Raw genomic sequence first — 53811 nt, forward strand, 5'->3', positions numbered from 1 at the left:
AACCGGCGTTTCGCGTGCGTGGCGGCGCCGGTTTCGCGCGAAAACGCCACCTCCACCCGGACGTGTCAGGGGCGGGCGGCGAGGATGCGCCAGCAGTGCATGCAGGTGTTTTCGCGGATCCAGTCCACTTCGGAGCGATCGTGCAGCTCTGCTGCGTCCGCTTCTGCTCCGCAGAACGCCGCCACCGGTACATCTGCAGGGGTTTTCGTTGCTGTGATGGGGAAAGCGTGGCGGCCTCCCGTGACCGGGCGCCAGACGTAGGTCAAGTAGTCGGACATGGGATTTCCTTCCGGGTGCCTGGTGTCAATGAGACCGTCCCAAAAGAACCCAAGCAATCTTGTTCACCGAATTGTGTAATAGCCCAGTCTCAAGGTTTGCAATAGCGTGGGCATATGACAACTGCACGTTCTCGCGGACTCGGCGCCGAAGTACGGAACCTTCGCAAGAATGCTGGCCTGCGCCTTGAAGAATTGGCCGACCTCTGCGGCTGGTCGCGCGCAACGTTCGGGCGGATCGAATCGGGAGACAAGGTTCCAACCGACACTGAGATAGCTATCATCCTGGGAACCCTTGGCATCAAAGGCGATGAACGAAAGCGCTTGCTGGAACTCGCACATGATGCCCACCAGCCGAACTGGTGGGAGATCGGCTACAGCGGGCTGCCGTCTCAGCTGGCTTCGCTACTCGAATTCGAGCGCTCCGCCGTCAAGATCACGGATGTTTCGCTGGGGTTCGTCCCTGGGCTGCTGCAAACGGCCGACTACGCGCGAGCGGTCATCCGCAACGGCGGACTGTCCGAAAGCGAAGTGGAGTCACGTGTTTCGCTGCGGCTTGGCCGACAGAGTATCTTGTCGCGGTCAAAGCCAGTCGCGCTGCACGCTCTCATCGATGAGTCGATACTTCATCGCCCAGTGGGCGGAAGCCCCGTGATGGCAGAACAGCTCCGCCAGGTAGTGCGCATGAGCGAACGGCCACACATCACCGTCCAGGTCGTCCCCTTCGCCGCAGGTGAGCACCACGGGATGAACGGCAGCAATCTGATCCTGGAGTTCCAACGGCAGCGACCGATAGTTCATCTGGAGCATCGCCGCTCCGGAGTCTTCATCGACGACCCCGCGGACACCTTCCTCTACCTCGAAGCCGCATCTACTGTTGAGAAAGCAGCTTTGAGCCCCGCAGACTCTGCAGACCTCGTCTTGGCATGCGCGAACGCGTTGGAAGGGCACGATGGAGATGATCTTTGAGTGGCGAAAGTCCAGCTACAGCGGAGTAGAGAGCAACTGCGTTGAGGTCGGCGCAGGTCCTGATGTCGTCGGGGTTCGGGACACCAAGGATCGGGATGGTGGGACCTTGGCCCTTCGGCCGCAGGCTTGGGGTGTTTTCTTAGCCGCCGTCAAGGCTGAGCGCTTCGGGTGAAGCGTTCAGCGCAGGAGGGTTGCCGCTTCCGGGTCAGCCAGCAGGGCCGTTAGGGCGAACCTCTCGTGCCAGGACCCCGATGCCCAGGCCAGGGCTCGGGCCAGGCCGTCCGGGGTTCGCTCCGCGTGGACCTTCCCCGTCCTGTCGACCCACCAGTGCACCCGCTGCTCCCCCGCCGACGACCGGACTCGCAGCGTGTCGTGGAGCCTGACCTCGCCGGTCGGCACCGTGATGCCCAGCAGCTCGCACGCCGCCGGGACGCGCGCCACCTCCGGCCAGCTCTGGGCGCGGCCCTCGTCCGCCACCTGCATCGTGTTCTCTTCCGATGCCAGCGGCAGATCCAGGAGTTCCGCCAGGGATTCCGCGTCGAACTGGTCCGGGCTGCCGCCCGCGATCACCAGCGGCGCTTCCAGCACGCCCAGCATCCACGGCTCGTCGAGGACCACCGCTCGCCCGGTGCTGACGACCGCGCCCGACACCGAGCGCACCATCTCCGGGAGGTCGATCTCGGCCGGGTCCACGACACCCGACGCGACCGCGTCCGCCAGCGCTTGGTGCGCGCGCAGCGCAGTTCCGGCGCGCACGGGGCGATCCGGGTCGCCGAGGCGTTCCAGCAGGTCCGCAGCGTCGTCGGAATCGTCGATGACGAGCTCGCTGCGCACGCCCGTGATCCTCAGCTGCTCGTCGTCGAGGCCGACGTCGGGCACCGCGTCGAAGAGGCCCGCCAGCTCCGCAGCGCCCGTGAGGCGCCAGTGCCGTGGCGGCTGACCTCCCAGCAGTGCGTAGCGCGCGATCCACCAGGCCGAGTAGCTGTTGGGTTCGCGCAGGGCGCGCAGGGTTTCCGGGTTCCGCACCAGCAGGCGGATCGCCGCCGGCCAGGCGTCGTCCGCAACCAGGTCCAGGTCCCGGATTCCCGCGAACCTGGCCGGCGGCCAGTTCTCGGGCTGCGCGGATTCCTGCTCCGCCCACCAGTGGCGCGAGTCCGGGAAGTCGTCGTCCGCTTCGACCGGGTCTTCCTCGACGTGCACCGCGAAGTCGTCCAGCACGCCGATCGCCCGCAGCAGATTCGCGGGCCGGTCGGCGGCGAATGCCTCGTCCAGCACCGCGAGCGGCCCGTCCGCACCGATGTACTCGGCGTCGATGACCTCCAGCAGCGCCGCATCGGGCAGCAGGAGTTCGTCCGCGCGGCGGAAGTCGCCGTTCGCGTCCGGCAGCGCCAGCGCGCCCAGCCAGTCGCGCGGCTGCGCGCTCGCGACCAGCCGCAACACCGCCTCCGCCAACGGCCGCACGTCCGCTCCGGCTCGCGCGTCGGAGACGCTGCTGCGCACCGCCTCCTCCAGCGACGGAGCGTCGAGCAACTCCGCCGGGCCGGCCGGGTGCGCGCCGAGCTTCTCCAGCAGCGGATGCGTCGCTTCGGGGTGCGCGATGCGCAGGCCCGAGATGTCCAGAGTGGACAGCAGAGCCGCCGGGTCCGGGTCCGCGTCCCGGTGGCTGAGCAGGACATCCCGCACACCCGTCACCGTGCGGCCGTCCGCCAGCGGCACCGGCAGCGCGGAGAACTCCTCGCGCGCCACGGGATCGGCGCTCTCGATCGGGACCAGCGCGTCGTAGAAGCTGTACCACCACTGCGGCGGGCGCTGCAGGCCGGTGACCGCGTCGACGATCTCCGCCGCGGCGAGCCGCCGGACCTCCAGCACGTGCAGCGACCTGCGGTGCCGGGCATCCGCCAGCTCCGCCGTGAGCAGGCCCGGGATCACGTCCTTGAGCAGCTCGGCGAGCTCCGGCGAGATGTATTCGAGGACCCGGGATTCCAGCGGCGCCACCAGGTTCCCGTTCGCCGCGGGCAGCCACGCCGCGACCCGCAGCCGGTCGTTCACGCCCTGCCGCAGCTTGTCGTCCACATCGGACAGCGGGAAGCCCGGCAGCGGCACCAGCGCCGTCCGGTGATCCACGGCGATCTTGCCGACCAGCCCGGGATAGCACTCGGCGGCGAACGTCAGCACCGCGTCCGTGGCGGCCGACGCCGCCGCCCGCCGCCGGTCCGGCTCCACCGGCACGCTCGCCAGCAACCGGGCAGGCAGCGACAGCCGCTCCTCGGTCGGTGTCGGCGCGTGCAGCACGTCTTCGGCCAGCGGGATCGGCGTGCCGTCCTCGTCCAGCGGCACCGCCCAGGTCACGCGCCACTCCGTGGCGTGCCGGGCTTCGACGCCCAGGCCGGCCAGCGCCGTCTCGCTCAACGTGCCCGTCGCGCGGTGCACGAGCCACCGGTCGCTGCGGGTCGGGCCGTGCACGACCAGCCGGTCGGCGCCTTCGTCCACGCGCCGCCAAGTCTTCTCGCCGATCCGGATCTCGGTCAGCGCGGGCAGGGCGATCAGCAGATCAGCAGCCTGGTCGGTGAACGCCGCCATCAGCGCGTCCGTGACCACGTCGGGGCGCAGCGGAAGCCGCACCTCGGTGTCGAAGCCCGCGGGCGGCTCGTCGGCGACCGCCCACGGCAGCCGCAGCACCGGCACCGCGCCTTCCCGCGCCGCCAGCTCCTCCGCCGGGCCCGGCAGCTCCGCCGCCGCTTCCCTGGTCCGCTCGGCGGAGAACGCAACGCCGCCGGACGTCGACAGGATCTGCGGCTCGTCGGACACCGCCAGCACCGCGGCGAACCCGACGCCGAACCGGCCGACCGAGGCGCCCTCGCGCTTGGCCGACGCGCGCAGCGAAGCCAGGCCCGCCACGCCGGTCGCGGTCAGCGGCGACCCGGTGTTCGCGACCCGCAGCTCACGGCCGACGAGCTCAACGCGCAGCACGCCGTCGGCGCCCGCCGCGTCCGCGGCGTTCTGCGCCAGCTCGACCAGCAGCCGGTCGCGGTAGCCGCCGAGCCTGAGGTCTTCCTCGGCGTTGGCGTCCTCGCGGAACCGGGTCGGCGAAGACTCCCAGGACTGCAGCACGGCCCGCCGAAGCTCGGCCGTACCGAACGGGTCCGTTCCGCTCACCCGCGCGGCTCGAAGTCCAGGGTGGCGTCGTCGTAGACGACCTCGGCCACCGGCACCGTCGACGAGGTGTCCACCTCGACCTCCGAATGCGCGCCGCAACCGAACTCGACGCTGACCACGCGACCGTCGGCGGGCGCGAGCTCGTTGGCGCAGACGCCGAACGCGCCGCCCATCGAACCCGCCAGCTTCAGGAAGAAACCGCAGGTGCCGCAGGCCCCCGGGGCCAGCTTGGCGATGTCGGCGCGCGGCCCGAACTCGCCGTTGTGCCAGCGGTCGGCGGCCTCCAGCCGGCCCTCCAGGCTGAGCACCCGCTTGCGGCCCAGGCCGACCTCGTGGGCGACCTCCTCGACCGCGGGGTCGTCGCTGGTCAGGTAGCCGGGCGCCAGCCGCGGGTCGTCCGCGGTGGTCGGCAGCAGGTCACCCGCGCCGAGATCGCCGGGGCGCACCCGCTGGTTCCACGGCACCCATTCCGGCGCGGTCAACGCGCTCGGACCGGGCAGCAGCACGACCTCGCTGACCGTCACCGGCTCGCCCGGGCCGACGCTGGCGACCGTGACCGCCCAGCGCCACCCGACGTAACCCGGGTAGTTCGACTCGAAGTAGTGCGTGACCGCGTGCGGGCCCTCGGCTTCGATCCCGACGTGCGCCCCCACCGAGGCACCGGCCTCGGTGTCCAGGGTCAGCACCGGCGAGCCGATCGGGTCGTCCCCGGGCCGCGCCTCGTCCTCCGCCGCAGCTCGCGCGACGTCCTCGGCGGCGGCGAGCTCCGGGTTCGGCGGCACGGGCGCGAGCTGCCCCACGTCCTCGAACGGGGCATCCGCGCCTGGGCTGGTCATCGGAGCAGGCATAGGCGTCACATGCTCGATTGTGCCGTACGTGGTCGTCGCTGCCGCCGCCCGTGTCAAGCTTTCGGGGTGCGACTCCTCCCGACTCGACGTGTGTTGTGCGGCTGGGTGCTCGCCATCGGGCTGGGGTTGGTGGCGTGCACGCCGCAGGTACCAGCGCAACACGACGGCCAGGACGACCGCGAGCAAACCGATCAGGGCGTTGGGCACGCGGGAAGCCTGCCACACCTCCGAGCGGAGGTGATCTCCGTGCTCCCGCACGACCGCTCCTCATTCACTCAGGGCCTCGAACTCGCCGCCGGCACCCTCTACGAAGGCACCGGCATGCGCGGTTCGTCGCTGCTCCGCGCCACCGATCTCGCCACCGGCGAGGTGCGCCGCGAAGCCCGGCTCCCGGCCGAGCTCTTCGGTGAGGGCATCACCGTCACGGGTGACCGTATCTGGCAGCTCACCTGGCAGGAAGGGGTTGCGCTGGAGCGAGACCGGGAGACGCTGGACGAGCTGCGCCGTGTGGAGTACTCGGGCGAAGGATGGGGCCTGTGCTTCGACGGGGTGCGGCTGATCATGAGCGACGGCAGCGACCGGCTGACCTTCCGGGATCCGGCGACGTTCGCGCCGATCGGCGGCGTCGACGTGCGGCGCGGCGGATCCGCGGCGGAGGAGCTCAACGAGCTGGAGTGCGTCGGCGACCAGGTCTGGGCCAACGTCTGGGGCAGCGACGAGATCCTGCGCATCGACCCGGCGACCGGGCAGGTGACCGCGGTGGTGGACGCGTCCGGGCTGCTGAGCTCCTGGGAGCGGGCGGGCACCGACGTGCTCAACGGCATCGCCGCGATCCCGGGCACCGACGAGTTCCTGCTCACCGGCAAGTACTGGCCGACGATTTTCCGAGTTCGCTTCGTCCCGGCGTGATCGTTAGTACGGTCGCCGCATGGATGATCAAGATGACCTGGTGGAGCCGCTGCACGTGCTCTGCGTGCTCGGTACCGGCATGGATTTCGACGTGGTCGAGGCGGCCGTCCGCGCGTTCGGCGGGCCGTTCTTCTCGCTGGACCGGGAGTCGTCGGAGCACGAGCACGACCCGCGGATGCCCGACGCGTTCGAGGCCTGCCTCGCGCAGTTGACCTTCACCGACGAGGACTGGGCCGCGATCGACGAGCACGATTCGGTCGCGTACGTGCTCGCGAAGGGCGGGCAGGAGCACGCCTCCTTCATCTCCGAGCGGATGCTGGCGGTGGCGGCGGAGCTGTTCGAGCGCTGCGGCGCCACCGCGATCAAGAGCGAGAGCAGCGGCCTCGCCCACGGCAGGGAGACGTGGCTGGCGCTGGCGGAAGACGCCGCCGAGCCCGATGTCCTCCGCCAGGCCTGGGTGAAGCGGCCGATCTACAGCGGCGAGGTGCTCCACACCTGCGGCATGCACCTGCTCGGGGTGCCCGACGTGGAACTGGAGGCCGAGGGGCTGCTGGACGAGAACCGGCTCGGCGAGTGGGTGGAGCTGATCGACGGCCTGGCGGGCTACCTGCTGACCGAGCCGCGGGCGGCGGAGATCCGCGACGGCGAGGGCTTCCGGCTCACCGAGGACTCGCCGCGCTGGCTGCTGCGGCAGCAGTCGTGCGACCGCTACGACGACGAGGACATCTTCTTCAACCCCTACGGCTACTGGCGCCTCACGCCCGCCTGAGCAGGCGTCGTGCTGGGCCGCTGCAGCGGCTTGTTCGGGATGTGGTTGCGCGGGGTTGTGGTGGGGCTCCGCTCTGCGGAGCGGCTAAGCCGCCTGTCCACGCCTAGCTATCGAGGTGAACGGCCAGTTCACCTCGCCTATCGGCGCGAACGGTCCGTTCACATCGAACCGGCAACACCTGCCGGTGTTGGGTGGAGCGAACGGCCTGTTCACCTCGCCTATCGGCGCGAACGGTCCGTTCGCTTCACAGGCGAGACCCGCCACCCGGCCGGGTGGTTTTGGGCCGTCAATGTCGCTCGATCGTGTCTGGGTGTATCTGGCGGGCCCGTTCCGTCCTCTTTATCCGTGAGGCCGCCGAAATCCGGCGGACGCCCGAACGGCCGGAGGCGGGTGAGGCAGGATGAACGGTATGGGTTTGCGACGCCACGACCAGCGGTCGGACGCCTCGCGCGGCCGATCGGGCTGGGGCGCCGGGCAGCGCGGCAAGCGCGGTTGGTACGCCGAAGGCGGCCGGGAGACACCGCCCGAGCAGGGCTCGGAGCAGCGCGACGAGCCGCAGCGCGCCGAGCACCGGTTCGAGGCGTCGAGTAGGGGCGACCGGCGGTATCCGTGGGAGGACGATCCGGACTACGCCCCGCCGCGCAGCCACGGCCGGCGGTTGCCGCCGCTGCCCGAAGACCACCCCGGCCGGGCAGATGAGGCGCCCGGACCCGAGCAGCCCCGGGGCACGGCACCGCCCCGGAAGCTGACGGTCACCCGGGTCGCCGCGTGGCGCAGCCGGGACCTGACGCAACGCGCGATGCGGATGTTCTTCTCGCTCGCGCACGCCGACGGCGCCGACCGGTCCGGGCTCGCGAAGTTCACCTACGCCGTGATGGGCAACTACGCGGTGGACGCCGCGATGGCGGTCGCGCTGGCCAACACCCTGTTCTTCTCCGCCGCCACCGGCGAGAGCAAGGACAAGGTCGCGCTCTACCTGCTGATCACGGTCGCGCCGTTCGCGGTGATCGCCCCGGTGATCGGCCCGGCGCTGGACCGGCTGCAGCAGGGCCGCCGCTTCGCGCTCGCCGCGTCGTTCGCGATCCGCGTGCTGCTCGCGGCCGTGATGGCGCTGAACTTCAACAGCTGGCTGCTCTACCCCGCGGCGCTGGGCTGCATGGTGCTGTCGAAGTCCTTCGGCGTGCTCAAGGCGGCGATGACGCCGCGGGTGCTGCCGACGCAGATCACGCTGACCAAGGCCAACTCCCGGTTGACCGCGTTCGGCATGGCCGCGGGCGGGATCTTCGGCGCGATCGCGTCCGGCTTCGCCTGGCTGCTGGGTTCCGAGGGCGCGCTGTGGTTCATGGCCGCGATGGCGGCCGGCGGCGTGTGGCTGTGCCTGCGGATCCCGGGCTGGGTGGAGAGCACCGAGGGCGAGGTGCCGACGTCGATCGGCTCGAACCCGGCGCAGACCAAGAAGGTTCCGCTGAGCGGGCACGTCGTGGTGGCGCTGTGGGGCAACGGCGGCATCCGGCTGCTGACCGGCTTCCTGACGCTGTTCGCGGCGTTCGTGATCAAGCAGAGCACCCAGCACGAGCCGTTCATGCAGCTGGTGCTGCTCGGCCTGGTCGGCGGCGCGGCCGGGGTCGGCAGCTTCCTCGGCAACGGGCTGGGTTCGAAGATGCACTTCGGCAAGCCGGACCGGGTGATCATCGCCTGCCTGGGCAGCGCGCTGGCGGTCGCGGTCTGCGCGGCGGTGCTGGCCGGGTTCCCGCTCGCGGTGGTGGTCGGCCTGGTCGGCGCGACGGCCAGCGCGCTGGCCAAGGTCTGCCTGGACGCGGTGATCCAGCACGACATGCCCGAGCAGTCGCGGGCCTCGGCGTTCGGCCGGTCCGAGACGATCTTGCAGCTCAGCTGGGTCTTCGGCGGCGCGCTGGGCGTCCTGCTGCCACCGGTCTACTGGATCGGGTTCGCGGTGGTCTCCGTCGCGCTGGCGCTGATGCTGGCGCAGACGATCGTGGCCGGCCGCGGAGGCACGCTGCTGCCGCGCCTCCGGCGCCGGTCCGCACCGGCCACCGCGCGATTACGGACCAAGTCGTAGGCTCGAACCGTGCATCGTGGACTGAAGCCGCTGCTGGCGGTGGCGGGCATCGCGCTCGCCGCCGGTTGTGCCGCCCCCAGCGAACCGCAGGTCACCTTCTACTCCCACGGGAACTCGGTGACCGTCAACCCCGCCCAGTACTGCGACGCGACGGGGCAGAACTGCGTGACGCCGCCGGAGAACCCGGTCGGCGACCTGCGGGTGCCCGACCGCAGCCCGCTGCAGATCTCGGTCCCCGGCGAGGTCGCGGCGGCGCCGTGGCAGGTGGTGTTCATCTACCGCGGGCTCAACGGCGAGCAGCTCGACGGCCGCAGCCAGGTCTTCCCGCCCGACTCGCGCCACGCCTACACACTGCAGCTGCCGCCGGACGGCGGCCGGCTGGAGCACGTGGAGGTCCAGAAGTTCTCGGCGGTGCTGACGCCCGGCGCTGACGGCGGCGTCGACTTCGGCATCGGCGGCAGCTGGATCCTGAACGTCCAGCAGTGACATCCGGCGGGTCCCACCTGTCGCGCCGCCTCAGTCGTCGACCAGCCCGGCCTCGTACGCGGTGATCGCGGCCTGGACGCGGTTGTTCGCGGACAGGCGCTGCAGGATCGTGCTTACGTGCGCCTTGACGGTGCCTTCGGCCAGGAACAGCCGCCGCGCGATGTCCTGATTGGACAGTCCCGCGCCGACCAGCGCCAGCACCTCGCGTTCCCGCGGGGTCAGGGTCGCCGCCCGGTCGCGGGCGGCGGTTCGCCGGGCGGCCTGGCCGCCGCGCATCCCGGCGATCACCCGTTGCGCGATCCGGGGCGACAGGTACGCCGCGCCGTCGGCCACGGCGCGAACGCCGATGAGGAGTTCGCGCGGATCGGCGGCCTTGAGCAGGAATCCGCGGGCGCCGTCGCCGAGCGCCCGCGCCACGAACTCGTCCTCGTCGAAGGTCGTGAGCACGACGACCTTGACCTCCGGCTGCGCGCGGGCCAGTTCCGCGGTGGCGGCGAGCCCGTCGAGCCGGGGCATCCGGATGTCCAGCAGGACGACGTCCGGTCGGTGCTCGGCGGCCAGATCGATGGCCTGCCGCCCGTCCCCGGCCTCGGCGACCACGGCGATCTCCGGGTCGGTCGCCAGGATCGACCGGACCCCGGCGCGGATCATGGCCTCGTCGTCGGCCAACAGCACGCGGATCATTCGTCTTCCTTCGTCGCGGGCACAACCGGGCAGGGCAGCCGAGCGGTCACGGTGAAGCCGTCGCCGGGCTCGGCCCGGAAGGTGCCGCCGAGCAACCGGACCCGCTCTGCCAGCGCCAACAGCCCGCTGCCGTTTCCGCCGTCGAGCACCGGCGGCGCGTCGACGGCCGAGTTTCGCACGATGACGTTGAGCCCGTTGGGAATTCGCCCGACCCGCACGGTCACCTCCGCCCCAGGCGCGTAGCGGGCGGCGTTGGTGAGCGCCTCCTGCACCACCCGGTGCGCAGCGCGGTCCACCTCCGGCGGCACCGCGAGCGGCTCGCCGCTGCGCAGCAGCGACACCGCCATCCCGGCGCTGCGCGCGCGGTCCACTAGCGCCTCCACCGACTCGTCCGGCGGCTCGACGCTGGAGCCGCCGTTCTCCCGCAGCATCCCGATCGTCTGCCGGAGCCGGTCGGTGGCGGCGACCGCCGTGGCGCGCAGCCCGGCGGCGGCTTGCTGGTTGGCCTCGGTCATTTCCGGGGCCAGTTCGAGGGATCCGGCGCGCAGCGCGATCAGCGCCAGGTCGTGGCCGAGCGAGTCGTGCATGTCCGCGGCAATCCGGGCGCGTTCCCGCAGCCTCGCGCGCTCGGCGACGAACTCCTGCTCCCGCTCCATCTGCTCGACCCGTTGCCGACCGGCGACGATCAACTCGGCCTGCTGCCGCCGGAACTGACCGGCCAGCCACGGCAAGGCCACGAAAACCGTCAGGCACAGCAGGGAGCTGAAGCCGGCCCAGAAGTCCACGACCGCGCCGACGACCCCGCCCAGCGCGGCGACCGAAAGCCAGGCCCAGCCACGGCGAACCGGCAGGTGCCGGCCGTGGAAGTAACCCACCACGGCCAGCGCCACGAGCAGCAGCAGCCGCCACACCTCGGCGTCGAGCCCGTAACCGGCGAGCGCGCACACCCCGGCGATGACCAGCAGAGCCGCGCCATTCCTCACCCGGACGACCTTACGGCGCGCAGCCTCAGCAGCCGGAACACTGCGGTGCTGAGCCCGGCGAACGCCGCGACCAGGAGCACGACCGTCAAGGGCAGCGGGAAGTACGTCATCTGCGCCCACGTGATCGTGCGGCCGTTGCTGATGAACGAAATCAGGCTCGGGTAGGCCAGAAACACCGCGACCGGGATCAGCACCGGCACCAGCCGCAACGCGATCCGCCGAACCGGCCGCCCGGCGCGCTTGGCCGCCCAGCGACGAGAACGCACCGCGCCGAGCACGCCCAGCCCCACGGCCGCCAGCCCGATCAGGCCAAGCACCAGCTCGAACTGCTGCCGCGCGCCGCCGGGAGCGTCGGGCGTCTTCCCCTCGCTCAGGGCCACCAGCCCGGTGAGGATGTCGTAGTAGTCGCCGTTGAGGGAAGCGTTGTTGGTCATGACGGCGAAGCCGTAACCGGTCTCCGGGATGACCATCTCCGTCGCGGCGTAGGTGAACAGGTTCCCGTCGTGCACCAGCCTTTCCGGGCCGTCGGCGGGCTTGTCGACACCCCAGCCCATGCCGTATTCGTGCACGTCGGAAGGGCTGTGCATGGCGCGCAGGCTCTCCGGTGCGACGAGCTGGCGCCCGCGGCCGCCCTGCGTGATCAGCCACTTCCCCATGTCGGCGGCGGTGGTGATGACGCCGCCGCCACCGCTGCCGTCGAGGAATCCGGGCAGCTCCGGGCGGGAGAACCACGCACCGAACAGCGAGTTGTAGCCGTCGGCGGGCCGGACGACCTCATCGCGAAGCGCGCTGCGGCTCATCCCGAGAGGGCCGAACACGTGCTGCCGCATGTAGTCGTCGAAGGTCTGGCCGCCGGCGACCTCGACGAGACGGGCCGCCAGGTCGTAGTTGACGTTGCAGTACTCCCAGTGCGTGCCCGGTTCGGCGGCCAGCGAGCCGGTGCTCAGCCGCGAGGTGTACTCGGCGAGCGAGCCCGCTTCCTCCAGCGAGTTGATGTCGATGGTGCGGTCGGAGAAACCGGAAGTCTGGTTCAGCAGGTGCCGGACGGTGACCGCGCGGAAGCGCGGATCGGCCATGGCGAACCCGGGCAGCTGCTCGACGACCGGCCGGTCCAGCGCGATCTTGCCCGCATCGGCCAGCGTCATGACCGCCATGGCCGTGAACGACTTGCTGACCGAAGCGACCCGCATCGGGGTGTAGGCCGTGACCGGCCGCCCGTCGGAATCGTGGCCGTAGCCGGCGGCGTGCACGATCCTGTCGTCCTTGGTGACCACCACCGAGAACCCGGGCATGCCGGTGGATTCCAGCGCGCGGGTCAGGTAGTCGTCGATGGCCGGTGCGGTCGGTTCGGGCGCGGCCTGCGCGGTGGCGGGGCCGATCGCGACCCCGAGGGTCACCGCGAGCGCGATGATCTTGGCTTTCATGCAGGTGAACCTATGGATCAGGACACCCCGGCCGGATCTGCCGACCGACCACCACCACCCCTGACGAAAGACATAAAAGAGCCGGGCGCACCGCGATGCGCCCGGCCCTCTTGATGTTCGTCAGTTGCCCGGGTCGAGTTCCCTGGCGACCGCGCGCACGACCTCGCCGATCCGCTTCGACGTCTTGCGGTCCGGGTAGCGGCCGCGGCGCAGGTCGGGCTGGATCTTCAGCTCCAGGAGCTTGATCATGTCCTCGACCATGCCGTGCAGCTCGTCGGCGGAACGCCGGTGCGCCTCCGCCACCGACGGCAGCGGGTCCAACAGCTTGACCTTGAGGGCCTGCGGACCGCGGCGCCCCTGCGCCATGTCGAAGTCGACGCGCTGGCCCGTCTTGAGCGCCTCCACACCCGATGGCAGCGCCGAGGACCGCACGTACACGTCCTCCCCGCCGTCCTGGGTCAGGAAGCCGAAGCCCTTCTCCGCGTCGAACCACTTGACCCTGCCGGTCGGCACTGTCCTCACCGTTCCCTGTCGAATGTGCTGGCCCGGTCTCCGGGTCCTCGTCGTCCCTCTGGCTGTCCGTCGAGCGGAACCCAATGGCCCCGGCACGACGAAAGCGCCCCGAAAACGCCACGCAATTGGGCGCGCCGGGACGCGTCACAGCAAGCGTACCGCGTACCCAGCCGATAACACCCGTCCTTATCGACCAAGGCCCGCTGCGGCACTCGGCGCAGTCGCTGAATACGCTGCTCAGCATGGCAGCTGCTACGCCCAGGTCCGCGATCCTCCCGGTGTCGATGATCCTGTTCGGGCTGGGACTGCTGGCGATCATCGCGATTTTCGCGCTGTTCGCCGCCGGCTACGAGAACATGCCGGTCTGGCTCAACCTCGCGACCCTGCTGTGCCCGGCCGGGCTGATCTTCGGCGTGATCGCCACGATCCTGCGCAGCCGCAAGCGCTGATTCAAAGCCGCGCGAGCCAGGCCGGGAACTCGGTGAGGTCGCGCAGCGCGACGTCGGCTCCGGCTGCCACCAGCTCGTCGACGCCGTAGGGCCCGGTGGCCACGCCGACCGCGACCGCACCTGCGGCCTTCGCGCCGACGACATCGCCGAGGTGGTCGCCCACGTAGATCGCCGCGCCCTCCTCGCGCAGCACTTCGCCCTTCGCCGCGGCGAAGACGTCGCCGGCGAGCCGGTCGACGTCCCAGCCGAACGCCTTCAGGTGCAGGGCCGCGTTCACCTCGTACTTCCCGGTGATCACCAGGGTCCGCCCGCCCGCTTCGCGGACCGCGTCCAGCGCCCGCTCGGCGCCCGGCATCGGCTCGGTCAGCCCGACGACCACGGACGGGTAGATCTTGCGGAAGTGGCCGACGAGCCGCTCGACCATCGGCTCGTCGAAGCCGTAGCCGCGCATCGTGTCGGCCAGCGGCGGCCCCAGGTGCGCCGCGAACGCCTCGCCGTCCAGCGACAACGCGAACTCCTCGTTCAGGGCTTCGATCGCGCGCACCATGCCCGGCCGCGGATCGATCAGGGTCATGTCCAGGTCGAAGCCGACCACCGGCGCGCTGCGCTGTTCTGCCACGCGCACACCCTACGTTCGGGGGACGCACGCCCCCTTGACTCGAAACTGCGCAGTATCGAAAATCACGGTCATAATGTTCCTCACAATTTGGCGAGCTGGAGTCGTTCAATGACGAGCACCACCGCGCACCCCGCCCACCGCGAAGGTTTCCACTCACTCAAGGCCAGCGGCCTGAACTGGGACTCGCTGCCGCTGCGGCTGTTCAACAAGGGCAACGCCAAGTTCTGGAACCCCGCCGACATCGACTTCAGCAAGGACGCCGAGGACTGGCAACGGCTCGACGAGGCCGAGCAGCGCAGCGTGGCGGGCCTGTGCGCGCAGTTCATCGCCGGCGAGGAAGCCGTGACGCAGGACCTCCAGCCGTTCGTGTCCGCGATGGCCGCCGAGGGCCGGTTCGGCGACGAGATGTACCTGACGCAGTTCGTGTTCGAGGAGGCCAAGCACACCCAGGTCTTCCGGCTGTGGCTGGACGCCGTCGGGCTCACCGACGACCTGCACGGGCTCGTCGAGGACAACCCCGGCTACCGCGAGATCTTCTACCGGGCGCTGCCCGAATCGCTGCACGCCCTGCACGCCGACCCGAGCCCGGAGAACCAGGTGCGCGCGTCGGTCACCTACAACCACGTCGTCGAAGGCACCCTGGCCCTGACCGGCTACTACGCCTGGCACAAGATCTGCGTCAGCCGCGGCATCCTGCCCGGCATGCAGCAGGTCATCCGGCGCATCGGCGACGACGAGCGCCGCCACATGGCATGGGGCACGTTCACCTGCCGCCGCCACGTGGCCGCCGACGAGCGCAACTGGGACGTGGTGCAGGACCAGATGGCCAAGCTGCTGCCGCACGCCATCGCCCAGGTCCAGTGGAAGCCGGAGGACGCACCCGAGGTGCTGCCCTTCGAGCTGGACAAGGACGAGCTCACGGCCTACGCCTCGGACCGCGCGACCCGCCGCCTTGGCGCGATCGCCAGCGCCCGCGGCGTGCCGCTGGCCCAGATCGACGTGGATGCCTCCCCCGAGCAGTTGGAGGACCAGTTCGGCGCCGAGGACGAGGCCGAGCTCGCCAAGCTCGACGCCAAGAACTGACCCCGGTGGTGGGCGCCTTCGGCCGAAGACGCCCACCGCCGCTGGATCATTCGAGGTCGAGGAGCTTCTTCGCGGTTTCGCGCATCTCGATCTTGCGGATCTTGCCGGTGACCGTCATCGGGAACTCGTCGACGACGTGGACGTAGCGCGGAATCTTGTAGTGCGCGAGCTTGCCGGCGCAGAACTCGCGCAGCGCCTCGGCGGTCAGCGGCGCGGCGCCCTCGCGCAGCCGAACCCACGCCATCAGCTCCTCGCCGTACTTCGCGTCCGGGACGCCGATGACCTGCGCATCGAGGATGTCCGGGTGCGTGTAGAGGAACTCCTCGATCTCGCGCGGGTAGACGTTCTCGCCGCCGCGGATGACCATGTCCTTGATCCGGCCGGTGATGCTCACGTAGCCGGCTTCGTCCATGACGGCGAGATCGCCGGTGTGCATCCAGCGCGCCGCGTCCACCACCTCGGCGGTCTTCTCCGGCTGCTCCCAGTAGCCGAGCATCACCGAGTAGCCGCGGGTGCACAGCTCGCCCGGCGTGCCCACCGGCACGGTCAGGCCGGTGGCCGGGTCGACGATCTTGATCTCCAGGTGCGGCCCGACCCGGCCCACCGTGGACACCCGCCGCTCCAGCGAGTCGTCGGCGCGGGTCTGCGTCGACACCGGCGAGGTCTCGGTCATGCCGTAGCAGATCGACACCTCGCCCATCCCCATCCGGCCGATGACCTGCTTCATCACCTCCACCGGGCAGGGCGAGCCGGCCATGATCCCGGTGCGCAGCGAGGACAAGTCGAAGGACTCGAAGTCCGGGTGGTCGAGCTCGGCGATGAACATCGTCGGCACCCCGTACAGCGAGGTGCAGCGCTCCGCGGCGACGGCCGACAGCGCCGCCGTCGGGTCGAAGCCCTCCGCCGGGATGACCATCGCCGCCCCGTGGCTGGTGCACGCCAGGTTGCCCATCACCATGCCGAAGCAGTGGTAGAACGGCGGCACGATCGCCACCCGGTCGGCCTCGGTGTAGCCGCACAGCTCGCCGACGAAGAACCCGTTGTTCAGGATGTTGTGGTGCGACAGCGTCGCGCCCTTCGGGAAACCGGTGGTGCCCGAGGTGTACTGGATGTTGATCGGGTCGTCGGCCGACAGCCGGATCGCCGCCAGCCGCTGCGGATCGCCGGAGCCGCCGGCCAGCTCCGCCCACTCCGGGGAATCCAGGAACACCACCTGCTCCAGGCCCGGGCACTTCACCCGCACCTGCTCCACCATCGCCACGTAGTCCGACGACTTGAACGACCGCGCCGACACCAGCAGCCGCACCCCGGCCTGGTTGAGCACGTACTCCAGCTCGTGCACCCGGTACGCCGGGTTGATGTTGACCAGGATCGCGCCGATCTTCGCCGTCGCGTACTGGGTCATGGTCCACTCGGCGCGGTTCGGCGCCCAGATCCCCACCCGGTCGCCCTTGCCGATCCCGGCGTCCAGCAGGCCCACCGCCAGCACGTCCACCTCGGCGACGAACTCCCGGTAGGACCAGCGGCGCCCGGTCGCGAACTCCACGAGCGCGTCGCGGTCGGGGAAGCGCGCCGCCGTCCGGTCGAGGTTCTCGCCGATGGTGTCGCCCAACAGCGGCACGTCCGAGATGCCCGAGGCGTAGCTGGGCTGAGCTGGTTCGACGGCATCCACGTCGACGACCTCCCGAAAACTCAGTGATGCAGGTCACCCATCTTGTCCTGGCCGGACGCCCGTCGGCCACCCCCGAATGCGGGTAGTGGCGGCCCGGGGTTGCGTACCGTTCAGGGATGCGTGCTTTCGTCGTGGATTCCTTCACCGACAGCGCCTTCGCCGGCAACCCCGCCGGCGTCGTGCTGCTGGACACCCCTGCCGAGGCAAAGTGGATGCAGTCGGTCGCGGCCGAGCTGCGGCACTCCGAGACGGCGTTCGTCGTGACCGGCGGCCCGGAAGACGAACCCAAGCCGCTGCGCTGGTTCACCCCCTCGACCGAGGTGCCGTTGTGCGGGCACGCCACCCTGGCGACGGCGCACGTGCTCGGCGGCGACCAGCGCTTCGACACCCGCAGTGGCGTCCTCACCTGCACCGCGCAGGGCGACGGCTGGATCGAGATGGACTTCCCGGTCGACCGCGCCGAGCCGGTGGAGCCGCCCGCGGCGCTGGCCGCCGGGCTGCCCGGCATCACCATCGAGGAGGCCGCGGAGGGCGAGACCAAGGTTCTGGCGCTCGCCGCATCCGCCGCGGAGGTCCGCGCGGTGCGACCGGACTTCGCGATGCTGGCGGACGTCCCATCGCGCGGGGTGATCGTCACGGCGCCGGGAGACCGGCCGGGCATCGACTTCGTCAGCCGGGTGTTCGCCCCGCAGGTCGGCATTCCGGAAGACCCGGTGACCGGCTCGGCCCACTGCACGCTGGCGAACTGGTGGGCGGCGAAGCTCGGGAAGGACGAGCACGACGCGACGTTCGTCGGAGAACAGGCGTCCCAGCGCGGCGGCATCGTCCAGATGGCCCTCCGCGGAAACCGCGTCGGCCTCCGCGGCCGCGCGGTCACCGTCCTCAGCGGCGACCTCCTCGTCTGACCCACCGCAGTTTCAATTGAAACTGCACCTCATCGGCGTGTCGCACCACGACACACCGGCACCTGTGGACAACTCCCGCAATTTCAATGGAAATCAGAGGTCCGATTTCCATTGAAATTGCGGGACCACCCACTCCGGAGCGCACCTGCGAGACGGTCCGGTGTGTGATCCACAACCTCGGCTCGGCGGCCGGGATGCGGGCCTGGCACCGTGGAGGCATGCGGTTGCTGCTGAACATCATCTGGCTGGTGCTCTGCGGGTTCTGGATGGCCTTCGGCTACGCGGTCGCCGGGGTCGTCCTGGCGATCACGATCATCGGCATCCCGTTCTCCATCGCGTCCTTCCGGATGGCCAACTTCGCGCTGTGGCCGTTCGGCAGGCGGCTGGTCGACGAGCCCACCTCGGGCGCGATGGCAGGCATCGGCAACATCCTCTGGCTGGTGCTGGCCGGCTGGTGGCTGGCGCTCGGGCACATCTTCACCGGCATCGCCCTGTGCGTCACGATCGTCGGCATCCCGCTGGGCATCGCGAACTTCAAGCTCGTCCCGGTCTCACTGCTGCCGCTGGGCAAGCGCATCGTGGACGCCGACGACGTGTACGCGTTCATGCGCCCTCGGTGACGTGCGACACATCGGCGTACGACCGATCGGCCCAATGCGGTCCCCACAGTCATAGGGAATCGGCGACTTGGGGATTCGGATGATCACGGAACTGGAGCTGGAGCGGGTCGCGGCGGCGATCGAGCGCGCCTTCCGCGGTCCGGCACGGCAGGACTGGGCGCACGTCGAACGGCTGCGGCTGCAGGCGGACCTGCTCGACCGCCTGGCGGCGGCGCAGCGCCACTGGTCGGGATCGCTGAGCCGCCGCGCCGAGCTCGTGCGCGATGCCGCTGAGCGCCTGGCCGACGAGCTCAACCAGGTCACCAGCGCCATCGCCGTGCCGAAACCCGCCCCACCTGCGACGCCGTCGTAGCTTTCAGGCCTTGAACGGATCCAGGACGTGGTCCGTGAGGTCGGCGATCGAGTTGATCACCTTCGTCGGCCGGTACGGGAACAGGTCCGCGGTGTGCTCGTCGGAGATCCCGGACAGCACCAGGATCGTCTGCATGCCCGATTCCAGGCCGGACCGCACGTCGGTGTCCATCCGGTCGCCGATCATCAGGGTGTTCTCCGAGTGCGCGCCCAGGTGGCGCAGCGCCGACCGCATCATCAGCGGGTTCGGCTTGCCCACGTAGTACGGCGCGCGGCCGGTCACCCGCTCGATCAGCGCGGCGACGGCACCGGTGGCGGGCAGCGTGCCCTCCCGGCTCGGCCCCTTCTCGTCGGGGTTGGTGGCGATGAACCGCGCGCCGCCCTCGACCAGCCGGATCGCCTTGGTTATCGCCTCGAAGCTGTAGGTGCGGGTCTCGCCGAGGATGACGTAGTCCGGATCGCGATCGGTCAGCACGTAGCCGATGTTGTGCAGCGCCGTGGTCAGCCCCGACTCGCCGACCACGTAGGCCGTGCCGCCGGGCCGCTGCTTCTCCAGGAACTGCGCGGTCGCCAGCGCGGAGGTCCAGATCGCGCCCTCCGGGACGTCCAGACCGGTGCGCGACAGCCTGGCGCGCAGGTCGCGCGGGGTGTAGATCGAGTTGTTGGTGAAGACCATGAACGGGATGCCGTTCTCGCGCAGCGCCGCCACGAAGGCGTCCGCGCCCGGCACCATGTGCTCCTCGTGCACGAGCACGCCGTCCATGTCCATCAGGTACGTCCAGGGGGATGGCTCAGTCACGCCCCAGATGATCCACCTGATGTGGGGTGAATTGCTACTTCGGCGGCCTTCACCACGAACCAGACCTCGTCGTCCGGGGTGAGCCGCAGGTCGGCAACGGCCGCCGGGGTCACGTCGGCGGCCAGCGAGCAGTCCCGCACCACGCCGCGCACCCGCACGACGTCGCCGCGCGGTTCGAGCGCCGCCAACCGCACCGGGATCGCGTTGCGCGGGCTGCCGTGCGGGCGCTCGCGGTGCACGGCGACGGCCGACGGCGCGAACACCGCAGCAGCGGCTTCGCCCTGCTCCAGCGCCTCGGCGATCCGGCCGCTGATCGTGCTGTCGCCGAAGGAAACGCCGTCCGCCGCTGCTACCCCGGGCACCAGGTTCAGCCCGGCCACCCGCGCCGTGAACGCCTCCTTCGGGCGGGCCAGCACCTCGCGGGTCAGGCCCTGCTCGACGACGCAGCCGTCGAGCATCACCAGGAGCCGGTCGGCGAGCACGACCGCGTCCAGCACGTCGTGGGTGACCAGCACGGTCGGTTTCTCCTGCCGCCGCAGCACCTGGTGCAGCAGCCCGCGCATGGCCGGAGCGGCGTCGACGTCGAGCGCGGCCAGCGGCTCGTCGAGCAGCAGCAACCGCGGATTCGCCGCCAGCGCCCGAGCCAGCGCGACGCGCTGCGCCTGACCGCCCGAGAGCTGCCCGGGCCTGCGCGCCGCCAGCTCGGCGACGTCCACCTCGGACAACCACCGCCCGGCGGCCTCCCGCGCGTCGGCCTTGCGGACACCGGCCGCGCGCGGTCCGAATGCGACGTTCTCCAGCGCGGTCAGGTTCGGGAACAGCAGGGCGTTCTGCGCGAGCAGCCCGACACCGCGACGGTGCGTCGGCACGTTGATCCCGCGCTCGGTGTCCAGCCACGCGGTGCCGTCCAGCTCGACGCGCCCGTGATGCGGGGCGAGCTGCCCGGCCAGCACCGACAGCAGCGTCGACTTGCCCGCCCCGTTCGGCCCGAGCACCGCCAGGACCTCGCCGGGCGCCACCTCGAACTCCGCGCGCAGCGTGAAGTCGGGGCGCCGGAACTCGATGTCGGCGCGCAATCCGCTCACAGCCGTCCCTCCACCGCCTTGGGCCGGGCCACCACGATCACCAGCAGCGCGACCACCACCAGCAGCAACGACATCGCGACCGCAGCGTCCACATCGGACTGCGCCGTGGTGTAGATGGCCAGCGGCAGGGTCCGGGTGGTGCCCTGCAAGCTACCGGCGAAGGTGATCGTCGCGCCGAACTCCCCCAGCGCCCGCGCGAAGGTCAGCACCAGGCTCGACCCGAGCGCGGGCAGCAGCAGCGGCACGGTGACGCGCCGGAACGTCAGCCAGGGCCCGGCGCCCAGCGTCGCGGCGACCTGCTCGTACCGCCCGCCGGCGGTCCGCAGCGCGCCTTCCAGGCCGACCACGAGGAACGGCATCGCGACGAACGTCTGCGCGAGCACCACGGCGGTTGTCGTGTAGGGCAAGCGAATTCCCACGACGTCCAGCAGCTGCCCGATCGGACCGGTGCGGCCCAGCAGGTACAGCAGGGCGAGGCCGCCGACGACCGGCGGCAGCACCAGCGGCAGCAGCACGAAGGCCCGCACCACGCGGAGCCCGCGCATCCGGGACCGCGCGAGCACCAGCGCCAGCGGGCCGCCCAGGAGCAGCGCGAGCGCGGTGGAGATCAGCCCGGTGATCACCGAGAGCCGCAGGGCGTCGAGCGCAGCGGGGCTGAGCAGCAGCTCCGGCAGGCGCGCGGGATCGACGCGCGTCAGCAGCCCCAGGACCGGCAGGACCACGAGCGCCAGCGCGAGCACCGCCGGCACCCACAGCACCACCGGCACCTGGGATGCCCGCAGTTTCAATTGAAACCTCACCTCACACCCGGGTCGTCGGCAGTTTCAATTGAAACTGCGGGTCATCGGCGTGTCGCACGCCGACACGCCCACGGCTGTGGACAACTCCCGCAATTTCAATGGAAATCGAAGGTCCGATTTCCATTGAAATTGCGGTGGACCACTGCTCACGGAGCGCCGAAGCCGTGCTTGCCGAGGACGTCGCGGCCGATCGGGCCGCGCGCGAACGCCATGAACTCCGCCGCCAGCTGCGCCTCCGGCGCGGCGGTGATCGTCGCGATCGGATAGGTGTTGATCGCCTGCTGCGACTCCGGGAAGTCCACCGCCTGCACCTTGTCCCCGGCCGCCTTCGCGTCGGTGACGTACACCAGCCCGGCATCCGCCTCACCGGCAACAACCTTCTGCAGCACCGACTTCACGTCGCTCTCCTCGCTGGCGGGCTTCAGCTGCACGCCGGAGGCCTGCGCCACCTTCTGCGTGGCCGATCCGCACGGCACCTGCGGCGCGCAGACCACGACCGTCCGGCCGGGCGCCGCGAGGTCGGCGAGCGAGGCGATCCCGGCCGGGTTGCCCGGCGGGACCACGATCGTCAGCTGGTTCGTCGCGAGGACCTCCGGCGTACCGACCAGATCCCGCACCTTGTCCATGTTCTTGGTGTCCGCCGAGGCGAACACGTCCGCGGCACGACCCTGCTTGATCTGCTCGGCGAGCGTCGACGAGCCCTGGTAGTCGAACTGCACCCGCACGCCGGGGTGCTGCTCGGTGAACCGGGTGCCGAGCTCGTCGAAGGACTCGGTGAGGGACGCGGCCGCGAGCACGGTCAGCGTGCGCTGCGGCTGGGCCTGCGGCCCGGCCTGACCGCACCCGGCCAGCACCACGAGCGCGACCAGCGCGCCGACGATCATCTTGAGCTTCGACATCATCCTTCTCCCGGTGTTTCCACCACGACGTTGGTCGACTTGACCACGGCGACCGCCAGCGCCCCGGGCACCAGCCCGAGTTCGCGCACCGCCTCCGTGCTCATCAGCGAGACGATCCGGTGCGGGCCGCACTGGATCTCCACCTGCGACATGACCCGGTCCGAGATCACCTCGGTGACCAGCCCCACGAACCGGTTGCGCGCCGACCGGCCGATGCCGGACGGGTCCGGCGTCGAGCGGGCCTGGGCGCGGGCGAACTCGGCGAGCGCGGCGCCGTCCACGGTCCGCCGGCCGGCGGCGTCCCGGTCCGACGACAGCTGCCCGCCATCGACCCACCGGCGCACCGTGTCGTCGCTGACGCCGAGCAGCCCGGCGGCCTCCGAAATCCGATAGTGCGGCACAGCCGCCAACATTACTTCCGCAGCTGCGTGCAAAACCAGCGAAATTGACCGCAAACACGGATCTTGCAACGACTTTGTGCCTTCCTCCGACCACTCCGGACGCCGCAGCGGATCACTCGGCGATTCCGCACAAATTGGGGCCGCGCGATCGAAATCCCCTCCCTCGAAGCGCTAGGGTCGTGGAGTGACCGCGGTGGACCTGGGAATCCCGCTCGTGCGCCGCACGGCCGACACGTCCGCACGCCCGGACACGACCCGGCTGGTGGACCGATTCGGCCGCATCGCGACCGACCTGCGCGTTTCCCTCATCGACAAGTGCAACCTGCGCTGCACCTACTGCATGCCCGCCGAGGGCCTGCCCTGGCTGAAGCGCGCCGAACTCCTCGACACCGAGGAGATGAACCGGCTGATCCGCATCGCCGTGGAGGAGCTGGGCGTCACCACGGTGCGCTTCACCGGCGGCGAGCCGCTGCTGCGGCAGGACCTGGTGGACATCATCGCGGCGACCGCGGCGCTGCCGAGTCGCCCGACGACTTCGTTGACCACCAACGGCATCAACCTCGGCGGCTTCGCCGAACCGCTGGTGCGGGCCGGGCTGAACCGGGTCAACGTCTCGCTCGACACCCTCGACCGCGACGTGTTCAAGCAGCTCACCCGCCGCGACCGGCTGGACGACGTGCTGGCCGGGCTCGCCGCGGCGAAGGAGATGCGGCTGGAGCCGGTCAAGGTCAACGCGGTGCTGATGCGCGGGATCAACGACCACGAGGCCGGCGACCTGCTGCGCTTCTGCATCGAGCGCGGCTACCAGCTGCGGTTCATCGAGCAGATGCCGCTGGACGCCCAGCACGAATGGGACCGCGGCCAGATGATCACAGCCGAGGAGATCCTGGAGCGCCTCGGCAGCGAGTTCGCCCTCACCCCGGACGTCGCCGAGCGCGGCTCCGCGCCCGCGGAGCGCTGGCTGGTCGACGGCGGGCCCGCGACGGTCGGCGTGATCGCCTCGGTGACCAGGCCGTTCTGCGCGGCCTGCGACCGGACCCGGCTCACCGCGGACGGCCAGCTGCGCTCGTGCCTGTTCTCGACGACCGAGACGGACCTGCGCGGGCCGGTGCGGGCCGGGGTCGAGGACGCCGAACTGATCCGGTTGTGGCAGGAGACGATGTGGGCGAAGGCGGCCGGGCACGGGATGGATTCGGGCGAGTTCGCCCAGCCATCGCGGCCGATGAGCGCAATCGGGGGTTGACCGGATGACGGCTCTGCCGGAGCAGATCGGGACCGTGGCGGTGCGGGTGCGCTACTTCGCGGGTGCCCGCGCGGCCGCCGGGGTCCCGGAGGAAACGGTGCACGTCACGCGCCCGGATGGCGCCGTCGTGACCGCTGCGGACGTCATCTCCGCCGCGCTCGGCCGGCACGACGAGAAGCTGGCGAGCGTGCTGCCCGCGTGCAGCTTCCTGCTCGACGGAGTCGCCGTCCGGGACCGCGGCATCGCGGTTCCCGACGACGCCACCCTCGACGTCCTCCCGCCGTTCGCGGGCGGCTGAACCCCCTCTTCAGCGGCCTCTCGGGGCGACACTGCATTACTGCGCGCGCGGGCGTGCGCGCGCACGCGAATACAACATGCGTCGGCGTGTCGTACACGCTCGGCCAGGTGACATTTCGGTCTCGCTTACGAGCATGTCGATCTTGACTTACGCGCCGTGTCCTTCGGCAGCCTTAACAGTCCCTGATCTAGCGACACAGATCACTACCGTGCGCATTGACGCGAATCCTCTTCGCAACCACCACCGTGGAGTCATGGCACGCCTGGGCGAGAGCCCGGACGGGCCGCCGGAGCGGCGAACCGCTGCGACGGAGGCGGCCCGGAGGGAGCAACGAGGTGACCCACGACTCACTTACGGTGATCGATATCGGCCTGGAAACGACTTGATAACGACGCTCTGATCAGCACAAATACCCCGGATCGAAGCATTGCCCTCAGTTGTTACGTGACCAGCGTCACAGGAACTCAGGTTTCCGATCTCCCCGGTGGTTACGTAGTGTCGCTCCTCGGTCGGCCCCGAACCGATCAGCAAGGAGCGGAAGCTCGCAGCGCCGAACCCTGTCCGGCGGGCTTCCAGACCCCGAAACGAAGAAACCGGACAGGGGCGGGGGACCCAACACCCGGGCTCCCCGAAGCCCTAGGGGTGAAGCCGGCTCCCCCGAGCCGGCCGGGCTGCCTCTCAGCCCGAACCCGACAGCTGACCTCGCAGGCGCGGCAGGAGAGAGGAACATGGCTCGCTACCAAGGCAAGCACCGCAAGCCTTCCAATACCGGCCGCACCCTGGCCCGCGTCGCCGTCGCCGGCGCGGTGGTCGCCACCCCGATCGCGATCGCCGCCCCCGCCAACGCGGCCCCGAACTGGGACAAGCTCGCCCAGTGCGAGAGCAGCGGCAACTGGAGCATCAACAGCGGCAACGGCTACTACGGCGGACTCCAGTTCAGCGCGTCCACCTGGGCGGCCTACGGCGGCACCCAGTACGCCGGCAGCGCGCACCAGGCGACCCGCGAGCAGCAGATCGCCGTCGCCGAGAAGGTCCTCGCCTCGCAGGGCGCCAACGCGTGGCCGGGCTGCACCTCCAAGCTGAACTGGACCAGCGGCGGCACCAAGGTCACCGCCAAGGTCACGACCAAGACCACCACGCCGAAGAAGACCACCGAGACCAAGGTCAAGACCCAAACGCCGAAGCCGACGGTGAAGACCAACGGCGCGGACTACACGGTCCAGCTCGGTGACACGCTGAGCAAGATCGGCGAGAAGTTCGGCGTGGCCTACCAGGACATCGCGCAGCGCAACTCGAGCATCATCAACGACCCGAACCTGATCTTCCCGGGCCAGCAGCTCGACATCAAGTGATCTGGTCGGCCGGCTGAGCCGGCCGGCGAGGAGTACGTGTCGTACCCCCCGACACGGCACGTACTCCGCACCTCTCGGAACCCCCACCGCACCCCCCAGCGGCGGGGGTTCCGTCTTTTTCTTGTTTTCCCGGCTCGTCCTGCGAATCGGTGCGGGTAGCGGAACCTCAGGGGTCCACTCCCGCCGGGGTGCCTCCTGGCTACTCGGCCTGGCGGCTGAGGTGTTCCCACTTGGCCAGCTCCGCCGTCATGGCCTTGGTCATCCCGTCGACCATGTCGTAGGCCGCCGATCCCAGGATCAGGCGCTTCGGCGGCTCCGCCATGTTCACCACGTCGAGCACCACCTCCGCCGCCTTCGCCGGGTCGAAGTCCTCCGACTCCGTCCACAGGCCGGCCAGCCATTCGCGCAGCGGCGCGTAGGCCTCGTGCTCCACCGTCTGCGTCAGGCCGCGGGTGAACAGGTCGGTCTCATAGCCGCCCGGCTGCAGGATCGTCACCTTGATCCCGAACCGCTCGACCTCCATCTGCAGCGCCTCGCTCATCGAGTCCAGCGCCGCCTTGCCCGCGCCGTACATGCCCGTCGCCGCGAAGCCGCCGGCCGAGCCCATCGAGGACACCTGCAGGATGCGGCCCGAGCGTCGTTCTCGGAGGTGCGGGACGACGGCCTGGCTCACCCACAGCGCACCGAAGAAGTTGGTGTCCAGGTGTGCCCTGGCCTGCTCCTCGGTGAGCTCCTCGATCATGCCGAGCAGGACGCCACCGGCGTTGTTCACCACGATGTCCAGGCGGCCGAAGGCCGCGATCGCCCGCTCGACACCCGCGAAGACGGCCTCGCGGTCCGAGACGTCGAGCGGGAACGCGACCAGGCGGCCGTCGAAGCGGTCGACGAGCTCCTCCAGCGGCGTGATGTCGCGGGCGACGCCGACCACCCTGTCGCCCGCTGCCAGCGCGGCTTCGGTGAACGCCCGCCCGAGACCGCGGGAGGCGCCGGTGATGAACCAGGCGCGGGGTCCGAGTCCGGTGGATGCGTGTTGCACGGGCACTCCTCGAAGATTTTGAGACGATACGGTCCGTCTCGTTGTTGTCGAGCATGCACCACACCTCCGCAGGATGTCAAGACGGACCGTCTCGTCGCGCGTATGGTGTGGGCATGGCATCCCGGAAGACGCCGGACGTGACCCGCCGCAGCGAGCGGTCCCGGGTGGCGATCCTGACCGCCGCCCGCGAACTCATCGCCGAGGTCGGCTACGCCAAGTTGTCCATCGAAGCCATCGCCGCCCGCGCCGGAGTCGGCAAGCAGACGATCTACCGCTGGTGGTCGTCGAAGGGCGCGGTCGTCTTCGATTCCCTGCTGGCGCTCAGCGAAGGCGCGGACGGCGAGGGCATCGCGCTGCCGGACACCGGCGACATCGAGGCGGACCTCAAGACCGTGCTGCGCGCGACGGCGGCCGAGTTCGCCGACCCCGAGTTCGAAGCGCCGATCCGGGCGCTCAACACCGAGATCATCAACGATGCCGAGCTGGCCGCGATCTACCGCGAGAAGATGGCGGCGCCGGTGGAGGAAGCGAAGAAGGAGCGCCTGCGCAGCGCGCAGCGCGCGGGCCAGCTCGCGGCCGATGCGGACCTGGACCTGTTCCTGGAGGTGCTGTACGCCCCGCTGGCCCAGCGCTGGCTGCTGCGCTCCGGCCCGCTCGACGACGCCTTCGCCGACGCCCTGGTCGATGCGGCGCTCCGCGCCTTCCGCCCCGAGTGACGGGCGGAGTGCCCAACTTCAAGGGTCGTTTCAACATGCGGCGCAGGCACCGCGAGACGTGACCGCCTGGGTGGCAGGGCGGCGATTTCGCGCGAAATCGCCGCTCCGCGTGGGGGCGGGGTGGTGATTTCGCGCGAAATCGCCACGGCGTCAAGCACGCCGGGCGCCCTGGATCAAGGGCAGTTGACCCATTCTTCGGTGTTGTCCTCGAAGACCTGGCGCTTCCAGATCGGCAGCCGCCTCTTCACCTCGTCGACCAGTTCCGAGCAGGCGCTGAACGCTTGCTTGCGGTGCTCCGCCGCCACCGCGCACCCGAGCGCCACGTCGCCGATCTTGAGCAGGCCGATCCGGTGCGACACCGCGATGGCGCGCACGCCCTCGAAGCGCGCCGCGATGTCCTGCGCCACCTCGGCGATCACGTCGGACGCGCTGGGATGCCCGACGTACTCCAGCTCTTGGACGCCGCGTCCGCCGTCGTGGTCGCGGACCACTCCCCCGAAGGTCACCACGGCGCCGGCCGCTCGGTGTTCCACCGACCTGGCCAGGTCGTCGACGTCGATCACCTGCTCCGTCACGTCGGCCCGCAGGACGTCCGCCACCGCCCGGTTCGGCGCCGCGTGGTCGCCGCCGTGCAGCTGGTCGACGGCGTGGTCCAGGACCCCGTCCAGCACGCCGAGGCCGTCCTTGACGCCGCCGCGCGAGCCGGGCAGGTTCACGATCAGCGTCCGGCCGCTGACGCCGGCCAGCCCGCGGGAGAGCACCGCCGTCGGGACCTCCGGCAGGCCCGCCGAGCGGATCGCCTCCGCCAGTCCCGGAATCGGGTAGTCCAGGACCGCCGCCGTGACCTCGGGCGTGCGGTCGGTCGGGCTGATCCCGGTGCCGCCGGTGGTGATCACGACGTCCGCGCCGTCGGCGACCGCCCGGCGCAGCTCCTCGCCCACCGGGTCGCCGTCCGGCACCACGACGGGGTCGGGTGTCTCATAGCCGCGCCCGCGCAGCCACTCGACGATCACCGGGCCGGTGCGGTCGGGGTAGACGCCGGCCGAGGCGCGGTTGGACGCGGCGATCACTCGCGCTGTCCTCGTCATGGAGACCTCCTGTGTGTTGGCGCCGGAGTCCGCTCGGCCGCCGCGGGGCCATCTTCCGCGACCGACCGGCATGGCCTCAAGCGCGCCCGCTCCGTGGCACCGCACCGACCGCTGGTCCGCAATTTCCATTGAAATCGAAGGTTCGATTTCAATGGAAATTGCGGAACCACGGGGGTCAGCGGGTCCAGGTGCCGGTTTTGCCGCCCTCTTTGCGTTCCACCCGGACCTCGTCGAGGACCGCGGCCGGGTCCACCGCCTTGATCATGTCGTGCAGGGTGAGGCCGGTGCCCGCCACCGCGGTCAGCGCCTCCATCTCGACGCCGGTGCGGTCGGTCGTCTTCACCGTGGCGGTGATCCGCACCTCCGACTCGCCGAGCTCCAGCTCGACCTTGGCGCCCGAGATCGCGATCGGGTGGCACAGCGGGATGAGGTCCGGGGTCCGCTTCGCGGCCATGATCCCGGCGATCCGGGCGGTGGCGATCGCGTCGCCCTTCGGCAGCCCGTCGCGGCGCAACAGGGCGATCACCTCGGCCGTCGTGCGCACCACGCCGCTGGCGACCGCGATGCGGGCGGTGGGCTGCTTGCCGGAGACGTCGACCATGCGAGCGGCGCCCGCCTCGTCGACATGCGTGAGCTCGTCCTGCGCCATGCCCCGAGCCTAGTCCCGCCGAGAGCGCGGCCCGACCCCTGGGAACACGAGTGCGGGGCGCCCCCGGCAGAGGACGCCCCGCACCTCGGTGGATCAGTAGTCGACGTCGTCGGCCATGGACCACGGCAGGGAGGTTCCGCCGCCGTTCGGCTCCGGGTCGCCGTCCTTCGACGCGATCGCCGCCTTCTTCACCGCTTCCGCGACCGCCGGGGCCACCGCCGAGTCGAACACGCTCGGCACGATGAACGAGGCGTTGATCCGCTCCCCGTCCACGACGTCGGCGATCGCGTTCGACGCCGCGATCATCATCTCGTCGGTGATCTTGTGCGCGTGCGCGTCCAGCAGGCCGCGGAACACGCCGGGGAACGCCAGCACGTTGTTGATCTGGTTCGGGTAGTCGCTGCGGCCGGTCGCCACGATCGTGGCGTGCTTCTGCGCCTCCAGCGGGTCGATCTCCGGGTCCGGGTTGGCCAGCGCGAACACGATCGCGTCGGTGTTCATGGTCGCCACGTCGTCCGCGGTGAGCAGGTTCGGCGCGGACACGCCGATGAACACGTCCGCCCCGCGCACCGCGTCGGAGAGCGTGCCGGTGCGGCCGTCCTTGTTGGTGCCCGCGGCGATGGACTGCAGGTTCGGGTCGGTGTCGCCGCGCCCGGTGTGGACGATGCCGTCGATGTCGACGGCGATGATGTCGGCCGGCTTCTTGTGCTGCAGCAGGCGGATGATCGCCGAACCGGCGGCGCCGACGCCGCACACCACGATGCGGCAGTCGGCGATGTCCTTGTTCACCACGCGCAGCGCGTTGCGCAGCGCGCCCAGCACCACGATCGCGGTGCCGTGCTGGTCGTCGTGGAAGACCGGGATGTTCAGCTTCTCCCGCAGCCGGGCCTCGATCTCGAAGCAGCGCGGCGCGGCGATGTCCTCGAGGTTGATGCCGCCGTAGACCGGGGCGATCAGCTCGACGGCGCGGATGATCTCCTCGGTGTCCTGGGTGTCCAGGCAGACCGGCCAGGCGTTGACGCCGGCGAACTTCTTGAACAGCGCGGCCTTGCCCTCCATCACCGGCAGCGCGGCCTCCGGGCCGATGTTGCCCAGGCCGAGCACGGCGGAACCGTCGGTGACCACCGCGACGGCGTTGCGCTTGATGGTCAGGCGGCGCGCGTCCTCCGGGTTGTCCGCGATCGCGGTGCAGACCCGGGCGACGCCGGGCGTGTACGCGCGGGAGAGGTCGTCGCGGTTGTTGAGCGCGACCCGCGAGTTGACCTCGATCTTGCCGCCGAGGTGCACCAGGAAGGTCCGGTCGGAGATCTTGCGGACCCGGACGCCGGGCAGCGTCCCGAGGACCTCGGCGAGGTCGTTGGCGTGGTCGGCCGACAGCGCGTTGCAGGTGATGTCGACGACGATGCGGTCGGCGTGCGACTCCACGACGTCGAACGCCGTGATGACGCCGCCGGCGCGACCGATCGCGCTGGTCAGGTCGCCCGCCGCGGTCGTCGACGGCGGGGCCTCGACGCGAACGGTGATCGAATAACCCGGACCTGGAACCGGCATGGCACACCCCTGTCGAGCTGATCGGCTATGGACTTGGCGGGTGCCGTCCCCCGGGCGGCCCTGGGGCCGTCGCAGCAGATCGCTCATCCGGGGTGCAAGCCCTTCGGGCCTGCTAAGCGACCGGAACTTCACCCAGCACGAAAAAGCCTAAAACTTTCCCGAGTGTGAGCGACGTCCGGTCCCGTTACCGGCCGGTTCCCCTTGACAAAACCCGCCCCGAAGCGGCACGGCCGCGACGGAGCGGGTCTACGGGCGATCGCCGATCCGCACTGGGGCGGATGCCGGCAGGGTCACTTGTTGATGCGCGTGACCGGGTGGACGTAGGGAACGGCGTCCTCGCGGAGCGGGAAGGTGGTGTCGCCGTACGGCGACAGCGCGCCCTGGATGTCGGCCAGGAACTCGCTCACCGGGTGTTCGCCGTCGGCGACCTTCGGCCAAGACGGGTCAATGCGGTCCTGTTTGGTCTTGCCGGCCACGTCGTTCCTCCTGGGCATTCCGGCTACGGTGCACTTCCAGTTTGCCGGATCGGGCCCCGAACCTCACCCAAGGGTGCGCAGCGCAACGTTCGACGGTGACGTGGGCGATCTCCGCGGCGGTGCGGATGGCGGAGGTGGGCTGAGCGGCTTCGCCGCTTGCGAGGGCCTGGGCACGTGCGCCCCACTGCATCGCGGCGCCGGTCGCATGCCCGGTGCGATGCATGTCTCACCGGGGCGGCCGCCCGGCATTCGAGACGGCCCGCCGGCGCTGCCCGGCTGGGTATCGTGGAGCCGATGTCATCACTGGCGGATTGGCTGCGGGAGCGCAGCGACGAACAGCTGGTCGCGCTGCTTCGCGCTCGGCCGGACCTCGCGACCCCGCCGCCGGCCGACACCTCGGTGCTGGCGACGCGGCTCGGCGTGCGCTCGTCGGTCGCGCGGGCCTGCGAGGACCTCGACTCCTTCGCCCTCGCCACCCTCGAAGCGCTGGTGCTGCTCGACGCCGACGACGCGCCGGTGTCGCTGGACGCCGTCGCCGCGATGCTCGGCCCGGACGTCACGGTCGAGCGCGCCCGCCGGTCGGTCGCGCAGCTGCGCGACCTCGCATTGACTTGGGGCGAGGACGCCGAGCTCGCCGTGCCCTCGGCCGCGCGGGAGGCCCTGCCGACCTTCCCCGCCGGGCTCGGGCGCCCGGCCGAAGACCTCACCGAGGCCGCGGCTGGGGCCGCGCTGGCCGGGCTCGAAGAAGAAGAGCGCCGGCTGGTCGAGAAGCTCGCCGGCGGGGCGCCGATCGGGCGCACCAAGGACGCGGCCAAGCAAGTCCCGCTGGAGCAGGCGACCAACCCGGTGCAACGGCTGCTCGCCAAGGGCCTGCTGCTGCGGCGCGACGCGGAGACCGTCGAGCTGCCGCGCCAGCTCGCGCTGGCCGTGCGCGGCGACCGGCCGATGGGCGAGGTCGAACCCGACGAGCCGATCCCGGACCTGGTGGGCACCGATCAATCCACTGTGGACAACACGAGCGGCGGCGCGGCGCTGGAACTGCTGCGGCACGTCGAAGGGCTGCTGAACGCCTGGGGCGAGGAGCCGCCCGACGTGCTGCGCTCCGGCGGGGTCGGGGTGCGCGACCTGCGCCGCACCGCCAAGGCCATCGAGATCGACGAGAACCTCCTCGGCCTGCTCGTGGAGGTCGCGGTCGCGGCCAACCTCATCGCCAACAGCGAGGGCGCGGAACCGCAGTGGGTGCCGACCATCCAGTCCGACACCTGGCTGGCCTCGCCGCCCGAGCAGCGCTGGGCCGCGCTGGCCCAGGCCTGGCTGGACCTGCCGCGCCTGCCGGGCCTGGTCGGCGCCCGCGACGAGAAGGACCGGCTGCTCAACCCGCTGTCGGAAGACCTGCGCCGGCCGCTCGCGCCGAAGGACCGCCGCCGCATCCTCGACTACCTCGACGAACTGCCCGGCGGGTACGGCGCCCGGCCGGACGACGTCGCCGCCGTGCTCGGCTGGCGCGCGCCGCGCCGCGGCGGCCGGCTGCGCGACGACCTGGTCCGCTGGACGCTCACCGAAGCGACCGCCCTCGGCGTCGTAGCGCTGCACGCGCTGACCACCGCCGGACGCGTCCTGCTCGCCGACGGCGCCGCCGAGGCGGCCCGCCGGCTCGCCGATGCGCTGCCCGCACCGCTCGACCACGTGCTGGTCCAGGCCGACCTCACCATCGTCGCGCCGGGCCGCCTCGAACCCGACCTCGCCATCGAGATGAAGCTCGTCGCGGACGTCGAATCCGCGGGCAGCGCAACGGTTTACCGCGTCGGCGACGGCAGCATCCGGCGCGCGCTCGACGCCGGCTACACCGCCGACGACCTGCACGCGCTGTTCCGGACCCGCTCGCGCACGCCGATCCCGCAGGCGCTGACCTACCTGATCGACGACGTCGCGCGCCGCCACGGCCGGCTCCGCGCGGGCACCGCCGCGGCCTTCCTGCGCTGCGACGATCCGCTGCTGCTGGCCGAAATCCTGGCCAAGCCCGGAGCCGAAGAACTCGAACTCCGCCGCATCGCGCCCACCGTGCTGGTCAGCCCACTGCCGCTGGCCGACGTGGTCACCGTGCTGCGCGCGGCCGGGTTCTCGCCGGTCGCCGAAGGCCCGGACGGCAACGTGCTCGACCTCCGGGAGAGCGGGCGGCGCGTGCGCGGCAAGAGCCGCCCGGCTCCGCCGGTGGCGATCGCCGCGCCGAGCGGGGAGCAGCTCGGCGAGCTCGTGGCGCAGCTGCGAGCCGGCGACCGGGCCGGGACGGCGCGGCGCGGCAGCGCCGTGAGCCCCGAACGCGGGCGGCCGAGCGCCGAGGCGACGCTGCAGCTGCTGCGCGACGCGGCGCGTCAGCAGCGGAGCGTGTGGCTGGGGTTCGTCGACACGCACGGAGTGCGGAGCCAGCGCGTGGTGCGGCCGGTGAGCGTCGGCGGCGGGATCCTGCAGGGCGTCGACACCAGCAGCGACGAGGTGGGCAACTTCCCGCTGCACCGGATCATGTCCGTCGCGCTCGTCGAGGACTGATCGCGGTCTTCCCCTTGACCTTCACATCGATGTGAAGGTCGATGATCGTGCCGAGACGACCAATCCGTTCGAAGCCGAGTCCCTGCGCGGGGACGGTTGCGCGGCGATGATCGAGCGGTTCCGCAAGCCTTCGGAGGTTCGACCATGCCCAGCACACCGTTCGACCCGCGCGCGCTGCTCGCGGAGAGCCGGCTCGGCGTCCTCGCGACGATCAAGTCGGACGGCCGCCCGCAGCTCTCCCCCGTCATGCCCTTCTACGACGAGGAATCCGGGGCCATCCACATCTCGACGCGGGAGGGGCTGGCCAAGACGGCGAACCTGCGCCGGGACCCGCGCGCCGCGCTGGAGGTCACCGGCCCCGACGGCATGACGTGGGCCACCGCCGAGGGCACCGCGACGCTCACCCGGCCGGGAACCGATCCGCACGGCCCCGAGGTCGAGGCGCTGGTGGACTACTACCGCAAGGCCGCCGGGGAGCACCCGGACTGGGACGAGTACCGGTCGGTGATGGTGTCCGATCGCCGGGTGCTCATCACGATCGCGGTCGAGCGCGTGTACGGCGCCGACATCCGCTGACGGAGCGCCGAAAGCTCAGCAGGCTGACGTGAAGTGAACGGCCTGTTCGCCTCGATAGGAGAGGTGAACGGGCCGTTCACCTCATCCGCCCGATGCCGGTGGACACCGCTGGAAGTGAGGTGAACGGCCCGTTTGTCTCGATAGGCGAGGCGAACAGGCCGTTGACTCCACCGCCCGAAGGCACCGGCCGCCCTACGACGACCCCACCTGACGGGATCCCGAACAACATCCACCTCGGTCCAGAACGGTCACGAGTGCTGCGAGATCAGTGTGCGGTTGCCATGCGCTGGCGCATGGCGTGCTCCACCAGGGTGATCAGGGCGTGCTTGGTGGATTCGCGGTTCCGGGCGTCGCAGGTGATCATCGGGACCGAGGCGTCGATCGTCAGCGCCTCCCGGATGTCCTCCTGTCGGTGGTGCAGCACGCCGTCGAAGGTGTTCACCGCGATGATGTAGGGCAGGCCGCGGTCGTCGAAGAAGTCGATCGAGGCGAACGCGTCGGCCAGCCGCCGCGTGTCCACCAGCACCACCGCGCCGATCGCGCCGCGCACCAGGTCGTCCCACATGAACCAGAACCGGTGCTGCCCGGGCGTGCCGAACAGGTACAGGATCAGGTCCGAATCCAGCGAGACCCGGCCGAAGTCCATCGCCACCGTGGTCGTGACCTTGCCCGGCGTCGCGCTGAGGTCGTCGACCCCGACGCTCGCCTCGGTCATGACCGCCTCGGTGGTCAACGGCACGATCTCGGACACCGAGCCGACGAAAGTCGTCTTCCCGACCCCGAAACCACCGGCGACCACGATCTTCGTCGAGGTCTTCTGGCCGGCCGCATTCGATCGGGGATCAGAGCCTGCGAAGCCCACTGAGCACCCTTTCCAAGAACTCCATGGACGGCCGATCACCAACGACCATGCCACTGTCATGAATCAGAACCAGGCCGGTGTCGGCCATGTCGCCGATCAGCACCCGAACCACGCCCAACGGCAGGCGCAGGTGAGCGGCCACCTCGGCCACCGAGCGAGCCTCCATGCACAGCTCGGAGATCGAGCGGTGCTCGGCCCTGGTCTGGGTCGCCTGCGTGCGACCGCGTTCGCTGGTGGTCACCAGCGTCTCGATAGCAAGATCATAATCGGTGCGGGTGCGCCCCCGCGTGCGGGCGTACGGCCGCACCAACGACCCGCCGTCGAAGCCGTCGGACTCCTGCGGATCGATGGCCGGGATCGCCGGCATCGACCCCGAGATCGACGGCATGGACTGCGAAATCGCCGACATCGGCTGGGAAATCGACGGCATCGACTGGGAAATCGGCGACATCGACTGCGAGATCGACGGCATCGACACCGAGGGCGGCCCGCTGTCGACCGGCCTGGGGGGACCGGCGACCTCGGGAACCGAGTTGTAGCTGGAGCCGAACAGGTCCGCGCCCGGGCCGCCGAACAGCGCCCGGTCGTACCCGCCGATCGACTCACCGCCCTGGCCGGCGGCGCCGTCCTCGACGAGGTCGTCCTGCCAGGACTCGGCGCTCAGCCGCTTGTTGTAGAGGCGGAACAGGTCACCGTCCCAGCTGGGCTCGGAACCGGTGTTCATGGCGGGCTCCCCTCAGCGTTCCGCAACCGGACTCACCGGCGGACCATGCCCTGCAGCTGCGCCCGCAGTTCCGGCGTGAGCTGCCGGCCGACCCGCTCCACCAGCAAGGTCATCTCGTAGGCGACCAGGCCGATGTCGGCGTTCGGCGCGGCCAGCACCGCGAGGCAGGAACCGTCGCTGATGGACATCAGGAACAGGTAGCCCTGCTCCATCTCGACCACGGTCTGGGTGACCTCACCGGCTTCGAAGCAGCGCGCTGCGCCCTGCGTGAGGCTGACCAGCCCGGAGGCGACAGCGGACAGCTGCTCGGCTCGGTCCCGCGGCAAACCCTGGGACCCAGCGAGCAGCAGTCCATCCGCGGAGACGACCACCGAGTGCGCCACGCCGGGGACGCGACGCACGAAGTCGGTGATCAGCCAGCTGAAGCTGTTGCTGCTCGTCGGTTGCTGCACGGACCCGTTCACTCCTGCTCCTCGGGACGGCTCGGATTCGAGCGGGGTGTTTCGGTGGAAACCGGTTCGGCCTTGGAATGCCTACCGCGTGTGACGCCCTGCTGGAAGTTCGCCATCCGGCCGCGCACGGCGTCAGCCGAACGCGGGGTGGCGGGCTTGCGGCGGGGGGCCTGCGGGGTGCGCGGTGCGGCGGAGCCGGGCACCAGGTTCGTCTTGGGCACGCGCTTGGGCAGCCCGGCGGAGGTGGTCTCCTGGACCTGCTGGGTCTGCAGCAGCGCCTCGGCGGCCCGCCAGCCGTCGTCGGCCGAACCCCAGCCGGGATCCGGGGTCGTGGTGCGCGGCACCTCGTCGACGACGGGTTCTTCCGGCGGTCTGGGCTGCGCCGGCTCGACCGGCGCTTCGGCCGCTACCGGGGCGGCCGGGGTCGCCGGCGCGGCCGCGGAATCGTCCACATCGGACTCGCGGAACCACTGCGAGAGCACGGCTTCGTAGATCGGCAGTCGCTGCGTCGGCGCATCGTCCATGTCCCAGGCGGCCCCTCTCGGCTCGTCGTCGGCGAACGCCGGCGCCGGGCCGTCGGTGCCTTCGACCGGGCCGCCCCCTCGGGCCCAGGACGCCGAGGCCGGCTCCTGCCGGGTTCCGTGATCCGCCGCGCCGTCGGAGTCCGCGGAGCCGAAGAGGCCACCGCCCAAGCCTGATCCGTTCAGTCCGCTGTCGTTGTGCGCGGGATCGGGCGGGAACACGGCCGGCACGAAGTTGGCCGTCTTCTCCGCCTCGAACGGGCTGTGGAACAGGTCCGCCGGTCCGGTGGACTCGGCAGGTGGCCCGCACCGCCCGTCCTGGGAATCCGCGAACTGGCCCCCGGCGCTCTCCTCGCTCGGCCACTCCTCGGCGCGGACGTCGTCGTCCGCGGGCGCCTTCGACGCGTTCTCCCACTCCGGAACGTCGGTGGCGCCGAACGAATCGCCGCTGGACACCGTCACCGAGTACTGGGTCGACAGCTCGGTGTCGTCGACGTCCGGTTCGTCTTCTTCCGGCTGCGGCATCGACGTGAACGCGGTGGCCTGCTCGATGCCGGCCAGCGACGGCAGCGGCGCGCGCTCGGTGGGCGGGTCGATCCCGCGGTCGGAACCGGCGAGGCGGCCGCCGAAGGCCGCGGCCAGCCCGAGGTGCGTGCCGGTCTCGCTGAACTCCTGGCGCCGCTCCTCGGCGAGCGCCGCGCGCGGCACGTCGGGCATCGGCTTCGGGCCGTCCGGCGTCAGCTGGACGACGAACTCGCCGGCCAGGTGCACCGTCGCGGTGACGCCGCCTTCCAGGTTGTCGTTGTTGTGCAGCTCGACCCGGATGTCGTGGCGCCGGGCCAGCTGCCCGACCACGAACAGACCCATCCGGCGGGACACCGCGACGTCGATCTCCGGCGGCCGGGTGAGCCGGTCGTTGATCTCGTCGATCTCGCTGGCGTCGATGCCCACGCCGCGGTCGCGGATCTCGATGACGAGTTCCTGCCTGCGGTAGGCGGTCCGGACGGTGACCTCGGTGTCCGGGTTGGAGAACACCGTGGCGTTCTCCAGCAGCTCGGCGACCAGGTGCACGAAGTCGTTGACCACGCGGCCCTGGATGGCCAGGTCGGGTGCGTCGACCACGGCGACCCGCGCGTACTGCTCGACCTCGGACACCGCGGCGCCGAGCACCTCGTTGAGCGGCACCGGGCGCATCATCCGGCGGGTCAGGTCGGTGCCGCCGAGGATCAGCAGGTTCTCGTTGTTCCGGCGCATGCGGGTCGCCAGGTGGTCCAGCTCGAACAGGCTGCTCAGCTGGTCCGGGTCCTGCTCGTCCTGCTCCAGCCGGTCGATCAGGGCCAGCTGCCGCTGCACCAGCGTCTGGCTGCGGCGCGCCAGGTTGACGAACAGGTCGTTGACGTTGGTGCGCAGCAGCGCCTGCTCGGCGGCCAGCCGCAGCGCCTGCTGGTGCACCGCGTCGAAGGTGCGGGCCACCTGCCCGATCTCCTCGCTGGAGTGCACCGGCACCGGCGGCACCGTGATCTGGGTCGCGGCGCTCGGGTTCTCGTTCACCTTGTCGATCGCTTCGGGCAGGCTCTTCTGCGCGATCTCCAGGGCTCCGTAGCGGAGGGTGCGCAGCGGCCGCAGCATCGAGCGCGCGATGTAGGCCGCGACGCCGAAGGCGACCACCAGCAGCAGCAACAGCAGCGCCGAGTCGCGGACCAGCGACCACCAGGCGGAATCGGCGAGTTCGGTGGCGTCGTCGTGGAAGTCGGTGAGGACCGAGTCCTCCACCGAGCGGACCAGGTCGGTGCGCTTGCCCGACTGGGTGCCCCACTCCAGCGGGTCGATGCCCAGCGACTGCTGCCCGCGGTCGGACGCGATCAGCGCGCTCTGCTCGACCTGTTCCGAGTCGTCCACCTCGGCGCCGGCGACCCGCGCCGCGTAGAGGGCGCGCTGCTCGGGCGTGGCGGCGTTCTCGAACTCCGCGTAGGCGGCCTCGAAGCGGGCGTTCGCGGCGCGGACCGCGTCGGTCTGCCCGGTGAGGAAGCGGTTGAGCATCCCGGCGCTGAGCAGGATCGAGCGCTGCTGGGCCAGCTGTTCCTTGGCCCGGCCGAGCGCTTCGGCGGCCCGGGCGGTCTGGCTGACCTGGGTGTTGACCGCGGAGGTCGCGACCATCCGGTTGATCTGCAGCACGTTGTCGAGCACCGAGTTGTAGGCGACCAACGTCTGCGGGCCGGTGAACCGGTCGTTGATGGTGGCGCGCAGGGCGCCGAGGCTGTCGAGCCGGTGGGTGGCGCTCTGATAGGCGTTGCGGACCTCCGGGGAGAAGTCCGCCACCCGGGTGTCGTAGGCCCGGAGCTGCTGGACCGCGGCGTCGACGCGCTGGCCCTGCGCGGCGTAGTCGGCGCCCGCGTTGCCACCGTTGGCGGTGGTGAACACGATCGCGAAGTCGCGTTCGCGCTGCAGTTCGTGGGTCAGGTTCGAGGCCTGCTGGCCGAGTTCGACCTGCTCGACGATGGTGGTCAACCGGGACTGGGTGGCGAGGCCGTCGTACACCCGGATGCCGCCGACGCCGAGCGCGGCCAGGGTCGGGACGAGCAGGACGGCGGCCATCTTGTACCGGAGGCGCCAGTTGCGCAGCCACCACTTCTTGGACCGGCCAGCCGGTTCGGTGGCTGCGTCGGCTCCGGTAGCGGGGTCGTTGTTGAGCATCCCTGTTTCCTGCGCTGCGGCGGACATGTGCGACACCGCCACGGCTAACTGCCTCTCCGCGCCGCGACAGTGTTGATCCTCGTGCTGGGAACGTGCCCGCGATCCGACGCGGCGGCGCCAGGTACCCACGAGCGGGTCGATGGTTCTCCGGCTCGCGCCGACTCCCCAACGACCCAGACTCTGTCAGCCCGGCTTGCCATCACACTCCCTGGTCACAACGTGCATCCCCCGAAGCAGAGGCCAGTCACCTCGACGGGCGAGACTATACTTAACTGGCCGTCACAAGTCAGGCCCCCAGAGAGAGAGTTCATCACTCCATAGAGTGGTACGGACAACACTGGGCCATCCGTGTGACCTGTGCCTAGTTACGCCCAGTTGTCGGGTTTAGTTCAACGTTCTACAGTTCAGGGGCACCCGCACCCCGCCACAGCCCGGGAGACGCACGAACTTCGCACAGGGCCGAAACACCCCCGGCGCACGTGACCGACGGGGCTTGCCCGATCCGTGGCTCAGTCCACTGTGCACCAACGCTTCTCCCGGACCTCCCGCGGGGTGAACTTCGCGCCGTCTCGGCAAAGCTGCGCCACCGACACCCACCGCAGCCGCCGCTCCACGTCGCACCTGATGCAAGGAGGAACAGATGAGCCCCGCCCTCGCCCACCGCGCCCTGCCACGCAGGAGTCTGCTGAAGCTCGCCGGCGGAACCGTCACCGCTGGTGCGCTGCTGGGCACGAGCGGTTGCGGGCTCCTCGGTGGATCGCAGTCGGAAAGCGGCGGCAACGAGCTGGTGGAGAAGGCGAACCTGCGCGTCGGCGCCCTGCCGATCAACGACCTCGCCCCGCTGCACCTGGCCGTCCGCAACGGCTACTTCCAGCAGGAGGGCCTGACGGTCGAGATCGTCACCGCCCCGGACGGCAGCGCCGCGCTGAACAGCACCATCGGCGGTGACTACGACATCACCTACAGCAGCTACGTGCCGTTCTTCCAGGCGCAGGCCAAGGGCATCGCGGACCTGAAGATCGTCGCGGACTGCGCATCGGCCACGCCGAACACGACCATGATCATGACCTCGCCGAACTCCAGGGTCCGCACGCCGCAGGACCTGGCGAACAAGAAGATCGCGATCAGCGGCCCCAACACCATCACCGAGCTGCTGGTCAAGGCCACCATGTCCGCCCACGGCGTGGACTACAGCAAGGTGCAGCTGGCGCCGATCCCGTTCATCAACATGCCCGCCGCGCTGCAGCAGGGCCAGGTCGACGCCGCAATCGTCACCGAGCCCTTCCTCACCCTGGCCGCCCGCAACAGCGGCGCCGTGCCGGTGGTGGACACCGCCGGCGGCCCGCTGGAGGACCTGCCGCTGACCGGCTACGGGGCGACCGCGAAGTTCTGCCAGGAGAACCCCAAGACCATCGCGGCGTTCCAGCGGGCCATGGACCGCGCCGTCGCCGAGGCGCAGGACCGCAGCAAGATCGAGCCGCTGCTGCCGGAATTCGCCAAGATCGACAAGGACACCGCGGCGATCATCACACTGCTGAAGTTCAACTCGCGCGCCGACGCCACCCGCCTGCAGCGGGTGCCGCGCCTGATGAAGGACTTCGGCTTCATCACCGCCGACATGGACGTCGCCAGCATGATCGCGACGCCGCCGCAGGCCTGACGTTCTCGCTGGTCACGCCGACCGTGCGCGCTTTGTGTCGCGATAGCAGCACAAAACACGCACGGCCGGCGGGCCCGGCGGAGCGCGCCGTTGGTCCAGACGACATTCCGCGTTCGCTCGAATTGCCCAGCGCTATTCAGCTCACCGTCACAATTCGCCCCCGGTCTTGAGCCGAGTGGCGTGAACCACCCAACGCTTGTGAGTGAGTCGTGACAACGAGCTAATTACGCCTGGTTGTCGCATGTGGTCCGACCTTCTACAGTTCGGGACACCAAGACCCGCCACCGCACCGGGAGAAACGACGCACCGCCGCCGGACGCGGCACCACCGCGCCCGGAGTCGATGCTCACCCGCTCTTCCTCCCGGGTCACCATCGCGACGAAACCGGCCACCCCGCACCAGAAACACCCCGTGGCAGCGGAATCGACGCCGACCCGTACCTCTCCCGGCGCAGGGCACAACGGAACACCGCGCACCGCACCCCGATGCCAGGAGGATCCAGATGAGTTCCCTTCCCCGCGCCCTTCCCCGCCGCAACCTGTTGAAACTCGCCGGCGGGATGGTCACGGCAGGCGCCCTGATGGGCACCAGCGGTTGCGGACTCCTGGGCGGCTCGGAGGAGCAGAAGGGCGGCAACGCGCAGGTGGAGAAGGCACACCTGCGGATCGGCGCGCTGCCCACCAGCGAACTCGCGCCGCTGCACCTGGCGGCGAAGAACGGCCACTTCCAGCGGGAGGGCCTCACCGTCGAGATCATCAACGCGCCCGACGGCGCCACCGCGCTGAACAGCACCATCGGCGGCGACTACGACATCACCTTCAGCAGCTACGTGCCCATCTTCGCCGCCCAGGCCAAGGGCATCGCGCAGCTGAAGATCGTCGCGGACTGCGCGTCGAGCACGCCGAACACCTGCATGATCATGGCGTCGCCGGACTCCAACGTGCGCACGCCGCAGGACCTGGCCGACAAGCGGATCGCGATCAGCGGCGGCGGCACCATCTCCGAACTCCTGGTCAAGGCCTCGATGAAGGCCAACGGCGTGGACTACGAAGGCGTCCAGTGGATGCCGCTGGGGTTCATCAACATGCCCAACGCGCTGCGCACCAACCAGGTCGACGCGGCGTTCGTGGTCGAGCCGTTCCTGACGCTGTCCGCCCGCGACGCGGGCGCCGTCCCGGTGGTGGACACCGTCACCGGGCCGCTGGAGGACCTGCCGCTGGGCGGCTACGTGTCGGCGGCCAAGTTCGCCGACGAGAACCCCAAGACCGTGGCGGCGTTCCAGCGCGCCATGGACTCCGCCGTCACCGAGGCGCAGGACCGCAGCAAGATCGAACCGCTGCTGCCCGAATTCGCCAAGATCGACAAGGAGACTGCGGCGATCATCACGCTGCTGAAGATGAATTCCCGCGCCGACGCCACCCGCCTGCAGCGCATTCCGCGGCTGATGCTGGAATTCGGTTACATCGACAAGGAAATCGACGTGGCGAGCATGATCTTCGCGCCGCCGCAGAGCTGAACTCGGGGAAATGACGAAAACACTCCGGGGATTGGTCGGTCTGTTGGGCTTCCTGGTTATGTGGGAAGCCTTCAGCCGTTCCGAAATCGTCCCCCAGCAATACTTTCCGCCACCGTCCACAGTGCTCACCCAGTTCGCCGAACTGCTCGGTGATAGCGGCTTCCTGCTCGACCTGATCGCCACCGTGCTGGCCTGGGCGATCGCGCTGGGCATCTCCATCGCCATCGCGGTCCCCGCCGGGCTGCTGCTCGGCAGCGTCCGCTGGGTCCGGGTCGCCACCCGGGCGATCATCGAGTTCCTCCGGCCGATCCCGTCGGTGGCGCTGATCCCGCTGGCGATCGTGCTGGTCGGCGCCGGGCCGGAAACCAAGATCACGCTCGCGGTCTACGCCGCGGTGTGGCCGATCCTGTTCAACACCATCTACGCGTTGGACGAGATCGACCCGGTGATGGTGGACACCGCGCGCTCCTTCGGGCTGGGCCGGGGCCGGATCATGTTCACGGTGGCGCTGCCGAACGCGGCGCCGTTCGTGCTCACCGGCATCCGGATGTCCGCCGCGGTGGCGCTGATCCTGGTGGTCAGCACCGAGTTCCTGGCCGGCGGCGGCAGCGGCCTCGGCAGCTTCGTGCTCGACGCGAGCACCGGCGCCGGGCGGATGGACCTGGTGCTGGCCGGGACGCTGGTGGCGGGGATCGTCGGCTACCTCATCAACGAGGTGCTGGAACAGGTGCACAAGCGCGGCCTCCGGTGGAGCGCGGTCGACCGGGAGGCGGCGTGATCAAGATGCGCGGATTCCTGCAGCGCTGGGTGGTCTTCATCGGCGCGATCGTGGCCTGGGAGCTGCTCACCCGCGCCGCGCAGAGCCCGTTCTTCCCGTCCCCGACGACGATCGTCGGCACGGCCGCGGAGAAGTGGTTCAGCGGGCCGGCGTCGTCGCTGTTCCTGACCGACGAGGCGTTCTCCGACCTGCTGGCCAGCCTCGGGCGGATCGCCGCGGGCTGGCTCATCGCCGTGGTGCTCGGCGTCGCGCTGGGCACCCTGCTCGGCCGTTCCCGCACCGCGCTGGACTACTTCGGGCCGCTGATGGCGTTCATGCGGGCCATCCCGCCGCCGGTGCTGGTGCCGGTCTTCCTGGTGCTGCTGGGCATCGGCACGCAGATGCAGATCACCGTGATCGTCTTCGGCGTGATGTGGCCGATCCTGCTGAACACCGTCGACGGCGTCCGCTCCGTCGACCAGGTCAAGGTGGACACCGCCCGGTCGTTCCGCATCCCGCGCGCGCACTGGATCTTCGGCGTGGTGCTGCCCGCGGCGACGCCGAAGATCTTCGCCGGGCTGCGGGTGAGCCTGTCGCTGGCGCTGGTGCTGATGGTCGTCTCGGAGCTCGTCGGCTCCACCAACGGCATCGGCTACCGGCTGATGTTCGACCAGCGGCAGTTCGACTTCCCCGCGATGTGGGCCGGCATCGTGCTGCTGGGCATCCTCGGATACCTCCTCAACACCCTGCTGCTCGTGGTGGAGCGTCGCGCGCTGAGCTGGCAACCCTCGCAGGCGCACCAAGTAGTCGGAGGCTGAACTTCCATGACCGAAACCAAGATCATGCTCGACGTCTCCGGGCTCGGGCACCGCTACGGCGGCGCGAACGGCCACCAGGCCATCGCCGACCTGACGTTCCAGGTGCGCACCGGCGAACTCGCCTGCATCGTCGGCCCGTCCGGCTGCGGCAAGTCCACCATGCTGCGCTCCATCTCCGGCCTGATCAAGCCGAGCACCGGCGACGTCGAGCTGGGCGGCCACCCGGTGAACGGCGTGCCGGAGGACCTGGCCGTCGTTTTCCAGGACTACAGCCGGTCGCTGTTCCCCTGGCTGTCGGTGCGGTCCAACGTCGAATTCCCGCTGCGCTCCAGGGGATTGAGCAAGGCGGAGCGGCGCAGCCGGGCCGACGAGGTGCTCGACTGGGTCGGCCTGAGCGCGGCGGCCAAGAAGTACCCGTGGCAGCTCTCCGGCGGCATGCAGCAGCGCGTGTCGATCGCCCGGGCGCTGGCCTGCCGGCCGGCGCTGCTGCTGATGGACGAGCCGTTCGCCTCGGTGGACGCCCAGACCCGCTTCGAGCTGGAAGACCTGCTGCTGCGGGTCCGCAAGCAGTTCGACAGCACGGTCCTGCTGGTCACCCACGACATCGACGAGAGCATCTACCTGGCGGACCGGGTTTTCGTGCTCTCGAAGTCCCCGGCGTCGATCGTGGCGGACCTGGAGATCCCGCTCGGCGACGAGCGCGACCAGATCACCACCCGCGAGTCGGAGACGTTCGTCCACCTCCGCAGCGAGGTGGCCCGCCTCCTCGACGTCCGCAGCGCCCACGCCCCGGCGAAGGGCGACGCCGTCCCGGCAGAGTCCGATGTGGACGCCGCGGAGTCCACTGCGAAGCAGTGGGCCGAGGCCGAGAAGGCGGAGGCCGAGAAGGCCGACGCCCGGAACTGACGCAGCACGCGCGAAGGGCGCCTCCTGCCGAAGCTCGACGGGAGGCGCCCTTCGCGTTTCGGCCGAGGCCATTCTGTCCGATGTAGACCCGTAGTTCCGCGGCTCGTGGCCCGTGTGCACTTCGTGTTGCCATAGCAGCACAAAGTGCACACGGTTCCGGGCTGGCGGATCAGTACAGGTAGCGCTGGCCCGGGTCGACCTTGACGTGCAGCAGGGTCGGGCCGGCCTTGCCCGCGAACTCCTCGGCGAGCGCCGCGTCGAGCTCCTCCGGCGTCCGCACCAGCTTCGCCGGGCAGCCCAGGCTGGTCGCCAGCGCGCCGAAGTCGATGCCGCCGAGCTCCACGCCCGGCAGCTTGTCGCCGCCCGCCGCCTCGCCCAGCACCGCCACCGCCGCGTACCGCGAGTTGTCCATGATCACGAACGTGACCGGCGCCTGCTCGCGGACCGCCGTCCACACCGACTGGATCCCGTACATGCTGGAGCCGTCGCCGATCAGCGCGACCGTGCGCCGCGACGGGTCGGCCATGGCGACCCCGACCGCCGCGCCGATGCCGTACCCGAGCGCGCCGGAGAACCCGGTGAAGAACCCGCCGTCGGTGGACCGGATCGGGAAGTGCTCGTGCAGGTCGTTGCGGTGGCTGGGAGTTTCCTCCACGACGGCCGCGTCCGCGGGCAGCGCCCCGGCGATCGCGTCGAAGACGTAGGCGGCGGTCATCGGCGTCGACGCGGCCGGCTTGGCCGGTCGCGCGTAGCTCTCCGGCGCGCTCCGCTGCTGCGCCTCGACCTGGCTGTTGACCTGCCGCACCGAGTGCGCCAGCGTGCCCAGCACGCCGCTGCCCCGCCTCGCCCTGGCGAGCACGTCCGGGTCGTCGTGCACCAGGAAGATCTCGGGCAGTTCGGCTTCGTTCTCGCCGCGGTACACGTGGTAGGTGAAAGCCGGCGCCCCCCACACGACTACGAGGTCGTACTTGGCGAGCTCCTCGCCGAGCAACCGCTGCTCGGGCTGCAGGAAACCGGCGAACTGCGGGTGGTCCTCGGGGAACGAGCAGCGCGGCGACATCGGCGCCACGTAGACCGCCGCCCGCGTCTTCTCCGCCAGCTCCACCAGCTCCGCGACCACGCCGTCGGCGTCCACCGCCGGGCCGACTACGAACGCCGGGCGCTGGCAGCCGCGCAGCGCCTCGGCCAGGCCGGCGACGGCGGCCGGGTCCGGGGCGAAGCCGGGAGTGCGCGGGCGGGCGGTCACCGGCACGCCGGGCTGGTCCCAGTCATCGGCCGGGATCGACACGAACACCGGGCCGTACGGCGGGGTCGTCGCCAGCTGGTAGGCGCGCACCAGAGCCGCCGGCACGTCCTCGGCGCGGGCCGGTTCGTAGCTCCACTTCACGTACGGCTTCGGGAAGGTCGCGGCGTCGGTGGCGCCCAGGAACGGCTCGTCGAACATCAGGGTGCGGGTCTGCTGCCCGGCCGTGATGATCATCGGCGTCCGGTTGCGGTAGGCGGTGAAGATCGCGCCCAGCGCGTGCCCCACGCCGCCCGCGGAGTGCAGGTTGACCAGCACCGGTTCCCGGCGGGACTGCGCGTAGCCGTCGGCCATCGCGACCACCACGGATTCCTGCAGGCCCAACACGTAGCGGAAATCGTCCGGCCATCCGGTCAGGAACGGCACCTCGGTCGTACCCGGGTTGCCGAACACGGTCGTCAGCCCGAGTTCCCGCATCAAACCCCGGGTGATGTCACGGACCGTACGGTCCTCGCTGCGCATCGAAGCCCTCCCTCATCGTGCGAACAACCCCGCTCACCTGCGAGGTTGCCCTGACACGACATCACATCGACGGCCGCCGAACCAGATCGTCTTTGTCACTGTGCGGAAGGACCGGTGCACACCGTTCGCGCCGGTTCCGGATAGACGGTGCTCCGGACCGTCCCGGGCGGGCACGCCGCCGACCCGGTGGTGTCCGACGCCACCCCCGTGACGCGCTCGTTCGCGCCGGGCTCGTCGCAACGCGCCTTGGTCTCGATGCCTGCCGCCGGAACGCGCAGGCAGTCGCCGACCGCCACGTCCGGCACCAGGCACAACCGCAGCCCGCTGCCGCGGCTGACCGTCGCGTACCCCGGCCGGCACGACTCGGAGACCTCGGCGATCAGGAAGTCGGACTCGGCGCTGCCGCAGTCGACGTGCCGCCAGCCGGGATCCGCCGTGCCGACGCCGGTGATGTCCACGCAGTCCCCGGCCTCGGCCCGGTCGCCGCCGAGGGTGAAGTAGGCGCCGATGACGATGGCGAATCCGATGGCGAGCACGCCGACGTAGGCGACGCGCCCGGCCACCTTCCCGGCCCGGCTGCGCGGCGGATGGCTCATGGATCCCTCCGGAAACGATCTAGCCGCGCAAACCTAGCCGAAATCGCGGTCCAACCACCGCCGATCAGCGCAAACGGCCCGATTTGGGAGGAATCCGGGGTCGTGAGCGCACAACGGCGCTCACGACCGATCACTACTGCACGTTGCCGAAGCAGACGGTGCGCTTCTGGAACACGTAGTAGCCCTCGCCCTCAGCGCACGCGGTCTTCGGGTCGGTGCTGTCGGCGACCTTGGTCACCTGGTCCTCGGCCTTGCTGCAGTCGATCTTCAGCGGCACGCTGTCCTCGGCCTCGTTGAAGGCCGTCAGGCAGTCGCCCTGCTTGACGTCCAGCTCGATGCAGTAGGTCTTGCCGTCGACGACGTTGGTGTAGTCATCGAGGCAGAGGCTCCGGTTGTTGCCCTCCACGACGTCGATGACCTTGTAGTCCGAGTCCGCGGAACCGCAGTCCGCGGCGTTCATCTCGCCGCCCTTCTCGCTGACCAGCGAGACGCAGCTGCCGGCCTCGAACGTGCTGCCCGAGTTCTCGGTGGTGCGCTCGGTGCTTCGTTCGGTGGTGCGCGTGGTGCTGCGTTCGGTGCTGGGCTCGGTGGTCGGGCCGGCGTCGGTCCGGCCACCGCCGCTGTTGACCGCCAGCAGGATGATCGTCACCACGATGCCGATGACCACCACCGCGCCGGCGCTGACCAGACCGATGATCAGGCCGGTGCGGTTCTTCTTCGGCGGCATCGAAGGCGGCTGGCTGCCCGCGACGTGGCGCCAGAAGTCGTCCGAGGCGTTCGGCGGCGGGTACTGGCCCTGCGGGTACGACCCGTGGCCCGGCTGCGATCCGTACGGACCGGACTGCGATCCGTACGGATCCTGCGGTGGATAACTCACTGCTCCTCCGATTTTTGTGCGCAGTGAGCAATTTAGCCGAGCACCCTCGGCCGCTAGTGCCCGAACGGGTGATAAAGACGACGGTGGAATACTGGGTGCGGAGTCCGGCAGCCGCCACCGGCACCGCTGATCACCTGCGAAGAAGCCGTCCGACCCGAGGGAGCTGCGCACCCGTGACCGACGGACCCCTGATCGTCCAGTCCGACAAGACCCTGCTGCTGGAGGTCGACCACGGCCTCGCCGACGAGGCCCGCACCTCCATCGCGCCGTTCGCCGAGCTGGAACGCGCCCCGGAGCACGTGCACACCTACCGCATCACCCCGCTCGCGCTGTGGAACGCGCGCGCCGCCGGGCACGATGCGGAACAGGTCGTGGACGGCCTGGTGCGCTTCTCGCGCTACCCGGTGCCGCAGCCGCTGCTGGTGGACATCGTCGAGACGATGGGCCGCTTCGGCCGCCTGCAGCTGGTCAACGATCCGGCGCACGGCCTGGTGCTGGGCTCGCTGGACCGCGCGGTGCTGGAAGAGATCCTGCGGCACAAGAAGATCGCGCCGATGCTGGGCGCGCGCATCGACGACGACACCGTGGTGGTGCACCCCAGCGAGCGCGGGCGGCTGAAGCAGATGCTGCTGAAGGTCGGCTGGCCCGCCGAGGACCTGGCCGGCTACGTCGACGGCGAGGCGCACCCGATCGCGCTGCAGCAGGACGGCTGGACGCTGCGCGACTACCAGCAGCAGGCCGTGCAGTCGTTCTGGGCCGGCGGCTCGGGCGTCGTGGTGCTGCCCTGCGGCGCGGGCAAGACGCTGGTCGGCGCGGCGGCGATGGCCGAGGCGCAGGCGACGACGTTGATCCTGGTCACCAACACCGTCGCCGGGCGGCAGTGGAAGCGCGAGCTGATCGAGCGGACCTCGCTGACCGAGGAGGAGATCGGCGAGTACTCCGGGGAGAAGAAGGAGATCCGGCCGGTCACCATCGCGACCTACCAGGTGATCACCCGCCGCTCCAAGGGCGAGTACAAGCACCTGGAGCTGTTCGACTCCCGCGACTGGGGACTGGTGGTCTACGACGAGGTGCACCTGCTGCCCGCACCGGTGTTCCGGATGACCGCCGACCTGCAGTCCCGGCGGCGCCTCGGGCTCACGGCGACGCTGGTCCGCGAGGACGGCCGGGAGGGCGACGTGTTCTCCCTGATCGGCCCCAAGCGCTACGACGCGCCGTGGAAGGACATCGAGGCGCAGGGCTGGATCGCGCCCGCCGAGTGCATCGAGGTCCGGGTGACGCTGACCGACAACGAGCGGCTGGAGTACGCCACGGCCGACTCCGACGAGCGCTACAAGATGTGCTCGACGGCGCGCACCAAGGCCCCGGTGGTCAAGGCGATCCTGGACCGGCACCCGGGCGAGCCCGCCCTGGTCATCGGTGCGTACCTGGACCAGCTGCACGAGCTGGGCGAGGCGCTGGACGCGCCGATCGTGGAGGGCTCGACGAAGAACAAGGAGCGCGAGGAGCTGTTCGACGCCTTCCGGCGCGGCGAGATCAGCCGGCTCGTGGTGTCGAAGGTCGCGAACTTCTCCATCGACCTGCCGGAGGCGTCGGTCGCCGTGCAGGTGTCCGGGACGTTCGGGTCGCGGCAGGAGGAGGCGCAGCGGCTCGGCCGGCTGCTGCGGCCGAAGGCCGACCGCAAGCAGGCGCACTTCTACTCGGTGGTGTCGCGGGACACCCTGGACACCGACTACGCGGCGCACCGGCAGCGCTTCCTCGCCGAGCAGGGCTACGCGTACAAGATCGTCGACGCCGACGACCTGCTCGGGCCGGCGATCCCGGACGTCGGGTGACGACAATTGGGGGACACACCCGGTCGGCTGTCATCCAAAAGTGTCCGAGTTCGGCCCCGCAGCGGCTACCGTTGCGATGAACGCACGCAGCACCCGAATCGCAGGTCGCCCCGGGTCCGGGGTGCGCGGGCGCCAGGAGGAACGCAGGTGCGGGTGTCCCGCGAGATGCTGGAGGCGTCATGAGCGAAGCTTCGCCGTTCCTCGCTCATGCGAGCCGGTCTGACGCGGGTGTCGAGCAAGGTACTGGAGATCGGATGGCCACCGAGCAGGAACGCGCGGCGATGGGCGGCGCGCACCGGTTCGTCGGACTCGCGGAAAGCCTGGAACGCCACGCCGGGACGCCGACCGGCGCCGAACCGCCGAACGCGCACGGCACCAACCGCGGCTACGGCCTGGTGTTCTTCCACCTGCAGCAGTACCACCTGACCACGGTGATCAGCACCGGCCTGCGGTTCCAGCCGCTGGGCGCCGAACCGGCCCAGGAACTCGCGTGCACCGTCTACAAGGAGCAGGCCGAAGCCGCCCGGCACCTGGTCGACCTCACCGCCGGTCTGCTGGTGCAGCAGCGCACCCACCTGGTGCCGGACCAGATCGTGCCGAACGAGCAGCCGCTGCTGCCGGGCACCGAGTTCCACGGGGTGCTGGCCAGCGGTCACCCGCTGTTCCCGCCGGAGTTCACCAGGTTCACCGACCCGGACGGGGTCGAGCAGCTGCAGGTGTTCACGCTGTTGCCGGTCACCCTCGGCGAGCTGAACTACATCCTGGACAACGGCGTCACCTCGCTGCGCCAGCAGTGGGCCCGGTTCGAGGTGGACGTCTTCGACCTCGGCCGCCCCAGCGTGGTCTGAGATGAGCGCAATTTCCATTGAAATCGAAGGTTCGATTTCAATGGAAATTGCGGCCCATCGGCGTGTCGGGCCACGACACGCCGGTGGGTGTGGACAACTCCCGCAACTTCAATGGAAATCGGACCTCTGATTTCCATTGAAGTTGCGGCGCCACCGGTCGGCGGTGGCGGTGTGCCTTGATGCGCGGTGGCGGCGACGGGCTGAAAGGATCAGGCCATGGACTCGGCGACGATCGACCTGGCGGAGTTGGACGCGGTTCGGGTGTACGCGCTGCCCATGCGCAACAAGTTCCGGGGCGTCACGGTGCGGCGCGGAGTCCTGCTGAGCGGCCCGGCCGGCTGGGGCGAGTTCTGCCCGTTCGAGGACTACGACGACGCCCAGTCGGTGCCGTGGCTCCGAGCCGCGTTGGAGGCGTGCACCGAGGAATGGCCGGAGCCGGTGCGCGACCGCATCCCGGTCAACTGCACGGTGCCCGCGGTGCCGGCGGAGAAGGCGGCGGCGATCGTCGCGGCGTCCGGCTGCGGCACGGCGAAGGTGAAGATCGCCGAGCCCGGCCAGTCCCGCGGCGACGACGTCGAGCGCGTGGCGGCGGTCCGCGACGCGCTGGGGCCCGGCGGCGCGATCCGGGTGGACGCGAACGCGGCCTGGGACGTCGACACGGCGGTCACCCGAATCCGCGAGCTGGACAAGGCCGCGGAAGGCCTGGAATACGCGGAACAACCGTGCCCGACGATCGACGAGCTGGCCGCGGTCCGCCGCCGCGTGGACGTCCGGATCGCGGCCGACGAGAGCATCCGCCGCGCCGACGACCCGCTCCGCGTGGCGGTCGCCGGAGCGGCCGACGTGGCGATCATCAAGGCCACGCCGCTGGGCGGCGTCCGCCGCGCGCTGCGCGTCGCCGAGGCCTGCGGCCTGCCCTGCGTCGTGTCCTCCGCAGTGGAGAGCAGCGTCGGCCTCGCCGCGCAGCTCGCCCTGGCGGGCTCGCTGCCCGAGCTCCCCTTCGCCTGCGGCCTGGGCACGGTGGCGCTGCTCGACGGCGACGTCGTCGCCGACTCGCTGCTTCCCGTGGACGGCCAGCTGCCGGTGCTCCGCCGTCCGCCGGAGCCGGATCCCGCGCTCGTCGCGGCGGCTACGCCGACCGCCGACGTGCAGCGCTACTGGCTCGACCGGCTCCGCCGGGTCCACGACCTGCTGACGCAGCCCTGACACGCTGGCCGATCTCCAATTTCAGGCAAAATTGGAAACCCGAGAACCAGGCAGAACACCACCGGGGCCTAGAAGCCCAGCGCGCCTCGCCTGGACAGCGGGATCGCAATTTTAGGCAAAATTGGAAAACCCTCCGGACCAGGAAGAACACGACCCAGGGCTGAGCGACCCAGGCGCTCACCGCCCGGCGGGAGGTTTCCAATTTTAGGCAAAATTGGAAGCTCCAGAACCGGGCAGAACACCATCCGGGCCAGGAGAGCGGCGCTCGGCGTCCGGCGGGAAGGGCCCGATTTCAGGCGAAATCGGGGCCTCGCCGACCACGGGATAGGCGTTTTCGCAACTCACGGATGCTCTAGGAGCATGGACATTGGTTTAGGTCTGGGCGAGCGCGGGTCCGTCGCCTGGGGTGGAGCGACTCCGCCCCGGGCGACGGCCGGGTGGGTCAGCGGCGGCGGCGCCGCCGGCGGATGATGCGGAACGCGAAGCCGAGGACCAACACCGCCACCGCGACCGGGGCCAGGCGCTTGAGCAGCGGTGCTCCCGCCGTGCCGAGGAGGTCGATGGCCTCATCCGCCGGTGCCGCGCCGCCGGTCACGATCGCGTCCGCCTTGCGCGCCGGTTCTTCCTTCGCCGTGCTGGTGAACGCCGTGTCGTGGCTGCCCGCCGGCGTGACCCGCCAGCTGGCCTTCTCGTCCGCCGAAGCCGCCGCAGCACCGGAAGCCGCGGGGGCTTCCGCCTCGGCCTCCTCGGCCGGTGCCGCCGGCTCCTCCTCGGTGAGCCGCTTCGCGAGGTTCGCCGCGAACTGGTTCAGGATCTTGCCGCCGACCTCGGAGATCAGGCCACGGCCGAGCTGCGCCGGCTTGCCGGTGACCTTCAGGTCGGTGTCCACCGTGACCGCGGTGGTGTCGCCTTCCGGCGTGAGCACCGCGGCGACCGTCGCGGCGGCGGTGCCGCTGCCGCGCGAGTCCTTGCCACTGGCGTCGATGACCACCCGGCGGGCGGCCTCGTCGACGTCCTTGAAGGTCCCGGTGCCCTTGTAGAGCAGCGTGACCGGACCGAGCTTGACCTTGACGGAGCCGGCGAACTCGTTGCCCTCTGCCTTGGTGAGCGTGGCGCCGGGCATGCACGGGGCGACCCGCTCCGGGTCGAGCAGCGCCTTCCACGCCACGTCGACCGGCACCGGAACGCTGAACTGGTGCTGCATCTGCACTGGAGGGTCCTCCTGGTTCGACCGAGCTCGGCTCGAATGAGCCGTCCTTCCTGAAGAAGCTGCGTTTCACAGTCCACCACCAGCTTCCCAGCCGCAGCGGCCGTCCGATACCCCATTCGGATCATCGGGGCCCGCCACCACGCAGGCGCGGGGGGGGTGGCGGGAGGAGGCGGGTACCCCCCCTAGGGGGGGGGGTGGGTTGGGCGATGAGACGAAAAACTAGTGTGCGGAGAGGCAATTGGCCAAACAAACA

53 protein-coding genes and 1 riboswitch are annotated in these 53811 nt (G+C 70.5%); of the genes, 26 read left to right on the plus strand and 27 right to left on the minus strand.

Annotated features, from left to right (window positions below):
• Positions 1-65: 65 nt before the first annotated feature.
• Positions 66-278, minus strand: a complete 213-nt coding sequence (locus AC07EQ_RS16435) for an HC3 family zinc finger protein (RefSeq protein ID WP_478388776.1) — start codon at positions 276-278, stop codon at positions 66-68.
• A 114-nt stretch (positions 279-392) separates the two neighbouring features.
• Here AC07EQ_RS16435 and AC07EQ_RS16440 point away from each other — a divergent pair, with 114 nt between their 5' ends.
• Positions 393-1244: a helix-turn-helix domain-containing protein gene (locus AC07EQ_RS16440; RefSeq protein ID WP_478388777.1), complete on the plus strand. Its 852-nt coding sequence runs from the start codon at positions 393-395 to the stop codon at positions 1242-1244.
• Positions 1234-1416, plus strand: a complete 183-nt coding sequence (locus tag AC07EQ_RS16445; RefSeq protein ID WP_478388931.1) for a DUF397 domain-containing protein — start codon at positions 1234-1236, stop codon at positions 1414-1416. Before AC07EQ_RS16440 ends, AC07EQ_RS16445 begins: the two co-directional genes overlap by 11 nt.
• Before the next feature lie 5 nt (positions 1417-1421).
• Here the strand turns inward: AC07EQ_RS16445 and AC07EQ_RS16450 are convergent, their stop codons facing one another.
• Together AC07EQ_RS16450 and AC07EQ_RS16455 are read right to left on the minus strand one after the other, a co-directional pair.
• Positions 1422-4400: a sacsin N-terminal ATP-binding-like domain-containing protein gene (locus AC07EQ_RS16450; protein WP_478388778.1), complete on the minus strand. Its 2979-nt coding sequence runs from the start codon at positions 4398-4400 to the stop codon at positions 1422-1424.
• Positions 4397-5236: a DUF3027 domain-containing protein gene (locus AC07EQ_RS16455; RefSeq protein WP_478388779.1), complete on the minus strand. Its 840-nt coding sequence runs from the start codon at positions 5234-5236 to the stop codon at positions 4397-4399. Before AC07EQ_RS16455 ends, AC07EQ_RS16450 begins: the two co-directional genes overlap by 4 nt.
• Positions 5237-5314: 78 nt before the next feature.
• Between AC07EQ_RS16455 and AC07EQ_RS16460 the strand changes: the two genes are divergently transcribed.
• From AC07EQ_RS16460 to AC07EQ_RS16480, 5 genes are all read left to right on the plus strand, one after another.
• Positions 5315-6157 carry a glutaminyl-peptide cyclotransferase gene (locus tag AC07EQ_RS16460; protein WP_478388780.1) on the plus strand — a complete coding sequence of 281 codons (843 nt, stop codon included), beginning with the start codon at positions 5315-5317 and terminating at the stop codon, positions 6155-6157.
• 19 nt (positions 6158-6176) lie between these two features.
• Positions 6177-6926 carry a hypothetical protein gene (locus AC07EQ_RS16465; protein ID WP_478388781.1) on the plus strand — a complete coding sequence of 250 codons (750 nt, stop codon included), beginning with the start codon at positions 6177-6179 and terminating at the stop codon, positions 6924-6926.
• Positions 6927-7041: 115 nt separating this feature from the next.
• Positions 7042-7275: a hypothetical protein gene (locus tag AC07EQ_RS16470; RefSeq protein ID WP_478388782.1), complete on the plus strand. Its 234-nt coding sequence runs from the start codon at positions 7042-7044 to the stop codon at positions 7273-7275.
• A 60-nt stretch (positions 7276-7335) separates the two neighbouring features.
• Positions 7336-9006 carry an MFS transporter gene (locus AC07EQ_RS16475; RefSeq protein WP_478388783.1) on the plus strand — a complete coding sequence of 557 codons (1671 nt, stop codon included), beginning with the start codon at positions 7336-7338 and terminating at the stop codon, positions 9004-9006.
• Positions 9007-9015: 9 nt separating this feature from the next.
• Complete coding sequence (locus tag AC07EQ_RS16480; RefSeq protein WP_478388784.1) at positions 9016-9492, plus strand: DUF2771 family protein; 477 nt, start codon at positions 9016-9018, stop codon at positions 9490-9492.
• Positions 9493-9522: 30 nt separating this feature from the next.
• Here the strand turns inward: AC07EQ_RS16480 and AC07EQ_RS16485 are convergent, their stop codons facing one another.
• The 4 genes from AC07EQ_RS16485 to AC07EQ_RS16500 form a co-directional block, all read right to left on the minus strand.
• On the minus strand, positions 9523-10176 hold the full coding sequence (locus AC07EQ_RS16485) for a response regulator (RefSeq protein ID WP_478388785.1): 654 nt from the start codon (positions 10174-10176) through the stop codon (positions 9523-9525).
• Positions 10173-11159: a sensor histidine kinase gene (locus AC07EQ_RS16490; RefSeq protein WP_478388786.1), complete on the minus strand. Its 987-nt coding sequence runs from the start codon at positions 11157-11159 to the stop codon at positions 10173-10175. Before AC07EQ_RS16490 ends, AC07EQ_RS16485 begins: the two co-directional genes overlap by 4 nt.
• The gene (locus AC07EQ_RS16495; protein ID WP_478388787.1) at positions 11156-12583 is read right to left on the minus strand and encodes a serine hydrolase domain-containing protein; all 1428 of its coding nucleotides are present in this window, start codon (positions 12581-12583) and stop codon (positions 11156-11158) included. The genes AC07EQ_RS16490 and AC07EQ_RS16495 overlap by 4 nt, the downstream gene beginning before the upstream one ends.
• A 120-nt stretch (positions 12584-12703) precedes the next feature.
• Positions 12704-13096, minus strand: coding sequence for a cold-shock protein (locus AC07EQ_RS16500; protein ID WP_478388788.1), 393 nt, complete (start codon positions 13094-13096; stop codon positions 12704-12706).
• A 242-nt stretch (positions 13097-13338) separates the two neighbouring features.
• Here AC07EQ_RS16500 and AC07EQ_RS16505 point away from each other — a divergent pair, with 242 nt between their 5' ends.
• Positions 13339-13545, plus strand: coding sequence for a hypothetical protein (locus tag AC07EQ_RS16505; protein ID WP_478388789.1), 207 nt, complete (start codon positions 13339-13341; stop codon positions 13543-13545).
• A gap of 1 nt (position 13546) precedes the next feature.
• Here AC07EQ_RS16505 and AC07EQ_RS16510 read toward each other — a convergent pair whose 3' ends face one another.
• Positions 13547-14164, minus strand: a complete 618-nt coding sequence (locus AC07EQ_RS16510) for an HAD family hydrolase (RefSeq protein WP_478388790.1) — start codon at positions 14162-14164, stop codon at positions 13547-13549.
• 108 nt (positions 14165-14272) lie between these two features.
• Here AC07EQ_RS16510 and AC07EQ_RS16515 point away from each other — a divergent pair, with 108 nt between their 5' ends.
• On the plus strand, positions 14273-15247 hold the full coding sequence (locus AC07EQ_RS16515) for a R2-like ligand-binding oxidase (protein WP_478388791.1): 975 nt from the start codon (positions 14273-14275) through the stop codon (positions 15245-15247).
• Between the two features lie 46 nt (positions 15248-15293).
• Here the strand turns inward: AC07EQ_RS16515 and AC07EQ_RS16520 are convergent, their stop codons facing one another.
• Positions 15294-16919 carry an AMP-binding protein gene (locus AC07EQ_RS16520; RefSeq protein ID WP_478388792.1) on the minus strand — a complete coding sequence of 542 codons (1626 nt, stop codon included), beginning with the start codon at positions 16917-16919 and terminating at the stop codon, positions 15294-15296.
• A 116-nt stretch (positions 16920-17035) separates the two neighbouring features.
• On the opposite strand from AC07EQ_RS16520, the gene AC07EQ_RS16525 reads away from it, so the two are divergent.
• The 3 genes from AC07EQ_RS16525 (at position 17036) to AC07EQ_RS16535 (ending at position 18796) form a co-directional block, all read left to right on the plus strand.
• Positions 17036-17824: a PhzF family phenazine biosynthesis protein gene (locus AC07EQ_RS16525; protein WP_478388793.1), complete on the plus strand. Its 789-nt coding sequence runs from the start codon at positions 17036-17038 to the stop codon at positions 17822-17824.
• Between the two features lie 218 nt (positions 17825-18042).
• Positions 18043-18444, plus strand: coding sequence for a YccF domain-containing protein (locus tag AC07EQ_RS16530; RefSeq protein ID WP_478388794.1), 402 nt, complete (start codon positions 18043-18045; stop codon positions 18442-18444).
• A gap of 79 nt (positions 18445-18523) precedes the next feature.
• The gene (locus AC07EQ_RS16535; RefSeq protein ID WP_235883676.1) at positions 18524-18796 is read left to right on the plus strand and encodes a hypothetical protein; all 273 of its coding nucleotides are present in this window, start codon (positions 18524-18526) and stop codon (positions 18794-18796) included.
• A 3-nt stretch (positions 18797-18799) separates the two neighbouring features.
• Here the strand turns inward: AC07EQ_RS16535 and AC07EQ_RS16540 are convergent, their stop codons facing one another.
• The 5 genes from AC07EQ_RS16540 to AC07EQ_RS16560 form a co-directional block, all read right to left on the minus strand.
• The gene (locus AC07EQ_RS16540) at positions 18800-19564 is read right to left on the minus strand and encodes an HAD-IIA family hydrolase (protein ID WP_478388932.1); all 765 of its coding nucleotides are present in this window, start codon (positions 19562-19564) and stop codon (positions 18800-18802) included.
• Between the two features lie 26 nt (positions 19565-19590).
• Positions 19591-20679 carry a sulfate/molybdate ABC transporter ATP-binding protein gene (locus AC07EQ_RS16545; protein ID WP_478388795.1) on the minus strand — a complete coding sequence of 363 codons (1089 nt, stop codon included), beginning with the start codon at positions 20677-20679 and terminating at the stop codon, positions 19591-19593.
• Positions 20676-21467, minus strand: coding sequence for an ABC transporter permease (locus AC07EQ_RS16550; RefSeq protein WP_478388796.1), 792 nt, complete (start codon positions 21465-21467; stop codon positions 20676-20678). The genes AC07EQ_RS16545 and AC07EQ_RS16550 overlap by 4 nt, the downstream gene beginning before the upstream one ends.
• A 158-nt stretch (positions 21468-21625) precedes the next feature.
• Complete coding sequence (gene modA / locus AC07EQ_RS16555; RefSeq protein ID WP_478388797.1) at positions 21626-22381, minus strand: molybdate ABC transporter substrate-binding protein; 756 nt, start codon at positions 22379-22381, stop codon at positions 21626-21628.
• Entirely contained in the window at positions 22378-22779 is a 402-nt protein-coding gene (locus AC07EQ_RS16560) for a TOBE domain-containing protein (protein WP_478388798.1), read from the minus strand. Before AC07EQ_RS16560 ends, modA begins: the two co-directional genes overlap by 4 nt.
• Positions 22780-22963: 184 nt before the next feature.
• On the opposite strand from AC07EQ_RS16560, the gene moaA reads away from it, so the two are divergent.
• The 3 genes from moaA to AC07EQ_RS16575 all read left to right on the plus strand — a co-directional run bounded on the left by moaA (position 22964) and on the right by AC07EQ_RS16575 (position 25672).
• Positions 22964-24022: a GTP 3',8-cyclase MoaA gene (gene moaA, locus AC07EQ_RS16565; RefSeq protein WP_478388799.1), complete on the plus strand. Its 1059-nt coding sequence runs from the start codon at positions 22964-22966 to the stop codon at positions 24020-24022.
• Between the two features lie 4 nt (positions 24023-24026).
• Entirely contained in the window at positions 24027-24320 is a 294-nt protein-coding gene (locus AC07EQ_RS16570; RefSeq protein ID WP_478388800.1) for a MoaD/ThiS family protein, read from the plus strand.
• Positions 24321-24887: 567 nt separating this feature from the next.
• Positions 24888-25047: riboswitch (cyclic di-AMP (ydaO/yuaA leader) on the plus strand.
• Between the two features lies 1 nt (position 25048).
• The gene (locus AC07EQ_RS16575) at positions 25049-25672 is read left to right on the plus strand and encodes a transglycosylase family protein (protein WP_478388801.1); all 624 of its coding nucleotides are present in this window, start codon (positions 25049-25051) and stop codon (positions 25670-25672) included.
• A gap of 199 nt (positions 25673-25871) precedes the next feature.
• Here AC07EQ_RS16575 and AC07EQ_RS16580 read toward each other — a convergent pair whose 3' ends face one another.
• On the minus strand, positions 25872-26708 hold the full coding sequence (locus AC07EQ_RS16580; RefSeq protein ID WP_478388802.1) for an SDR family NAD(P)-dependent oxidoreductase: 837 nt from the start codon (positions 26706-26708) through the stop codon (positions 25872-25874).
• Positions 26709-26821: 113 nt separating this feature from the next.
• Between AC07EQ_RS16580 and AC07EQ_RS16585 the strand changes: the two genes are divergently transcribed.
• Positions 26822-27424: a TetR/AcrR family transcriptional regulator gene (locus tag AC07EQ_RS16585; RefSeq protein WP_358580527.1), complete on the plus strand. Its 603-nt coding sequence runs from the start codon at positions 26822-26824 to the stop codon at positions 27422-27424.
• A gap of 173 nt (positions 27425-27597) precedes the next feature.
• On the opposite strand, the gene AC07EQ_RS16590 is transcribed toward AC07EQ_RS16585, so the two are convergent.
• The 4 genes from AC07EQ_RS16590 to AC07EQ_RS16605 all read right to left on the minus strand — a co-directional run bounded on the left by AC07EQ_RS16590 (position 27598) and on the right by AC07EQ_RS16605 (position 31206).
• Entirely contained in the window at positions 27598-28512 is a 915-nt protein-coding gene (locus AC07EQ_RS16590; protein ID WP_478388803.1) for a molybdenum cofactor biosynthesis protein MoaE, read from the minus strand.
• A gap of 175 nt (positions 28513-28687) precedes the next feature.
• A complete protein-coding gene (gene moaC, locus AC07EQ_RS16595; protein ID WP_478388804.1) occupies positions 28688-29161 on the minus strand; it encodes a cyclic pyranopterin monophosphate synthase MoaC in 474 nt (157 codons plus the stop codon).
• 93 nt (positions 29162-29254) lie between these two features.
• On the minus strand, positions 29255-30712 hold the full coding sequence (locus tag AC07EQ_RS16600; protein ID WP_478388805.1) for an NAD-dependent malic enzyme: 1458 nt from the start codon (positions 30710-30712) through the stop codon (positions 29255-29257).
• 290 nt (positions 30713-31002) lie between these two features.
• On the minus strand, positions 31003-31206 hold the full coding sequence (locus AC07EQ_RS16605) for a hypothetical protein (RefSeq protein ID WP_478388806.1): 204 nt from the start codon (positions 31204-31206) through the stop codon (positions 31003-31005).
• A gap of 276 nt (positions 31207-31482) precedes the next feature.
• Between AC07EQ_RS16605 and AC07EQ_RS16610 the strand changes: the two genes are divergently transcribed.
• Positions 31483-33735, plus strand: coding sequence for a helicase-associated domain-containing protein (locus tag AC07EQ_RS16610; RefSeq protein ID WP_478388807.1), 2253 nt, complete (start codon positions 31483-31485; stop codon positions 33733-33735).
• Positions 33736-33879: 144 nt separating this feature from the next.
• Complete coding sequence (locus AC07EQ_RS16615; protein ID WP_478388808.1) at positions 33880-34311, plus strand: PPOX class F420-dependent oxidoreductase; 432 nt, start codon at positions 33880-33882, stop codon at positions 34309-34311.
• Positions 34312-34576: 265 nt separating this feature from the next.
• Here AC07EQ_RS16615 and AC07EQ_RS16620 read toward each other — a convergent pair whose 3' ends face one another.
• The 4 genes from AC07EQ_RS16620 to AC07EQ_RS16635 are packed head-to-tail and all read right to left on the minus strand — an operon-like array spanning position 34577 to position 39564.
• Complete coding sequence (locus tag AC07EQ_RS16620; protein WP_478388809.1) at positions 34577-35173, minus strand: GTP-binding protein; 597 nt, start codon at positions 35171-35173, stop codon at positions 34577-34579.
• On the minus strand, positions 35154-35897 hold the full coding sequence (locus AC07EQ_RS16625) for a DUF742 domain-containing protein (protein ID WP_478388810.1): 744 nt from the start codon (positions 35895-35897) through the stop codon (positions 35154-35156). The genes AC07EQ_RS16620 and AC07EQ_RS16625 overlap by 20 nt, the downstream gene beginning before the upstream one ends.
• Before the next feature lie 32 nt (positions 35898-35929).
• Entirely contained in the window at positions 35930-36361 is a 432-nt protein-coding gene (locus AC07EQ_RS16630) for a roadblock/LC7 domain-containing protein (RefSeq protein WP_093268627.1), read from the minus strand.
• Complete coding sequence (locus tag AC07EQ_RS16635; protein ID WP_478388811.1) at positions 36358-39564, minus strand: sensor histidine kinase; 3207 nt, start codon at positions 39562-39564, stop codon at positions 36358-36360. Before AC07EQ_RS16635 ends, AC07EQ_RS16630 begins: the two co-directional genes overlap by 4 nt.
• A gap of 640 nt (positions 39565-40204) precedes the next feature.
• Between AC07EQ_RS16635 and AC07EQ_RS16640 the strand changes: the two genes are divergently transcribed.
• From AC07EQ_RS16640 to AC07EQ_RS16660, 5 genes are all read left to right on the plus strand, one after another.
• A complete protein-coding gene (locus AC07EQ_RS16640) occupies positions 40205-41224 on the plus strand; it encodes an ABC transporter substrate-binding protein (protein ID WP_478388812.1) in 1020 nt (339 codons plus the stop codon).
• Positions 41225-41726: 502 nt separating this feature from the next.
• Entirely contained in the window at positions 41727-42740 is a 1014-nt protein-coding gene (locus tag AC07EQ_RS16645) for an ABC transporter substrate-binding protein (protein WP_478388813.1), read from the plus strand.
• Between the two features lie 10 nt (positions 42741-42750).
• Positions 42751-43518, plus strand: a complete 768-nt coding sequence (locus tag AC07EQ_RS16650; RefSeq protein WP_478388814.1) for an ABC transporter permease — start codon at positions 42751-42753, stop codon at positions 43516-43518.
• Positions 43515-44315 (plus strand): ABC transporter permease, encoded by an 801-nt coding sequence (locus AC07EQ_RS16655; protein ID WP_478388815.1) that lies wholly within the window; start codon positions 43515-43517, stop codon positions 44313-44315. The genes AC07EQ_RS16650 and AC07EQ_RS16655 overlap by 4 nt, the downstream gene beginning before the upstream one ends.
• A gap of 24 nt (positions 44316-44339) precedes the next feature.
• Entirely contained in the window at positions 44340-45221 is an 882-nt protein-coding gene (locus AC07EQ_RS16660) for an ABC transporter ATP-binding protein (protein ID WP_478388933.1), read from the plus strand.
• Positions 45222-45390: 169 nt separating this feature from the next.
• Here AC07EQ_RS16660 and mdlC read toward each other — a convergent pair whose 3' ends face one another.
• The 3 genes from mdlC to AC07EQ_RS16675 all read right to left on the minus strand — a co-directional run bounded on the left by mdlC (position 45391) and on the right by AC07EQ_RS16675 (position 48459).
• Positions 45391-46986: a benzoylformate decarboxylase gene (mdlC, locus tag AC07EQ_RS16665; RefSeq protein ID WP_478388816.1), complete on the minus strand. Its 1596-nt coding sequence runs from the start codon at positions 46984-46986 to the stop codon at positions 45391-45393.
• 95 nt (positions 46987-47081) lie between these two features.
• Positions 47082-47582 (minus strand): LppU/SCO3897 family protein, encoded by a 501-nt coding sequence (locus tag AC07EQ_RS16670; protein WP_478388817.1) that lies wholly within the window; start codon positions 47580-47582, stop codon positions 47082-47084.
• A 133-nt stretch (positions 47583-47715) separates the two neighbouring features.
• Complete coding sequence (locus AC07EQ_RS16675; RefSeq protein WP_478388818.1) at positions 47716-48459, minus strand: hypothetical protein; 744 nt, start codon at positions 48457-48459, stop codon at positions 47716-47718.
• A gap of 173 nt (positions 48460-48632) precedes the next feature.
• Between AC07EQ_RS16675 and AC07EQ_RS16680 the strand changes: the two genes are divergently transcribed.
• The 3 genes from AC07EQ_RS16680 to AC07EQ_RS16690 all read left to right on the plus strand — a co-directional run bounded on the left by AC07EQ_RS16680 (position 48633) and on the right by AC07EQ_RS16690 (position 52348).
• Positions 48633-50294, plus strand: a complete 1662-nt coding sequence (locus tag AC07EQ_RS16680; protein ID WP_478388819.1) for a DNA repair helicase XPB — start codon at positions 48633-48635, stop codon at positions 50292-50294.
• 179 nt (positions 50295-50473) lie between these two features.
• Positions 50474-51142, plus strand: a complete 669-nt coding sequence (locus AC07EQ_RS16685; protein WP_478388820.1) for a suppressor of fused domain protein — start codon at positions 50474-50476, stop codon at positions 51140-51142.
• A gap of 216 nt (positions 51143-51358) precedes the next feature.
• Entirely contained in the window at positions 51359-52348 is a 990-nt protein-coding gene (locus tag AC07EQ_RS16690; protein WP_478388821.1) for an o-succinylbenzoate synthase, read from the plus strand.
• Positions 52349-52790: 442 nt separating this feature from the next.
• Here the strand turns inward: AC07EQ_RS16690 and AC07EQ_RS16695 are convergent, their stop codons facing one another.
• The gene (locus AC07EQ_RS16695; protein ID WP_478388822.1) at positions 52791-53558 is read right to left on the minus strand and encodes an SRPBCC family protein; all 768 of its coding nucleotides are present in this window, start codon (positions 53556-53558) and stop codon (positions 52791-52793) included.
• Positions 53559-53811 lie beyond the last annotated feature (253 nt).

The organism is Saccharopolyspora sp. NPDC045839 (genome assembly GCF_056431645.1).

Coding starts and splice junctions, on each gene's coding strand:
- AC07EQ_RS16505 (WP_478388789.1), top strand. CDS start 13,339: ATGGCAGCTGCTACGCCCAGGTCCGCGATCCTCCCGGTGTCGATGATC.
- AC07EQ_RS16615 (WP_478388808.1), top strand. CDS start 33,880: ATGCCCAGCACACCGTTCGACCCGCGCGCGCTGCTCGCGGAGAGCCGG.
- AC07EQ_RS16455 (WP_478388779.1), bottom strand. CDS start 5,236: ATGACCAGCCCAGGCGCGGATGCCCCGTTCGAGGACGTGGGGCAGCTC.
- AC07EQ_RS16465 (WP_478388781.1), top strand. CDS start 6,177: ATGGATGATCAAGATGACCTGGTGGAGCCGCTGCACGTGCTCTGCGTG.
- AC07EQ_RS16570 (WP_478388800.1), top strand. CDS start 24,027: ATGACGGCTCTGCCGGAGCAGATCGGGACCGTGGCGGTGCGGGTGCGC.
- AC07EQ_RS16575 (WP_478388801.1), top strand. CDS start 25,049: ATGGCTCGCTACCAAGGCAAGCACCGCAAGCCTTCCAATACCGGCCGC.
- AC07EQ_RS16645 (WP_478388813.1), top strand. CDS start 41,727: ATGAGTTCCCTTCCCCGCGCCCTTCCCCGCCGCAACCTGTTGAAACTC.
- AC07EQ_RS16605 (WP_478388806.1), bottom strand. CDS start 31,206: ATGCCCAGGAGGAACGACGTGGCCGGCAAGACCAAACAGGACCGCATT.
- AC07EQ_RS16475 (WP_478388783.1), top strand. CDS start 7,336: ATGGGTTTGCGACGCCACGACCAGCGGTCGGACGCCTCGCGCGGCCGA.
- AC07EQ_RS16540 (WP_478388932.1), bottom strand. CDS start 19,564: ATGGACATGGACGGCGTGCTCGTGCACGAGGAGCACATGGTGCCGGGC.
- AC07EQ_RS16585 (WP_358580527.1), top strand. CDS start 26,822: ATGGCATCCCGGAAGACGCCGGACGTGACCCGCCGCAGCGAGCGGTCC.
- AC07EQ_RS16440 (WP_478388777.1), top strand. CDS start 393: ATGACAACTGCACGTTCTCGCGGACTCGGCGCCGAAGTACGGAACCTT.
- AC07EQ_RS16535 (WP_235883676.1), top strand. CDS start 18,524: ATGATCACGGAACTGGAGCTGGAGCGGGTCGCGGCGGCGATCGAGCGC.
- AC07EQ_RS16640 (WP_478388812.1), top strand. CDS start 40,205: ATGAGCCCCGCCCTCGCCCACCGCGCCCTGCCACGCAGGAGTCTGCTG.
- AC07EQ_RS16660 (WP_478388933.1), top strand. CDS start 44,340: ATGCTCGACGTCTCCGGGCTCGGGCACCGCTACGGCGGCGCGAACGGC.
- AC07EQ_RS16525 (WP_478388793.1), top strand. CDS start 17,036: ATGCGTGCTTTCGTCGTGGATTCCTTCACCGACAGCGCCTTCGCCGGC.
- AC07EQ_RS16590 (WP_478388803.1), bottom strand. CDS start 28,512: ATGACGAGGACAGCGCGAGTGATCGCCGCGTCCAACCGCGCCTCGGCC.
- AC07EQ_RS16445 (WP_478388931.1), top strand. CDS start 1,234: ATGATCTTTGAGTGGCGAAAGTCCAGCTACAGCGGAGTAGAGAGCAAC.
- AC07EQ_RS16600 (WP_478388805.1), bottom strand. CDS start 30,712: ATGCCGGTTCCAGGTCCGGGTTATTCGATCACCGTTCGCGTCGAGGCC.
- AC07EQ_RS16670 (WP_478388817.1), bottom strand. CDS start 47,582: ATGAGCCATCCGCCGCGCAGCCGGGCCGGGAAGGTGGCCGGGCGCGTC.
- mdlC (WP_478388816.1), bottom strand. CDS start 46,986: ATGCGCAGCGAGGACCGTACGGTCCGTGACATCACCCGGGGTTTGATG.
- AC07EQ_RS16435 (WP_478388776.1), bottom strand. CDS start 278: ATGTCCGACTACTTGACCTACGTCTGGCGCCCGGTCACGGGAGGCCGC.
- AC07EQ_RS16625 (WP_478388810.1), bottom strand. CDS start 35,897: ATGAACACCGGTTCCGAGCCCAGCTGGGACGGTGACCTGTTCCGCCTC.
- AC07EQ_RS16515 (WP_478388791.1), top strand. CDS start 14,273: ATGACGAGCACCACCGCGCACCCCGCCCACCGCGAAGGTTTCCACTCA.
- AC07EQ_RS16495 (WP_478388787.1), bottom strand. CDS start 12,583: ATGAAAGCCAAGATCATCGCGCTCGCGGTGACCCTCGGGGTCGCGATC.
- AC07EQ_RS16650 (WP_478388814.1), top strand. CDS start 42,751: ATGACGAAAACACTCCGGGGATTGGTCGGTCTGTTGGGCTTCCTGGTT.
- moaC (WP_478388804.1), bottom strand. CDS start 29,161: ATGGCGCAGGACGAGCTCACGCATGTCGACGAGGCGGGCGCCGCTCGC.
- AC07EQ_RS16485 (WP_478388785.1), bottom strand. CDS start 10,176: ATGATCCGCGTGCTGTTGGCCGACGACGAGGCCATGATCCGCGCCGGG.
- AC07EQ_RS16635 (WP_478388811.1), bottom strand. CDS start 39,564: ATGCTCAACAACGACCCCGCTACCGGAGCCGACGCAGCCACCGAACCG.
- modA (WP_478388797.1), bottom strand. CDS start 22,381: ATGATGTCGAAGCTCAAGATGATCGTCGGCGCGCTGGTCGCGCTCGTG.
- AC07EQ_RS16685 (WP_478388820.1), top strand. CDS start 50,474: ATGAGCGAAGCTTCGCCGTTCCTCGCTCATGCGAGCCGGTCTGACGCG.
- AC07EQ_RS16690 (WP_478388821.1), top strand. CDS start 51,359: ATGGACTCGGCGACGATCGACCTGGCGGAGTTGGACGCGGTTCGGGTG.
- AC07EQ_RS16610 (WP_478388807.1), top strand. CDS start 31,483: ATGTCATCACTGGCGGATTGGCTGCGGGAGCGCAGCGACGAACAGCTG.
- AC07EQ_RS16530 (WP_478388794.1), top strand. CDS start 18,043: ATGCGGTTGCTGCTGAACATCATCTGGCTGGTGCTCTGCGGGTTCTGG.